Here is a 57671-nt window from a genome sequence, read left to right as displayed (position 1 = left end):
GGTCTGCGTCGCCGTCCGGCTCTCCGCCCGGCGGCTGCTGGACCGCAAGCTCCCGCCCCGGAGCATCGAGACGTTACTCGCGCGGCACGGCCTGCCGTCCGGGTCGCTGCTGCTGGAACTGTCCGACAGCGACCCGAGGATCCCGCTGGACGAGCTGGAGCGCCGGCTGGCGGCCCTGCGGCGGCTCGGCGTACGCATCGCGCTGGACGGCTTCGGCAGCGGGTATGCCGCGATCAGCGCGCTGCGCCGGCTGCCCATCGACGTGCTGCGGCTGGACCGCGGTCTGGTCGACGGGGTCGTGGAGTCCGCGCGGCTGCACAAGATCACCGCGGGGCTGCTGCGGATCGCCGGCGACCTGGGGCTGCAGTCCGTGGCCGATGGTGTGGACCGGCCCGAGCAGGTCAGCGCCCTGCGCGCGATGGGCTGTACACACGGCCAGGGCATGGCGTTCTCCGGGCCGCTGGACGAGCACCGGCTGCGCCGGGCGCTCGGTATCGGCGCGTATCCCCTTCCCGGACTGCTGCCCGAGGGGCGCGAGATGGTGCTGAGCAGCACCGTGCCGGCCGCGCGGCGGGCCTCCGGCGTCCGGGAGCCGGGCGGCGGTGGGCGGCTGGGAGAGCTGCCGCGGCGGCTCGGCGCCGGGGAGGTACCGGCCGGTCCCGACGCGATCAGCCATCCCCCGTTGCGCTCAAATAGTGAGACCCCTGTCCCACCCACTTGACACTCCAGGTGCGCCGGGGGGAAGGTCAGAGCCATGCGCACCCGAATTCTCGTACTTGGACAGCGCGTCGGCTGAAGCCGGGCCCTGCAGTAGCCCGGCGCACCGCACCGACGCGCTCCCCTCGCTTGCCTGACGGCACGAGGGGTTTTTTGTTGCACCAGCACCGCCAAACCACATCAAAACCCTCACCTCCGAGAAGAGACGCAGATGACCGAGCAGGCCACCGGGGCCCACCATCCGCAGCCGCGGGCCCGTTCCGGCGGATCTCAGCAGTCCGCCTCCGCCGTCGAGCACGTCACGGGCGCGCAGTCCCTCATTCGTTCTCTCGAGGAGGTCGGGGCCGACACCGTATTCGGCCTTCCCGGCGGTGCGATCCTCCCGGCGTACGACCCGATGATGGACTCTCAGAAGGTCCGCCACATCCTGGTCCGCCACGAGCAGGGCGCGGGCCACGCGGCCACCGGATACGCGCAGGCGACCGGCAAGGTCGGCGTCTGCATCGCCACCTCGGGCCCCGGCGCCACCAATCTGGTCACCCCCATCGCCGACGCGCACATGGACTCCGTCCCGCTGGTCGCGATCACCGGCCAGGTGGCCTCCGCCTCGATCGGCACGGACGCCTTCCAGGAGGCGGACATCTGCGGCATCACGATGCCGATCACCAAGCACAACTTCCTGGTGACCGACCCGGCCGACATCCCCAAGACGATCGCCGAGGCGTTCCACATCGCCTCGACCGGCCGTCCCGGCCCGGTCCTGGTGGACATCGCCAAGGACGCCATGCAGGCCAAGACCACGTTCTCCTGGCCGCCGCAGACCGACCTGCCCGGCTACCGGCCGGTCACCAAGCCGCACGCCAAGCAGATCCGCGAGGCCGCCAAGCTGATCACCGACGCCAAGCGCCCGGTGCTCTACGTCGGCGGCGGCGTCATGAAGGCCGGCGCGACGGCCGAGCTCAAGGTCCTCGCCGAGCTGACCGGCGCCCCCGTCACCACCACCCTGATGGCGCTGGGCTCCTTCCCCGACACCCATCCGCAGCACCTGGGCATGCCCGGCATGCACGGCTCGGTGGCCGCGGTGACCTCGCTGCAGAAGGCCGACCTGATCATCGCGCTGGGCGCCCGCTTCGACGACCGGGTCACCGGCAAGCTGGACAGCTTCGCCCCGTACGCCAAGATCGTGCACGCGGACATCGACCCGGCCGAGATCGGCAAGAACCGGATGGCCGACGTGCCGATCGTCGGCGACGCCCGCGAGGTCATCGCCGACCTGATCGTGGCGGTCCAGGCCGAGCACGAGGCCGGCCGCACCGGCGACTACGCCGCCTGGTGGAACGACCTGAACCGCTGGCGCGAGAACTACCCGCTCGGCTACGACCTGCCCGAGGACGGCAGCCTCTCCCCGCAGCAGGTCATCCAGCGCATCGGGCAGCTCGCCGCCGAGGACACGATCTACGCGGCGGGCGTCGGCCAGCACCAGATGTGGGCCGCCCACTTCATCGACTACGAGAAGCCCGCCACCTGGCTGAACTCCGGCGGCGCCGGAACGATGGGCTACGCGGTCCCGGCCGCGATGGGCGCCAAGGCCGGGCAGCCGGACCGCCCGGTGTGGGCGATCGACGGCGACGGCTGCTTCCAGATGACCAACCAGGAGCTGGTCACCTGCGCGATGAACAACATCCCGATCAAGGTCGCGATCATCAACAACGGTGCGCTGGGCATGGTCCGCCAGTGGCAGACGCTGTTCTACAACCAGCGGTACAGCAACACCGTGCTGCACCGCGGCCCGGACGACGAGCCGGCCCCGAACACCGGCACCCGCTGCCCGGACTTCGTGAAGCTGGCCGAGGCCATGGGCTGCGTCGCGATGCGCTGCGAGGATCCGGCCGAGCTGGACGCCGTGATCGCCAAGGCCAACGCCATCAACGACCGCCCGGTCGTCGTCGACTTCATCGTCCACGAGGACGCCATGGTCTGGCCGATGGTCGCGGCCGGCACCTCCAACGACGAGGTCATGGCGGCCCGCGGGGTGCGCCCCGACTTCGGCGACAACGAAGACGACTGACCGGCCAGGACAGAAGAGAAGAGACCGAGCACATGACCAAGCACACGCTCTCCGTCCTGGTGGAGAACACGCCGGGTATCCTGGCCAGGATCGCCGCGCTGTTCTCCCGCCGCGGCTTCAACATCGACTCACTCGCCGTCGGTGTCACGGAGCACCCCGACATCTCACGCATCACCATTGTCGTGAATGTCGAATCGCTCCCGCTGGAGCAGGTCACCAAGCAGCTGAACAAGCTGGTCAACGTCCTGAAGATCGTCGAGCTGGAGCCGGCCTCGGCCATCCACCGCGAACTGGTCCTGGTCAAGGTCCGCGCGGACAACGAGACGCGCTCCCAGATCGTCGAGATCGTCCAGCTGTTCCGCGCCAAGACCGTGGACGTCTCGCCGGAGGCCGTCACCATCGAAGCCACCGGCGGCGCCGACAAGCTGGAAGCCATGCTCAAGATGCTGGAGCCGTTCGGCATCAAGGAGCTGGTCCAGTCCGGCACGATCGCCATAGGGCGCGGCTCCCGGTCCATCACGGACCGCTCGCTGCGCGCCCTGGACCGTTCGGCCTGACCCGCGTACTCCGGCCGTGGGACCCCGCCGCGGCCGGAACGCACCCCCTCGCCCGCGGCCGCTGCCCGTATGGCGAGACCCTGAGCTTTCACCCCCCAGCCCCGGCATAGTCTGTGGGCACCAGCTAGTACCAAGGAGATACCCGAAGTGGCCGAGCTGTTCTACGACGACGACGCCGACCTGTCCATCATCCAGGGCCGTAAGGTCGCGGTTCTCGGCTACGGCAGCCAGGGCCACGCCCACGCGCTGTCGCTGCGCGACTCGGGCGTCGACGTGCGCGTCGGCCTGCACGAGGGCTCCAAGTCCAAGGCGAAGGCCGAGGAGCAGGGCCTGCGCGTGGTGAGCCCCTCCGAGGCGGCGGCCGAGGCCGACGTCATCATGATCCTGGTCCCGGACCCGATCCAGGCGAAGGTCTACGAGGAGTCCGTCAAGGACAACCTCAAGGACGGCGACGCCCTGTTCTTCGGCCACGGCCTGAACATCCGCTACGGCTTCATCAAGCCCCCGTCCAACGTCGACGTCTGCATGGTCGCCCCGAAGGGCCCGGGCCACCTGGTCCGCCGCCAGTACGAGGAAGGCCGCGGCGTGCCCTGCATCGCCGCCGTCGAGCAGGACGCCTCCGGCAACGCCTTCGCGCTGGCCCTGTCCTACGCCAAGGGCATCGGCGGCACCCGTGCGGGCGTCATCAAGACGACCTTCACCGAGGAGACCGAGACCGACCTGTTCGGCGAGCAGGCCGTGCTCTGCGGCGGCACCGCCGCCCTGGTCAAGGCCGGTTTCGAGACCCTGGTCGAGGCCGGCTACCAGCCGGAGATCGCGTACTTCGAGTGCCTCCACGAGCTGAAGCTGATCGTGGACCTCATGTACGAGGGCGGCCTGGAGAAGATGCGCTGGTCGATCTCCGAGACCGCCGAGTGGGGCGACTACGTCACCGGCCCGCGGATCGTCACCGACGCCACCAAGGCCGAGATGAAGAAGGTCCTCGGCGAGATCCAGGACGGCACCTTCGCCAACACCTGGATGAAGGAGTACGCGGACGGCCTGCCCAAGTACAACGAGTACAAGAAGGCCGACGCCGACCACCTCCTGGAGACCACCGGCAAGAAGCTGCGTGGCCTGATGAGCTGGGTGGACGAGGAGGCGTAAGCCTCCTGCGCGAGGGGCCGTGCCGCATCGGCACGGCCCCTTCCGCCGCCGCCTTGTCCACTGCGTAGAACCACGCACGGGTGATCCTTCCGGTCCGGCGAAGGAGGAGCCCTGAAACGCCACTACACTGCTGACCACAAGCGCGTCAGGCTCACAACGTCGTGCGTCTTCCACGCGGCTGCCCCCTTCACCGCCTTCGGCCGTCGGGACGGCCGTCCGCGAAGGATTTAGTGAGGACTGAAGACCACGTGAGCACTGCCTCCGCCAAACCCGTCGTACTGATCGCCGAAGAGCTGTCGCCCGCGACCGTCGACGCGCTCGGTCCGGACTTCGAGATCCGGAACTGCAACGGCGCGGACCGCGCCGAGCTGATCCCCGCCATCGCCGACGTCGACGCGATCCTCGTGCGCTCCGCGACCAAGGTCGACGCCGAGGCCATCGCCGCCGCGAAGAAGCTCAAGGTCGTCGCCCGTGCCGGCGTGGGCCTGGACAACGTCGACGTCTCCGCCGCCACCAAGGCCGGCGTGATGGTCGTGAACGCGCCGACCTCCAACATCGTCACCGCCGCCGAGCTGGCCTGCGGCCTGCTGGTCGCCACCGCGCGGAACATCCCGCAGGCGAACACCGCCCTGAAGAACGGCGAGTGGAAGCGCAGCAAGTACACCGGCGTCGAGCTGGCGGAGAAGACCCTCGGTGTCGTCGGCCTCGGCCGCATCGGCGTCCTGGTCGCCCAGCGGATGTCCGCCTTCGGCATGAAGGTCGTCGCGTACGACCCGTACGTCCAGCCCGCGCGCGCCGCCCAGATGGGCGTCAAGCTGCTGTCCCTGGACGAGCTGCTCCAGGTCTCGGACTTCATCACCGTCCACCTCCCGAAGACCCCGGAGACCGTCGGCCTGATCGGCGACGAGGCGCTGCACAAGGTCAAGCCCTCGGTCCGGATCGTCAACGCCGCGCGCGGCGGGATCGTGGACGAGGCCGCCCTCGCCACGGCGCTCAAGGAGGGCCGGGTCGCCGGCGCCGGCCTGGACGTGTACGCCTCCGAGCCCTGCACGGACTCCCCGCTCTTCGAGTTCGACCAGGTCGTGTGCACCCCGCACCTGGGCGCCTCGACCGGTGAGGCGCAGGAGAAGGCCGGTATCGCGGTGGCCCGCTCGGTGCGCCTGGCGCTCGCCGGCGAGCTCGTGCCGGACGCGGTCAACGTCCAGGGCGGCGTGATCGCCGAGGACGTGAAGCCCGGTCTGCCGCTGGCCGAGAAGCTCGGCCGGATCTTCACCGCGCTCGCGGGCGAGGTCGCGGTCCGCCTCGACGTCGAGGTGTACGGCGAGATCACCCAGCACGACGTGAAGGTCCTGGAGCTCTCCGCGCTCAAGGGCGTCTTCGAGGACGTCGTCGACGAGACGGTGTCGTACGTCAACGCCCCGCTGTTCGCGCAGGAGCGCGGTGTCGAGGTACGCCTGACCACCAGCAGCGAGTCGCCCGAGCACCGGAACGTGGTGACCGTGCGCGGCACCCTCTCCGGCGGCGAGGAGATCTCGGTCTCCGGCACGCTGGCCGGCCACAAGCACCAGCAGAAGATCGTGGCCGTCAACGACCACAGCATCGACCTGGCGCTCGCCGACCACATGGCGTTCCTGCGCTACAGCGACCGCCCCGGCGTGGTCGGCACGCTCGGCCGCATCCTGGGCGAGGCGGGCATCAACATCGCCGGCATGCAGGTCTCCCGCGCCGACGTGGGCGGCGAGGCGCTGGTCGCGCTGACCGTCGACGACACGATCGCGTCCCCGGTGCTCACGGAGATCGCCGAGGAGATCGGTGCCACCTCGGCGCGCACGGTGAACCTCACGGACTGACGCCGCACGCCTGCGTGAGGGCCCGGACGGATTTCTTCCGTCCGGGCCCTTCGCCGTTCCCCGCCTTCCGTCCTAGGACCGTCCGAATCGTCATTCCGACCAGCGGACGATGGCAGCGGCCGCCGGGACGCCTAGGCTCGGCAGGGACAACAGGGAGGCCATCCATGGCAGTTGAGCTGAACCACACGATCGTGCACGCCAGTGATCGGAAGCGGTCGGCGGAGTTTCTCGCGGACATCCTGGGACTGCAGGTGCAGCCCGAATTCGGGCCGTTCCTCCCCGTGGTGATGGACAACGGGGTCACCCTCGACTTCGCGCAGGACGACGGCAAGATCACCCCGCAGCACTACGCATTCCTGATCAGCGAGGACGAGTTCACCCGCAGCTTCGACCGGATCAAGGAGCTGGGCCTGACGTACTGGGCCGACCCGCACCGCACCCGCCCCGGCGAGATCAACACCAACGACGGCGGCCGCGGCGTGTACTTCCCCGACCCGGACGGCCACTACATGGAGCTGATCACCCGCCCGTACGGCAGCGGGAGCTGAACCCAGAGGGGTGCCGTCACTCGAATGGAGTAGTACCGGTGGGTGGGGCGCCGCGCCGTACGGTGCCGCGCTCCGCCCCCACGAGCGGCCTCGGGGCCGGTGTGGACCGGTAGCCGGAGCCCGGCCGGTGTGCTCCCGACTCGCTGCGCGGCCCCATGGGGTGCGCAATGGGAGTGGTGCGTGCCTCTCCTGCAGGCGCGCGCGAAAGGAGAGACGCCATGAATGCACCTCTGGGTGACACCCCTCATGACCTGGCCGGGCTGAGCGTGATCGACGCCGACGGCGCGAAGGTCGGCACTGTCCAGCAGGTCTACCGGGACGACGCCACCAATGAGCCGGAGTGGATCACGGTGCGCACCGGGCTGTTCGGTACGAAGGAGACCTTCGTCCCGCTGGCCGGCTGCACGCGGGTGGACGACGCGATACGTGTTCCGCACACCAAGGACCAGATCAAGGACGCTCCGCGGATGGACGCCGACGGTCACCTCGAACCGTCGGAGGAGGAGCGCCTGTACCGGCACTACGGTCTGACCCGATCGGGCCGGGGCGGCATGGGCCGCGACACGGGCACGGGGCAGGCCGGAGGTATGGGTACGGCAGCCGCCGCCGGTGGCATGGGCACCGCGGGTGCGGCCGGAATGGCCGGGCAGAACACCCGTCCCGAGGCCGACCGGCCGCTGGCCGGCGCGGGCGCCGGGCAGATGGCCATGTCGCGCGGCGGTCCGACGGACGCGGACCGGCGTTCCCGTAAGGAGCAGAACCCCGAGATGACGCTCTCGGAGGAGCGCGCCGAGTTCGGCGTCGAGGAGCACGAGAGCGGCCACGCGCATCTGCGGAAGCACGTGGTGACCGAGAACGTGAGCCGGACCATGCCGGTCAGCCACGAAGAGGTCCGGATCACCCGCGAGCCGATCTCCGACGAGGAGGCCCGCCGCAGCGCCGGCACTCCCGTGAACCTGGAGGACGGCGAGTACGACATCACGCTGCACCGTGAGGAGCCCGTGATCCGCAAGGAGACGCGGCCCTACGAGCGGGTCCGGCTGGAGACCGACCGGGTCACCGAGCAGCAGGAGGTGTCGACCGAGGTCCGCCGGGAGCAGCTGGAGTTCGACGACGGCGTGCACCCGCCCACCGGCAAGGGCCGGACGGGACCCACGGGCCGCGCCGGCCGCAAGGGAACCAAGGAGACCGGCGAGGAGGACACGGGGCACACCTGGTGACCCCCGAGCGGTTCTCCGCTCGCCGTACACGATCACGCGACGCCTGCCCGGTTCAGCACGGGCAGGCGTCGCCTTTGTACCTGGAGGTCAGGCGCCCGCGGGGAGGACATGCGCGCCCGTGCGGTCCGTACTCAGGCACAGCGAGCAGACCACCGCGTCGTGGGCCGGGCAGGCGGCCACGTCGGGGCGCTCGAATTCCTGCCGGCAGACGTGGCAGGTGTACGTCCGCGCGCTCGGGTTGCCGTCCGCGTCCAGCAGGGGTTCGGCGATCCCGTCGGCGGTCCGCCGCAGGTAGTACCGGCCCTTGGTGACCACGGCCATCAGCGGGGTGAGGACGAAGGCGAGGACGGCGGCGGCGACGGGGGAGTACGGCTGCAGGGTGTCGCCGAGGGCGTGAAAGTACATCGCGATCGACAGGCCGGAGGCGGCGGTGAAGGCCACCACGCCGACGGGGTTGACCGCGTACAGCATGCCGCGGCGGAACTCGGGGGCGTGCGGGGAGAGCTTCAGCAGGTACTTGTTGACCATGATGTCGGTGGCGACCGTGACGATCCAGGCGATGGCGCAGTTCGAGTAGAAGCCCAGCACGGCGTTGAGGAAGCTGAACATGTCGGCCTCCATCAGGATCAGCGCGATGCCGAGGTTGGCGAGGACGAAGACCATCCGGCCGGGGTAGCGCTTGGTGACCCGGGTGAAGGAGTTCGTCCAGGCCAGCGAGCCGGAGTAGGCGTTGGTCACATTGATCTTGATCTGGCTGATCACGACGAGGACCACGGCGAGGGGGAGTACGAGCCAGGGCGGCAGCATCGCGTCGAAGGCGCCCTTGAACTGCTGGATCGGCTCGGCGGCGGCCGCCGGGGCGACCTCGGCCAGCGCGTAGACCGCGAGGAAGATGCCGGCGGCCTGCTTCAGCGCGCCCAGCACCACCCAGCCGGGGCCCGCCATGATCACGGCGGTCCACCAACTGCGCCGGTTCTCCCGGGTCTTGGGTGGCATGAACCGCAGGTAGTCGATCTGCTCGCCGATCTGCGCGATCAGCGACAGGCACACGCCCGCGCCGAGCAGCACCGAGGCGGTGTTCAGGCCGCCGTCGCCGCCGGTGCCCGGGTACGCCAGGAAGCGGTGCACGGTACCGGGGTCGGTGGCGACCAGGTAGGCCAGCGGGCCGACCATCAGCAGCAGCCAGACCGGCGTCGTCCAGACCTGGAGCTTGCTGAGCGCCTTCATGCCGTACACGACCAGCGGGATCACCAGGAGCGTGGAGACCAGGTACCCCAGCCACAGCGGCAGGCCGAGGCCGAGCTTCAGGCCCTGCGCCATGATCGAGCCTTCGGTGGCGAAGAAGATGAAGGTGAAGCTGGCGAAGATGACGCTGGTCAGCACCGAGCCGTAGTAACCGAAGCCGGAGCCGCGGGTGATCAGGTCCAGGTCGATGTTGTAGCGCGCTCCGTAGTACGCGAGCGGGAAGCCGGTCACGAAGATGACCGCGGCCGCGACGAGGATCGCGGCCAGCGCGTTCCCGGTGCCGTGCGCGAGACCGATGCCCGCGCCGATGGAGAAGTCGGCCAGGTAGGCGATCCCGCCCAGCGCGGTGGTCGCCACGACCATCGGCGTCCACCGGCGGTAACTGCGCGGCGCGAAGCGGAGGGTGTAGTCCTCCAGCGTCTCCTTCGCCGCCTGGTCGTGCTCCGCCCGACCAGTGCGCGGCGGAGCCGGCGCGGTGTCCGCCTCGGTGTACAGCCCTGTGTCCATGGCCGGACCCTAGGAAGGCCGTGTTACCCGCCCATGCGCGGAAGATGAAGCCGGTGTTTCCGGTGTGGCGCCCGGTCCGGCCGGGGCGCCGCAGCCGCTAGGTGGCCGGACCCCCGTTCCAGTCGAAGGGGAAGTGCTTGCTCGACTTCCCGGAGCGGTCCCAGGAGAAGCCGTACGCGTCGGCGCGGTCGGTGGTGGCCCGTCCCCAGGTGGCGACCTGGCCCGGCCCGACCTCGGCGCCCGGCGCGTTGAGCACCTGTACCCGGGCCCCTTCCGGGGTGGTCGGCCCGGTCAGCGCCTCTGCGCTCGCAGAGACCCGCCCGGGGATCTCCGCGCGCCATGCGGCCAGGTCCTCGTCGACCTCGATCCGGATGGGAGCGAACTCCATGCCCCGCATCTCGGGGCCGAACATCTCGCCGAACTCCGCAGGCCAGCCGCCCGCTTCGCCGCCGAAGATGCTCTGCAGGGCGGCGCGCTGCCGGTCGTCGGCGCGCTCGTCGAAGAAGACCGCGGCGTATGCGTCGGTGTGCGAGCGGGTCCAGGGGTTGCCGGTAAAGGAGCCGAGCATGAGTACGTTGAGACCGTCGAGCCGTACGTCGCCGAAGTTGCCTTCCCGGATGTGCCAGGCCAGCACGCCTTCGCAGTCACCGTAGGTGGGGGGCTGCGCGAACGTGCAGGGGCACGGGATGGCGCACTTGCACACATCGAACCAGTCGCCGGCCAGATGCCAGCGCGTGTCGGTAGTGACCTGCTCTGTCATGGTGCTTCCCTCCCCGTCGAGCCGATGGAAGCTCACGTGGAGTGGCGAGACCGTGTCCCGAGCCGCCCTCGGGATCGCAAACGGCCTGCACCTTCCATCGTGCGCCTCGTCGGCCCGGGAAGCGAGCGGCTACATCATCGAGGGCTCGGACATCTCCAGGCCGGGCAGCAGTCCGTCCTGGAACGGCGCGAGCACGGCCAGGACCAGGAAGGCGATGCCGACCGCCCAGGTGAGCCAGGGGCCCCACCGCCACAGCTTCTCCAAGAAGATCACCGCCGCCAGTCCGGCCATGGCCGCCACGTTCATCACGCCGAGCGGGATGAGGACGATCATCAGGCCCCAGCAGCAGCCCACGCAGTAGAGCCCGTGGTGCACGCCCACGCGCAGATCCCGGGCCCACGGCCGGAAGTGCGCGTACCGGATGAGGTGCGCCAGGGGATTCCGGCAGTGGAGCAGGCAGACTCGCTTCAGCGGCCCGAACTGACACAGCCCCGCGAGCAGGAAGACGGCGGCGCCCAGCCAGCGACCCGCACCGGGATGGCTGTCGACCAGCCTCCCGGTCGCCGCCAGTGCTCCGTATGCGAGCAGACCGAATGCCGCCCAGGAGAGCAGGTAGCCCGCGGCGAACTGGGCGATGCGCGCAGCGCGGGCGGCGCCGGCCGACTGCCGGCCGATGGCCCGCGCCCAGGCGATGGACACCGGGGCCACCGAAGGGAACATCATCGCCACCATCATGGTCACCCACAGCAGCAGGAAGAGCGGCAGCGCCATCCCCATCGTTCCCGGTTCCATGCCCATGTCGCGGGACTGGGTCACAGTGAGCGCCCATGCCAGGCCGGCGAGCAGGATCATGAGTGTCCACGCGGCAGCCAGCTCACGCCGCGGCAGGAGGCCGGCGGACTGTGCCGGCGCGGGGGCCACGATGCGGGAGTGCAGCATGGCGCTCCTCCTTCCAGGAGCCGCCCTCTTCCTCCAGCAGAACACAGAAGCGGGCGCCTTACAGCCGCGCCGACTTCAGTGCCATGTGCAGCAGGAGGCGGTCGGCGCCCTCGTCGAGGTCCAGGCCGGTGAGCTTCTCGACCCGGCCGAGGCGGTAGTAGAGGGTCTGACGGTGGATGCCGAGGGCCTGGGCCGTGCGGCTGGCCTGGCCCGCGCAGTCCAGGAACGCCTCGGCGGTGCGCGCCAGTTCGGCGTGGGTGGGGGAGAGCAGCGGGCGAATCGTTTCGTCGGATTGGCCGGCCGGCAGGCCGGTCAGCAGTCGGTACGCGCCGATCGCGTCCCACTGCGCGACCGGGCCCAGCCGCGGCTCGGCGCGCGCGGCACGGGCCGCGGCCAGCGCCTCCCACCAGGCACCGGGCAGCTCGGTCAGCTCCTCGCGCGCCGCCCCGATGCCTGCGGCGGCGCCGCTCCCGGCGCGCGGTGAGCGCAGCAGGTGCTCGGCGGCGGAATGCGCGGGCGCGAGCCCCCCGGCCGTCCGCAGGCGCACGAGCGCAGCGAGGGTGTGCCCGGGCGCCGCCCCGGGCCGCGCCCCCGTGCCGGGCGGCCCGCCGGGGCGCTCGCCCGCGTCCGCGGGCCCGGCCGCGCCCGACGGCATCGCGCTCGCCGCGAGCAGCCCCGGCAGCCCCGGCAGCGGCGCCGCGTCGGTGTCGGAGGTGTCCCAGGGCGCCACGGCCACCAGCGCGAGCGGTGCCTCGGCCGCACCCGGCCGCAGTGCACCCCGCAGCGCGTCCGCCGCACCCTGCCGCTCGGAAGCCCCGCTCAGCAGCAACTCCCGCAGCAGATCGCCCAGTTCGGCACCGGCCCGGGCCTCGGCCGCGAGCAGCGCGCCGATCCGCGCCGCGGTGTCCATCGCCTGCTCGATGCGCGGATCGGGCGGCGTCCCGCGCCCGCCCAGCTCCAGATTGCTGAGGTGCCCGTCGTCCAGCAGCCAGACGTATCCGTGCACGATGCCCCGGTGGCGTACGGGCAGACAGATGCGGCCCTTGAAGACCCCGGCAGCCGGGTCCGGCGGGATGCGCAGCGCGGACTTGGCGCGGGCGATGCCGAACCCCTCGAACCAGGCGCGGACCGCCGCCGTGGACCGGCGCTGCAGGATCGACCGGGTCCGCACCGGGTCCATCATCGAGTCGTCGTCGCCCTCGTGCGCACCGAACGCGATCAGCCGGAAGTCCCGGTCCTCCAGCGTCGCGGGCGCGCCGAGCGCCGCCGAGATCTCGTCCACCAGCTGCTCGTAGTCCCCTGGCATGCGCCGCCTGGCTCCTCTCCGGTCACCCCTGCGTCAGATGTCACCGCACATTCTCATACATCTGTCTGAGATGCCGGACACGAAGGCGTGACAGCTGTCGATGGCTACCGACGTACCGTGAAACTTACGTTTCTGGTGGCTCGACCTGCCGGCGCGCCCAACACGCTCGGCATCTGTCATCCGTGAACCGTGGAGGTGTCCCGTGCTGGGTCCCGTGATCCTCGCCGCTGCGCGCAGCGACAAAATGCGCCGTCTCGTCTCGGCCGCGCCGGTCACCCGCCCCGTCGTCGACCGCTTCATCGCGGGCGAGACCCTGGGCGACACCGTCCCCGCCGTCCGCTCCCTGGCCGACGCCGGCCTGGAGGTCACCCTGGACGTGCTGGGCGAGGACATCACCGACCCCGCGCAGGCGCTCCGCAACCGCGACGCCTACCTGGAGCTGGTCGAGGGCCTCAAGCCGCTCGGCCTCGGCACCCGTGCCGAGATGTCGGTCAAGCTCTCCGCCTTCGGGCAGGCCCTGCCCGGCGGCCACGAGCTGGCCCTGAAGAACGTCACCCCGGTCGTCGAGGCCGCCGCCGCGATCGGCACGACGGTCACCCTGGACATGGAGGACCACACCACCGTGGATTCCACCCTCGCCATCCTCGGCGAGCTCCGCACCCGTTTCCCGGGGACCGGCGCCGTCCTGCAGTCCTACCTCTTCCGCACCGAGGACGACTGCCGCGCGCTGTCCGGGGAAGGTTCGCGAGTGAGGCTGGTGAAGGGCGCGTACAAGGAGCCCGCCACCGTCGCCTACCAGGACAAGGCCGAGGTGGACAAGGCGTACGTCCGCTGTCTGAAGATCCTGATGGAGGGCGAGGGCTACCCGATGGTCGGGTCGCACGACCCGCGCATGGTCGCCATCGCCCAGGACCTCGCCTTCCGCGCCGGCCGCAAGAACGAGGACTACGAGTTCCAGATGCTCTACGGCATCCGGGACGACGAGCACCGCCGGCTCGCCGCCGAGGGCCACCGCATGCGTGTCTACATCGCCTACGGCACCGACTGGTACGGCTACTTCATGCGCCGGCTCGCCGAACGCCCCGCGAACCTCGCGTTCTTCGCCCGCTCGCTGCTCACCCGCAGCTGACACCGGGGGCCGGGCCCGGCCCCGTACATACTCCGCACCCGCACCCGACAGAAGGAGACACGGCCGCCATGGACGCTGTGACCCACGTCCCCGCCCCGTACAACGAGCCGGTGCACGGCTACGCCCCCGGCTCCCCGGAGCGTGCCCGCCTGGAGGCGAAGCTCAAGGAGCTCGCCGAGAACCCCATCGACCTCCCGATGACGATCAACGGTGAGAAGCGGATGGGCGGCGGTGAGCGCTTCGACGTCGTCCAGCCGCACAACCACAAGGCCGTGCTGGGTACGTACGCCAACGCCACCAAGGCCGACGCGCAGGAGGCCGTCGACGCGGCGCTCGCCGCGGCCCCGGCCTGGCGCGCGATGTCCTTCGACGACCGCGCGGCGATCCTGCTGAAGGCCGCCGACCTGCTGTCGGGCCCGTGGCGCGAGACGATCGCCGCCTCGACCATGCTGGGGCAGTCCAAGACCGCCCAGCAGGCCGAGATCGACGCGCCCTGTGAGCTGGTGGACTTCTGGCGCTTCAACGTGCACTTCGCGCGTGAGCTGCTCCAGGAGCAGCCGCTGGTGCAGCCGAACGGCGTCTGGAACCGCCTGGACCACCGCCCGCTGGAGGGCTTCGTCTACGCGATCACGCCGTTCAACTTCACCGCGATCGCCGGCAACCTGCCCACCGCCCCCGCCCTGATGGGCAACGTGGTGGTCTGGAAGCCGTCCCCGACCCAGACCCACTCCGCCGTCCTGCTGATGCAGCTGCTGGAGGAGGCCGGGCTGCCCAAGGGCGTGATCAACCTGGTCACCGGTGACGGCAAGGAGGTCTCCGAGGTCGCGCTGCCGCACCCGGAGCTGGCCGGCGTGCACTTCACCGGCTCGACGAAGACCTTCCAGTACCTGTGGAAGGAGGTCGGCCAGAACATCGAGAAGTACCGCTCCTACCCGCGTCTGGTCGGCGAGACCGGCGGCAAGGACTTCATCGTCGCGCACCCCACCGCGGACCCGGCGATCCTGAAGACCGCCATCACCCGTGGTGCGTTCGAGTACCAGGGCCAGAAGTGCTCCGCGGCCTCGCGTGCCTACATCGCCCGCTCCACCTGGGAGAACGGCTTCAAGGACGAGCTGGCCGCCGAGGTCGAGGGCCTGGCCATGGGTGACGTCACCGACCTGTCGAACTTCATCGGCGCCGTCATCGACGACCGGTCCTTCGCCAAGAGCAAGGCCGCCATCGATGCCGCCAAGGCCGACCCGGCCTGCGAGATCATCGCGGGCGGCAGCTACGACGACTCGGTGGGCTACTTCGTCCGCCCGACCGTCATCGCCTGCTCGGACCCGGAGAACGACGTCTTCAAGACCGAGTACTTCGGCCCGATCATCGCGGTCCACGTCTACGAGGACGCCGACTTCGACGCGACCGTCGAGCAGATGGAGTCGGCCTCGGCCTACGCGCTGACCGGCGCCGTGCTCGCCAAGGACCGGCAGGTCGTCGCCGAGGTCTCCGAGAAGCTCCGCTTCGCGGCCGGCAACTTCTACGTCAACGACCGCCCGACGGGCTCGATCGTCGGCCAGCAGCCCTTCGGCGGCGGCCGCGCCTCGGGCACCAACGACAAGGCGGGTTCGAAGTTCAACCTGCTGCGCTGGATGTCGCCGCGCTCCATCAAGGAGACGATGGTCGCTCCGACGGACTACCGCTACCCGCACATGGGCTGAGGCCCTGCGGCGAACCGCCCCCGGCCTTCGGGCCGGGGGCGGTTTTCGCGTTTCAGTGCCCGGTGGCGCCGCCGTTGTCGCGGCGGTCCAGGGCGCGCTGCAGGGCAGCGGCGGCGTTCCTGCGGTCGGTCTCGCCGGACGTACGCACGCGGTGGCGGATCCTGCGGGCGGGGGCAGCGGTGTCGGCCATGTCCACGTCTCCTTAAGAATCGTCTGATCGATCCCCGAGATGCCACGAAGGCGGAATGCGACGCCGGAGCGGGCGGGGCCAGGTCGCGCCAGGGGTCGCCTGTGGGTGCGCGCCGGCCGGAGCCGCCTTCGCTGGGTGGAGCGAGACGTTCGGCTTCTACAAAAGTAGGACAGTAGAGCCGTGATGTCTGCACAATTACTTGGGCTTCCTACTATCTGAGACGGCAGGGTGGCCGCGGCTTTAGTTGTACAGTACATATATAGGGGGGCCGCGCGGAGAACGAGGAGGTTCTCATGAAGGCCACGATGAAGGCCGTGCAGTACCGGACGGTCGGTGCCGCACCCGAGGTCGTCGAGGTACCGGTCCCCGAGCCGAGGCCCGGCCAGGTACTGCTGAAGGTCACCGCCGCCGGCGTGTGCCACTCCGACATCGCGGTCATGGAATGGCCGGCCGAAGCGCTGCCCTTCCCGCTGCCGCTCACCCTCGGCCACGAAGGCGCGGGCACGGTCGCCGCGCTCGGCGAGGGCGTCACCGCCTTCGCCGTGGGCGACGCGGTCGCCGTCTACGGCCCGTGGGGCTGCGGCGCCTGCGCCAAGTGCGCCGAGGGCAAGGAGAACTACTGCCTGCGCGCCCCCGAGCTGGGCATCCGCCCGCCCGGGCTCGGCGAGCCCGGGGCCCTCGCCGAGTACCTCCTGATCGACGACGCCCGCCACCTCGTGCCCCTCGGCGGCCTGGACCCCGTCCAGGCCGTGCCGCTGACCGACGCGGGCCTCACCCCGTACCACGCGATCAAGCGCTCGCTGCCCAAGCTGGTCCCCGGCTCCACCGCCGTCGTCATCGGCGCGGGCGGCCTCGGCCACGTCGCCATCCAGCTGCTGCGCGCGCTCAGCCCGGCCCGCGTCATCGCCCTCGACCTCAGCGAGGCGAAGCTGGCGCTGGCCCGCGAGGTCGGCGCGCACGAGACGGTGCTCTCCGACGCGGACGCCGCGGCGAAGGTCCGCGAGCTGACCGGCGGCCTCGGCGCCCAGCTCGTCCTGGACTTCGTCGGCGCGGCGCCCACCGTGACCACGGCGGGTGCGGTGGCCGCGGTCGAGGCGGACGTGACGATCGTCGGCCTCGGCGGCGGCGCGCTGCCCGTCGGCTTCGGCACCTCGGCGTACGAGGTCTCGGTGTCCTCCCCGTACTGGGGCAGCCGCGGTGAGCTGGCCGAGGTCCTGGACCTGGCGCGGGCCGGGGCGCTGTCGGTGCACGTCGAGACGTACGGCATCGACGACGCGCCGCTGGCCTACGAGCGGCTGCACGCGGGGAAGATCAACGGCCGGGCCGTGATCCTCCCCAACGGCTGACCCCGGCGGCCGTCAGCGGGACGTGCCGGACGCGCCGGACGTCCGGGACGTGCGCTCCACGTCGAAGTGGTCGATGCGCTCGCCGGTCTCGGCGAGCGCCGTGACCTTCATCCGGGGCCGGTGCCCGGTCTCGACCTCGATGGCGAGGAAGGAGAAGCCGGTGTAGCGCACCCGCGACCACTCGACCTTCTCGGTGTTCTTCCCGCCGCCCTTGCTCCAGTGGTACGTGTCGACCTCGTCCAGGTCCTTCACGTGCCCCTCGTAGCTGTCCGGCACGGGGAACTTGTACAGCTCCTTGCCCGCGCCGCCCGCCGTGACGTACACGATGCCCTCGCGCGCGGAGTCCACGCTGCCGCCGACCGGCACCTTGCGGGAGACGTCGGTGCCCTTGATGGCGTCGGTGCGCTCGTAGATGTGGTTGTGGCCGTTGATGACCAGGTCCACGCCGTGCTTCTCGAAGAGCGGCAGCCAGGCGTCGCGGACGCCGCCGTCCGAGGCGTGCGAGACGGTCGTGGAGAACGCGCAGTGGTGGAAGAAGACCACGATGAAGTCGATGGCCCTGTCCGCGCGCAGCTCGCCGAGGCGGCGGTCCAGCCACTTGGTCTGCCGGCCGTTCGTGTACCCGGTGTTGGCGGTGATCTCGTACGAGACGTCGTTGGCGTCCAGGGCGACGACGCCGACGTTGCCGTAGGTGAAGGAGTACACGCCGGGGGCGTTCTTCGCGTCGGGGCCGTTGCCCGGCAGGGACCAGCGGGCGTTCTGGCCGCCGTACCCGTTCGGCGAGTACCACGCCTCCATGTCGTGGTTGCCGGTCGTCACCATCCACGGCACGGACTTGGCGACCGTCTCGGTCTGGGCGAGGAACTGGTCCCAGACCCGCGCGTCGTAGGTGTCCTCCTCCGAGCCCTGGCCGTCCGGGTCGGCGTAGCAGATGTCGCCCGCGTGCAGGTGGAAGGAGGGGTTCTGGCCCAGGATCAGCTGGTCGTTGGCGAGCGCGTGATAGCTGACGCCCTGGTCGCCGAAGGCGGTGAAGGTGAACTTCTCGGGCCGGGCCGGCGCGGTGCGGAAGGTGCCGATCGTGCCGAAGTGGCGCGCGTCGGCCGGGTCGAAGCCGTCGTGGCCGACGCCGTAGTAGTACGTCGTGCCCGGCTTGAGGCCGTCCAGCGCGGCGTGCAGGTAGTACTGGTCGACGGCCGGCAGCTTCTTCGTGAGCGCGGGGGTGTGCAGGTCCCGCACCTCCGCCTCGATCTTCCGGCTGAGGTCCCACGGCTTCAGACCCACCCGCAGATACGGCCGCTTCACCGCGAACGGCACCTGCCAGGAGACCCGCATCTGCGTCTTCGGGTCGGCGCCGAACTGCAGGTGCCGGCCGAAGGGCGCCACCATCGAGCCGTCCACCGCGGCCGTGGCGGGCGCGGAGAGCAGCGTGGTGGAGCGCGGCGCCGCGCACGCCGTGGTGGAGCCGAGCAGACCGCTGCCCGCGACGACGCCCGCACCGGCGGCCGAGGTGCGCAGCAGCCCACGGCGGGACAGCTTGGTGCGCAGGTACTCGTGCTGCTCGGCCATGGACATACGGGCGGCGAGCCGCTCGGGGATGCCGAAGCGGGGGATGTCGGGGGAAGCGGGGGTCTCACGTGAAGCCATGCCGTGAACGTGACATCACCCGGAAACCGGATGGCATATACAGGGTTAACTCCAGTTGACCGGACCTTCACACGTCCGCATGCCGGACACCGGGTGTCAATCCATGGGACGAAGAGTAGGGTCCAGGCATGTCTCGCAGCATTCGCCTCGCAGTGATCCCCGGTGACGGAATCGGCCAGGAAGTCGTGGCCCAGGGCCTCAAGGTCCTGACCTCGGTCCTCCCGCAGGACGTGAAGCTGGAAACCAAGGAGTACGACCTGGGTGCCAAGCGATGGCACGCCACCGGCGAGACGCTGCCGGACGCCGAGATGGAGTCGCTCAAGCAGCACGACGCCATCCTGCTCGGCGCCATCGGCGACCCGTCCGTGCCCTCCGGTGTCCTGGAGCGCGGCCTGCTGTTGAAGCTCCGCTTCGCCTTCGACCACTTCGTCAACCTGCGCCCGTCGAAGCTCTTCCCGAACACCGGCACCCCGCTGGCCGGCCGCCCCGACATCGACTTCATCGTCGTCCGCGAGGGCACCGAGGGCCCGTACACCGGCAACGGCGGCAGCCTGCGCACCGGTACGCCCCACGAGGTCGCCACCGAGGTGAGCCTGAACACGGCGTACGGCGTCGAGCGGGTCGTGCGGGATGCGTACGAGCGCGCCAAGGCCCGCCCGCGCAAGAAGCTGACGCTGGTCCACAAGAACAACGTCCTGGTCCACGCCGGCCACATGTGGAAGAAGATCTTCGACAAGGTGGGCGAGGAGTACCCCGAGGTCACCACCGACTACCTGCACGTCGACGCCGCGACGATCTTCTTCGTCACGCAGCCGGAGCGCTTCGACGTCATCGTCACCGACAACCTCTTCGGCGACATCCTCACCGACCTCGCCGCGGCCGTGACCGGCGGCATCGGCCTGGCCGCCTCCGGCAACATCAACCCCTCGGGCGCCTTCCCGTCCATGTTCGAGCCCGTCCACGGCTCGGCCCCGGACATCGCCGGCACCGGCAAGGCCGACCCGACCGCGACGATCCTCTCCGTCGCGCTCCTCCTGCGGCACCTCGGCTACGAGCCCGAGGCCGCCCGCATCGAGGAGGCCGTCGCCGCGGACCTCGAGGCCCGCGACGGCAGCCCGCGCACCACCGACGAGATCGGCGACGCGCTCGCCGGCCGAGTAGCCGGCTGACGCCGCTGCTCGAACGCGACAGCTTCTAGAGCTGTTCCCGCCAGTAGCCCAGCGGCATACAGGTACTCACGTACCCGGCCGCTGGGCTACTCGCCGGTTGGGTGCGACCATCGACCCCAGGCCACGCACGCGCACTACGCCACCTCCTTCCTCTCCGCGGTCCCACCCGAGCGATAATCGGATGTGGGGCCACGCACCAGGGGAAGCTCGGACGTCCACGTACTGACCGGACGCCGCGCGTGCGCAGCCGCCACAACCACACCGGTGAAGGACACGCACTCATGACGACGCCCACGATCGAGCTCAAGCCCTCCTCGCACCCGCTGCCCGCCGCGGAGCGGGAGAAGATCCTGGCCGGCCCCGGCTTCGGCCGGCACTTCACCGACCACATGGTGACGATCAAGTGGACGGAGGGCCGCGGCTGGCACGACGCGCAGCTCGTGCCGTACGCGCCGCTCTCGATCGACCCGGCGAACATGACGCTGCACTACGCGCAGACGATCTTCGAGGGTCTGAAGGCGTACCGCCAGGCCGACGGCTCCGTGGCGACCTTCCGCCCCGAGGCCAACGCCGAGCGCTTCCAGCGCTCCGCGCGCCGCCTGGGCATGCCCGAGCTGCCCGTCGAGACCTTCATCGCGGCGTGCGACGCGCTGGTCCGGCAGGACCGCGACTGGGTGCCGGCGCACGGCGGCGAGGAGTCGCTCTACCTGCGCCCGTTCATGTTCGCCTCCGAGGTCGGCCTCGGCGTGAAGCCCGCCAACGAGTACCTCTTCCTCGTGATCGCCTCGCCCGCCGGTGCCTACTTCCCCGGCGGCGTGAAGCCCGTCTCCATCTGGCTGTCCGAGGACCGCGTGCGCGCCGTCCCCGGCGGCATGGGCGACGCCAAGACCGGCGGCAACTACGCCGCGTCCCTGCTCGCCCAGGCCGAGGCCGCCGAGAAGGGCTGCGACCAGGTCGCCTACCTCGACGCGGTGGAGCACAAGTGGGTCGAGGAGCTCGGGGGCATGAACCTGTACTTCGTGTACGGGAACAAGATCGTCACCCCGACCCTGACCGGCTCGCTGCTCGCGGGCATCACCCGTGACTCCCTCCTCACCGTCGCCCGCGACCTGGGCTACGAGGCGGAGGAGGCGCGCGTCTCCATCGACCAGTGGCAGGCCGACACCGAGAACGGCACGCTCACCGAGGTCTTCGCGTGCGGCACCGCCGCGGTGATCACGCCCGTCGGCACGGTCAAGCGCAAGGGCGCCGAGTGGACCCAGAGCGGCGGCGAGCCCGGCGAGGTCACCATGAAGCTCCGCGAGGCGCTGCTGGACATCCAGCGCGGCACGGCGCAGGACACCCACGGCTGGATGCACCCCCTGGGCTGATCCCGCCACAGCCGCACCACCTGCAACGGGCCGCCCCGGACGCGTACATTCCGGGGCGGCCCGTTGTTGTCCGTGGTCCGTGGTCCCTCCTACGGCACCTCCGCGGGTGCCTCCTCCACCGGGGCCACGGTCGCCGGCACCGTCGCCGGACGCCGCGTCAGCACCCCGTACAGCGCGGCCGTGACCAGCGCCGACAGCAGGAAGGACAGGTCGATGCCGCCGGTGTACGGGACGAGCGGGCCGGTGTAGAGCGGGGTGTCCACCGCGGCCAGGCCGACCACCGAGCCGGCCGCCCAGGTCACCGTCGCGGGCACGTTCCAGCCCGCCGTGTACCAGTAACGGCCGCCCCGGGCACGGCGGTTGTAGACCTGCAGCGCCTCGGAGTCGTAGACCCCGCGGCAGCGGACGTAGCCGATGACGGTGAGCACCGCCCAGGGTGTGCCGACCGCGGTGAGCAGCAGGACGAAGGAGGTCATCGCGTCCTGCGCGTCCCAGGCGAAGTGGCCGACGTAGACGAAGAACGTGGCGACCGCGGCGACCACGTACGTGGCCTGGGTACGGGTGGCCCGCGGCAGGATCGCGTCCAGGTCCAGGCCCATCGAGTACAGCATCAGGCCCGCGTTGCCGACCGAGCCCGCGGAGGCGGCGAGGAAGAGCGGGACGAGGAACCAGAAGGGGGCGCCCGCGACGAGCGGGCCGGCGTAGTCGTCGGCCGCGCCGACCGCGAGCGCGGTGAAGGTGCCGAAGAGCTGGGGGACCAGCAGCCCCGCGACCAGGCCGAGACAGGTCGCGAGGAAGACCTTGCGGGAGCTGTGGCGGCGCGGGGAGATGTAGCGGGTGTAGTCGCCGAGCAGGGTGATGAAGGCGATCGGTCCGCTGAGGCCGGCCGAGACGACGGCGAGCAGCCAGGTGGGCCAGAAGGCGCCGAGGAGGTACTCGCTGCCCTGCGGCGCCGCGGTGGTGAAGTCGGGCGCGTACGCGAACAGTCCGACGAGGAGGATCGCGGACATGCCGAGCGCGAGGACGCGGGAGAGGCGGAGCAGCAGCTTGTAGCCGTAGACCGCGCCGGCCGCGGTGCAGACCGCGAGCAGCGCGTACACGGCCGCGTAGCTGGCGCCGCCGTCGGGCAGGCCGATGAGCCGGGCGAGGGTGCCGACGACCGCGTCGCCGCCGACCCAGAGGGTGAGCGCGGTGTACCCGAGCGAGAGCAGCAGGCCGATCACCGAGCCGACGAGCCGGCCGCGCACGCCGAAGTGCGCGCCGCTGCTGGTGGAGAGGTTGGTGCCGGTCCGCAGGGAGACCAGGGCGAGCGGCGCGGTCAGGAGCGTGCCGACGAGGGTGCCCACGGTGAGGGAGGTCACCGACGGCCAGAAGCCCAGTCCGAAGGAGACCGGCAGCCAGCCGAAGATCACCACGCCCAGGGCGAGGTTCGAGCCGAGCAGGATGGAGACGAGGTCGCGGGGGCGGCTGGTGCGCTCCTCGTCAGGAATCGTGTCGACTCCGCGTTGTTCGATCGGCATGAGAGGGCTCCTCTGAGAGGCCGGACGAGTGCTGGGCGGTACCGCCCCGGTGCGTGGCGTTCCGATTCCGGTGAGTGGCGTTCCGCTTTTATTGAGCGGCGCTCAATGTGACCCATGCCCCTGTGCCCGGTCAACCCTTTCGGACAACCGGTTTCCTTGGTTAGAGTGGCGCTCAAATCGATCAGGAGGTGTGGTGGCATGCGGCTGACCCCGACCGAGCGCGACCGGCTGCTGCTGTTCGGCGCCGCCGAACTGGCGAGAGCGCGCAGGGCACGCGGCCTGAAGCTGAACGTGCCCGAGACGACCGCGCTGGTCGCGGACACGGTCTGCGAGGTGGCCAGGGACGGCGGCCGGCTGGCCGACGCCATCGCGGCGGCCCGCGCGGTCCTCGGCCCGGACGACGTGCTGCCCGGCGTCGCCGACGTGGTGACCGAGGTGCACGTCGAGGCGGTTTTCGACGACGGCTCCCGGCTCGCCGTGGTCAGCGACCCGATCGGCGGGGGCTCGCAGGGCGACGCCGCGCCGGGCGCGGTACTGCCGGGCCCGGCCGACGAGGCCCCGGCGCCCGCGCTGACCGTCCGCGTCCGCAACACCGCTACCGTCCCGGTCAGCGTCACCTCCCACTTCCACTTCTTCGAGGCCAACCCCCGGCTCGACTTCGACCGCGCCGCCGCGTACGGCATGCGGCTGAACGTCCCCGCCGGCTCCTCCCAGCGCTTCGACCCGGGCGCCGAGGAAGAGGTCGGCCTCGTGCCGATCGGCGGCGACCGGATCGCGATCGGCTTCGCGGGCCTGGTGGACGGCCCGCTGGACGCGCCGGGCGCGAAGGAAGAAGCACTGCGGCGGGCGGCCGCCTGCGGCTATCTGGGGGCGAGCAGCGAGGAGGAGCGGGCATGACCATCGATCCGCAGGAGTACGCGTCCGTACACGGCCCCCGGGCCGGCGACCGGGTCGTCCTGGGCGACACCGGCCTCGTCGTACGCGTCGAGTCCGACGCCCAGAAGCCCGGCGACGAATTCCTCGCCGGCTTCGGCAAGACCGCCCGCGACGGACTGCACCTCAAGGCCGCCGCCGTCCGCGAGACCTGCGACGTCGTCATCAGCAACGTGCTGGTCATCGACGCCGTACAGGGCATCCGCAAGGTCTCCATCGGCATCCGCGAGGGCCGGATCAGCGGCATCGGACGGGCCGGCAACCCCGACACCATGGAAGGCGTCGACGTCGTCGTCGGCACCGGCACCTCGATCGTCTCCGGCGAGGGCCTGATAGCCACGGCGGGCGCGGTGGACACCCACGTCCACCTGCTCTCGCCGCGCATCATGGAGGCGTCCCTCGCCTCCGGCGTCACCACGATCATCGGCCAGGAGTTCGGCCCCGTCTGGGGCGTCGGCGTCAACTCGCCCTGGGCCCTGCGGCACGCCTTCAACTCCTTCGACGCCTGGCCCGTCAACATCGGCTTCCTCGGCCGCGGCTCGTCCTCCGACCCCGCCCCGCTCGTCGAGGCGCTCGCCGAGGGCGGCGCCTCCGGCTTCAAGGTCCACGAGGACATGGGCGCGCACACCCGCGCCCTGGACACCGCGCTGCGCGTCGCCGAGGAGCACGACGTCCAGGTCGCGCTGCACAGCGACGGCCTGAACGAGTGCCTCTCCGTCGAGGACACCCTGAAGGTCCTGGACGGCCGTACGATCCACGCCTTCCACATCGAGGGCTGCGGCGGCGGACACGTACCGAACGTCCTGAAGATGGCCGGCGTGGAGAACGTCATCGGCTCCTCCACCAACCCCACCCTGCCCTTCGGACGGGACGCGGTCGCCGAGCACTACGGGATGATCGTCTCCGTCCACGACCTGAAGACCGACCTGCCCGGCGACGCGGCCATGGCCCGCGACCGGATCCGCGCCGGGACGATGGGTGCCGAGGACGTCCTGCACGACCTGGGCGCCATCGGCATCACCTCCTCCGACGCGCAGGGCATGGGCCGCGCCGGCGAGACCGTCCGCCGTACCTTCGCCATGGCCGGCAAGATGAAGGCCGAGCTCGGCCCCATGGAAGGCGACGGCGCGCACGACGACAACGCGCGCGTCCTGCGCTACATGGCCAAGCTCACCATCAACCCCGCCATCGCACACGGCCTCTCGCACGAGATCGGCTCCCTCGAAGTCGGCAAGATGGCCGACATCTCGCTGTGGCAGCCGCGCTACTTCGGCGCCAAGCCGCAGATGGTCCTGAAGTCCGGCTTCCCCGCGTGGGGCGTCACCGGCGACCCCAACGCCGCCACCGACACCTGCGAACCGCTCGTCATGGGCCCGCTGTTCGGCGGGCACGGCGCCACCGCCGCCGACCTCTCCGTCGCCTTCGTCTCCGGCGCCGCGGTCGAGGCGGGCTCGCCCGGCAAGGCCTTCGACTCGCTGCCCACCCGCCGCCGGCGCGTCGCCGTCCGCGGCACCCGCGGCATCGGCCCGCGCGACCTGCTGCTGAACGACCGCGTCGGCAGCGTCCAGGTCGACGGCGACAGCGGCCTGGTCACGCTGGACGGCGCCCCGATGCGCTCCGACCCCGCCGAGTACGTGTCGCTCTCGCGGCTGTACTTCCTCTGAGCCGCAGCGGTTCGTTTTCCGAGCCGCGCCGCCGCTCGCCGGAGGGCGCGTCCCTCCGGCCCCCGCACCCCGCCCGGGGCCACGTCCCTGCCTCGGGCGGTCCCGGCGCTGCCACCCCTCACCAGGTGGCGGCGCCGGCCTCGCCCTCCTTCCCACCTGCCCTTCCCACCTGCAAGGACGCAGCCCATGACGACGCTTCCCCTGCCCTCCGCCGGGGCGACCCCGGCCGCCGACGGCTACACGATGCCCCCCGAGTGGGCGCCGCACGAGCGCACCTGGATGGCCTGGCCCAGTGCCAACTTCACCTTCGGCGAGGAGGGCGGCAGCACGCTCTCCGAAGCACGCGTCGCCTGGGCACGAGTAGCCCGCGCGATCCGCCGCTTCGAGCCGGTCACCGTCGTCGCGGGCCCCGGCCGGACCGCCGCCGCGCGCGGCCTGCTCGGCTCGGACATCGACATCGTCGAGCGCGAGCTCGACGACGCCTGGATGCGCGACATCGGCCCCACCTTCCTCACCGGAAACGGCCAACTGGCCGCCACCGACTGGGTGTTCAATGGCTGGGGCGCCCAGGAATGGGCGAGCTGGAAGCACGACGCGAAGATCGCCGGCGAGGTCGCGGGCCTCGCGGGCGCCCGCCGCTACCCCACCCCCCTCGTCAACGAGGGCGGCGGCCTCCACATCGACGGCGAGGGCACCGTCCTCCTCACCGAGACCGTCCAGCTCGACCCCGGCCGCAACCCCGGCCGCACCCGCGAAGAGGTCGAGGCCGAGATCCACGCCTTCCTCGGCACCACCAAGGCCATCTGGCTGCCGCGCGGACTGACCGCCGACTACGGCCAGTTCGGCACCCGCGGCCACGTCGACATCGTCGCCGCCTTCGCCCGCCCCGGTACCGTCGTCGTGCACACCCAGCCCGACCCCGCCCACCCCGACCACGCCGTCTGCGCCGAGATCGTCAAGATCCTCAAGGCCGCCACCGACGCCCGCGGCCGGCAGCTCGAGGTCGTCGAGGTCCCCGCGCCCACCGTCATCGAGGAGGACGGCGAGTTCGTCGACTACTCCTACATCAACCACTACCTCTGCAACGACGGCGTCGTCCTCTGCGCCTTCGACGACCCGCGCGACGAGCACGCGGCCGGCATCTTCCGCCGGCTCTTCCCCGACCGTACGGTCACCCTCGTCGACGCCCGTACGATCTTCGCTGCGGGTGGCGGCATCCACTGCATCACCCAGCAGCAGCCCAAGGTCTGAATCAGCGGACCCGATCAGCCGGTCCAGGAGGTCCCCGTGCCCGGTCCCGAGCGCCGTCCCCGGCGGCGCCTCAGCCAGCCGCGCGAACAGGTGCTCGCCGCGGCCATGACCACCATCGCGGAGGAGGGCCTGGACCGGCTCACCATGGCCGGACTCGGCCGCGAGGTCGGCATGAGCAGCGGCCACATCCTGTACTACTTCGGCACCAAGGACGAGCTGCTGCTCCAGACCCTGCAGTGGAGCGAAGAACAGCTCGGCGCGGAACGCCGCGCCGAGCTGGCCCGCCGCGTCCCCGCCCGCGCCCGCATCGACGCCCTGGTCGACCTCTACCTCCCCGAAGGCCACCGCGACCCGCGCTGGACCCTCTGGCTGGAGGTCTGGAACCGCTCCCAGAACGCCGACGACCCCACCCGCGAACGCCAGCTCGACCTGGAACTCGCCTGGCACCGCGACCTGGTCGCCCTCCTCGTCGAAGGCGCCTCCAAGGGCGAACTGCGCCCCGTGGACGCCGAACGCTTCGCCGTCCGCACCCGCGCCCTGCTCGACGGCTTCGGCACCCACCTCGTCGTCGGCCTCCCCGGCCTCTCCCGCGATGACGTCCTCGGTCACGTACGCGACTTCCTCGACGAGGCACTGACCCCGCCCGACACCGCCGCGGGAACGTAACGCACAGAACGTCGCCTGATCGTTGCCTGGTGCACCTTGCCGTCCAGCCCCAGCTCCGGCACCGTTTTCCGCTATGGGACGAGAGCAATGGAAGAAGATCTGGGTCGGCTCGGCCGGCAACATGGTCGAGTGGTTCGACTGGTTCGTGTACGCGAGCTTCGCCGTGTACTTCGCGGACTCCTTCTTCCCCAAGGGCAATGAGACCGCCAACCTCATGAACACCATGGGCGTCTTCGCGGTCGGCTTCTTCATGCGGCCCGTCGGCGGCTGGCTGCTCGGCCGCGTCGGCGACCGCAAGGGCCGCAAGGCCGCCCTGACGCTCACCGTCACCCTGATGTCCGCCTCCGCCGTCCTCATCGCCGTCGCCCCGACCTACGAAGTCGCCGGCTACGGCGGCGTCGCCGTCCTCCTCATCGCCCGCATGCTCCAGGGCCTCTCCGTCGGCGGCGAATACGCGGCCAGCGCCACCTACCTCACCGAAGCCTCCGCACCCGGCCGCCGCGGCTTCGCCTCCAGCTTCCAGTACGTCTCCATGACCGCCGGCCAGCTCCTCGGCCTCGGCCTCCAGATCATCCTGCAGCGCACCATGTCCGAGGACGCCCTGCACAGCTGGGCCTGGCGCATCCCCTTCATCATCGGCGCACTCGGCGCCGGCATCGTCTTCTACCTCCGCCGCAACATGCTGGAGACCGAGGTCTACGCCGCGGACGACAGCGCCAACGCCGACCCCGCACGCGGCACCCTCAAGGCGCTCTGGGCCCACAAGCGCGAGGCGTTCCTCGTCATCGCGCTCACCATGGGCGGCACCGTGGCGTACTACACGTACACCACCTACCTCACCAAGTACCTCTCCGGCAGCGCCGGCATGGACAAGCCGACCGCCTCCCTCGTCAGCTTCTGCGCCCTCTTCGTCTTCATGTGCATCCAGCCGCTGGCCGGCCGGCTGTCCGACCGCATCGGCCGCCGCCCGCTGCTGATCACCTTCGCGATCGGCTCGACCTTCCTCACCGTGCCGATCATGACGCTGCTGCGGCACGCCGGCTCGTTCTGGCCCGCCCTCGGCCTCGCCCTGCTCGCCCTCGTCGTCGTCACCGGCTACACCTCGATCAACGCCTGCGTGAAGGCCGAGCTGTTCCCCACCGGCATCCGCGCCCTCGGCGTCGCCCTCCCGTACGCCATCGCCAACGCCCTCTTCGGCGGCACCGCCGAGTACGTCGCCCTGTGGTTCAAGAGCGGCGGCAACGAATCCGGCTACTACTGGTACGTCGCCGGCTGCGCCGCCGTCTCCCTCGTCGTCTACCTGACGATGCGCGAGACCCGGACGATCGACCTGCACCGGGTCGCCAAGGACGACAAGGGCACCGGCAAGGACGAGCGGCTGCTCGCATCCTGAGACGGTGGGCGCTTTGGGGGCAGTCATATGCAAGACTGCCCCCATGCTCTCGTTCGCCATGATTATTGGCAGCAGGCGCGCCGGTCCGCAGTGACCGCCCCGTACCAAACCGAGTACGGCGCGGCACCGTCGTCCCAGACCCGCGCGCAGACCTCTCGCACCCGCGAGAGGTTTTTTCGTTTCCCGGCCCACCCGTCACCGGGAACGGAAGCGCGAGGGATCATAGGGGGACGGTGGCACCGGTCATTCCGGTAGACCGAAGATCCCGACAGGAGCCAGGCTGACGATCGCGCGCCACCTGGACGACTTCGGCGTGGGCTTCATCGAAGGCGGCTGGCCCGGCGCCAACCCCCGGGACACCGAATTCTTCCAGCGGGTGCAGGAAGAGGTGCCCTTCCGGCACGCACAGCTCGTGGCGTTCGGCGCCACCCGCAAGGCGGGCGTGCGGGTGGAGGACGACGCGCAGGTCGCGGCGCTGCTGGACTCCAAGGCCCCGGTGATCACGCTGGTCGCCAAGTCCCACGTCCGGCACGTGGAGCTGGCGCTGCGCACCACCCTCGACGAGAACCTGGCGATGATCCGGGACACCGTCGCGTACCTGCGCGCGCAGGGCCGCCGGGTCTTCCTGGACTGCGAGCACTTCTTCGACGGCTACGCGCTGGACGCCGACTACGCGAAGAAGGTCGTGAAGACCGCGTCCGAGGCCGGCGCGGACGTCGTGGTCCTCTGCGACACCAACGGCGGCATGCTCCCCGCGCAGGTCACCGCGGTGGTACGGACCGTACTGGCGGACACCGGCGCGCGGCTGGGCATCCACGCCCAGGACGACACGGGCTGCGCGGTGGCCAACACCCTGGCGGCGGTCGACGCGGGCGCCACGCACGTGCAGTGCACCGCCAACGGCTACGGCGAGCGGGTCGGCAACTCCAACCTCTTCCCGGTGGTCGCCGCGCTGGAGCTGAAGTACGGCCGCAAGGTGCTGCCCGAGGGCAAGCTCGCCGAGACCACCCGGATCTCGCACGCCATCGCCGAGGTCGTCAACCTCACGCCCTCCACCCACCAGCCCTACGTCGGCGTTTCCGCCTTCGCGCACAAGGCGGGCCTGCACGCCTCCGCGATCAAGGTCGACCCCGACCTGTACCAGCACATCGATCCCGAGCTGGTCGGCAACACCATGCGGATGCTGGTCTCCGACATGGCGGGCCGCGCCTCCATCGAGCTCAAGGGCAAGGAGCTGGGCATAGAGCTCGGCGAGGACCGCGAGCTGGTCGCCCGGGTCGTCGAGCGCGTCAAGGAGCGCGAGCTGGCCGGGTACACCTACGAGGCCGCCGACGCCTCCTTCGAACTCCTCCTCCGCGAGGAGGTCCAGGGCAAGCCGCTGCGGTACTTCACCGTCGAGTCCTGGCGCGCGATCGTCGAGGACCGCCCCGACGGCACGCACGCCAACGAGGCGACCGTGAAGCTGTGGGCCAAGGGCGAGCGGATAGTGGCCACGGCGGAGGGCAACGGCCCGGTCAACGCGCTGGACCGGGCGCTGCGGGTGGCACTGGAGCAGATCTACCCGCAGCTCGCGGAGCTGGAGCTGGTGGACTACAAGGTCCGCATCCTGGAGGGCGCGCTCGGCACGGGCTCGATCACCCGCGTCCTCGTCTCCACGAGCGACGGCCGCGGCGAGTGGTCCACGGTCGGCGTCGCGGAGAACGTGATCGCCGCATCCTGGCAGGCCCTGGACGACGCGTACGCGTACGGGCTGGTGCGCGCGGGAGTGACGCCGGAGGACTGACCGGTACGACGGCGGCCCCGCCCGGTTCTTGCGAACGGGGCGGGGCCGCGCTCTGGCGGCTACCCCAGATAGGGATCCGGGCGGTTCTCCAGGAAATGCCGCAGGCGAAGCCGCTGTGTGTGGTGCATGGACAGTGCATCGATGTCCCTCGGCGCCACGAACCGGACTTCCGTCGACTCGTCCGAGACGGCCAGTGCCCCCCCGACCGCGCGCGCCGTGAAACACACGTTGAACTGCCGCCGTACCTCGCCGTCACCGTACTCGATGACGTGGCGGGGATCCGTGTACGTACCGACCAGACCAGTGATTTCCACGTCCAGCCCGGTCTCTTCCTTGACTTCTCGGACCGCTGCACCGGGCAAGGAGTCCTCCAGCTCCATGGCGCCCCCCGGGAGGGCCCACAGACCGTTGTCGACGCGCCTCTGGAGAAGGATGCGCCCCTCGGCATCCGTGACCACGGCGGAAGCCGCCACGACCATGCTGTTCGGCTCGGGGGCGTCCGGATCGTCGAAGTATTCGGTACGGGCCATGGCGTCACCCTGTCACGGGGCGTGCGGTCTCCCACACGGCGTCGAAGCTGTCCGCGTAGGTCTTGAACAGGTTGCCGTTGTCGTTGCTCTGCCGCAGGTGCCATACGGGTGCGGCGTACGCGTTCACGCCCCACACGTGTGCATTCACCAGCAACTGGTCGTCCGCGCGGTACAGGCTGTTGTAGAGCGTCGTCCCGTGCGTACGCAGCTCGATCCCTGGTACGCCGGACAGCGGCTGGTAGTGCATGAGCGCAAGCCGGCAGCGTGACTCGATGCCGTGCCCGAACCTCTCTTCCCTGCCCCGCTGCTGGACGTTCTCACTGTCGGCGTCGCCGACGGCAATGCGTACGGTGCAGCCCTCGGCTGCTCGCTCTCGCAGAAGGCCATTGAGCCGGGGATACGCCTCATGCAGGAACACGGCTGCGTAGACAAGAATGTCGATGCCTTTACGGGCCCGGGCCATGAGATCGATGAGCACGGACACCGGCATGTCCGCCCGCTGTTCGTACAGTGCGACCAGTTCCGGGCTCACTGCCCGTGCGGCGCGTGGCTGTCGTAGCGCCGGCCAGAGTGCGTGCACGTCTTCCCCTAAGACTTCGGCAGTTTGAAGCGCCGTAGCGCGCCTGGGGGTTCGGCCGAGGTTGAGCCAGCGTTCAACGGACTTGGTATCGACACCCGTTGCATCCGCCAGGCCGGCCACCCTGCTGACCCACATGCGGGCTGCCGCTGACGAGCGGGACCTCTCGGGCGAGGTGGATGCCCGTATCCGGTACCGCCGCCACATGCTCGAATGGCACGGCGAGCGACTGCCCTTCCCGCTCCAGTAAGCGCCGCGGCCCCGGACGGTCCCCGGGGGAAAGGACTGGCCGGGGCCGCGGCGCTTACTGGGACGGGTCAGCCCGCCTTCACCGCCGAGATGTCGAACGTCAGCTTCACCTTGTCGCTGACCATCACGCCGCCCGTCTCCAGCGCCGCGTTCCAGGTCAGGCCCCACTCCGAGCGGAGGATCTCGGCGCTGCCCTCGAAGCCCACGCGCTGCGCGCCGTAGACGTCGGTGGCCGCGCCGTTGAACTCCAGGTCGATGGCGAGCGGCTTGGTGACGTCCTTGATCGTGAGGTTGCCGGTGACGCGGTACGTCTCGGCGCCGACCTGCTCGACACCGACGGACCGGAAGGTCATCAGCGGGAACTGCTCGGCGTCGAAGAAGTCGGCGCTCTTCAGGTGGCCGTCGCGGTCCGCGATGCCGGTGTCGATGCTGTCGATCTTCACGTCGATGTTCGCGGTCGAGGCGGCCGGGTCGGAGCCGTCGAGGTGCAGCGTGCCCTCGTGCTCGGCGAAGGAGCCGCGGACGTTGGTGACCATGGCGTGCCGCACCGTGAAGCCGATGCTGCTGTGCGCCGGGTCGATGGTGTAGTCGCCGGTCAGGGCGGCCAGCGCCGGGTCCGCCACGAGGGTCGCGGTGGCGGCGGGGGCAGCGGTCTCGGCGGTGCGCTTGCGGTTGAACAGAGCCATGGCTCCTCCTCGGGGGACGGGTCGGGGAGACCTCGGGGTGGCGAAAGGTTGTGTTGTTTAACCTTCAACGAGATTCAGCGTAACCGCTACTGGTTCAAGTTTCAACCTTTCTGTCGGAGGGATGCCGTACGGCCTTCATCCGCCCTGCTCGCGAGGGCTGGCGACGCGCGTAGAGGTCGGGCATCATCTGCGGTGCTCCACCTGCACCGCCGAATCATCCGTCGCACGGTTCACCGGTTCACCGCAGGAGGTTCCCCTTGAGAGCCCGTACCGTCCTCAGCGCGCTGACCCTCGTCCTCGGCGCCCTGTTCGCCCCCGGCTTCGGCGTCCTCACCGACGCCGGCGAGGCGCACGCCGTCACCAAGCTCACTCACGCGCAGGCCACCACGATGTTCCGGAACGCCGGAATCACCTGGTCCTCCTCCGGCGGCTGCTCGGACCGCAACACTCCGACCTGCACGTCCTTCGACCAGCTCAATCAGCCCACCGCCCAGGGCGCCGTCACGCTCAAGAAGGCGAGCGGCTGCGCGCTGAACATCACTGGCGGTACCGAGACCGGGCATGCGAGCGGCACGTACAGCCACTGGAACGGCTTCAAGCTGGACTTCGCCCTCTCCAGCTGCGTCAGCAACTACGTGACCGGTACGTTCACCTACATCGGCGTACGTGGCGACGGCGCCCCCATGTACAAGTCCGGCTCCGGCAACATCTATGCCAAGGAGGGGTCGCACTGGGACGTCCTCTACTACAACTGCGGCGGCTGCTGACCATGGCTGCCTGTGCTTCCCACTGGTCCCGTAGGGGCTTCCTCGCGGCGGGCGGCGCGGGCGCGGCCGCACTCGCCCTGCCTGCGTCGGGTGCCCGCGCCGCCGGAGCGGCCCAAGCGGTCCCCGCCGACGACGAGTTCGCCACCCTGCGGCGGCGCTGGCTGGAGCTTCAGCTCGGTACGGGATACGACCCGGGCGCCGAGCCGTACGCCTCCCGCCTGAAGGAGACCGGCGACCTCGCGCGCCGCTTCCGTGCCGAAATGGCGCCCGCCGACTCCTCGCTCTGGCCCGACCACCCCTTCGACCCGCCGGCCGGCATCACCCAGAGCTACAGCCGCCTGAACACCATGGCGCAGGCGTACGCGCAGGACGGCACCGGGCTCACCGGGGACGCCTCGCTCGCCGCCGACGTGATCAAGGGGCTCGATCATCTGGAGGCGCGGGTCTACAACCCCGCCACGACCCGGTACGGCAACTGGTGGGAGTGGCAGATCGGCAGCCCGCGGCTGCTGCTGGACACCGTGGCGATCCTGGACGACCGGCTGACCGACGCCCAGCGCGCCGCCTACCTCGCTGCCGTCGACCACTTCGTACCGGACTCCATGCTCGGCGACTACACAGGTACGAGCACCGGCGCCAACCGTGTCGACCTCTGCCGGGTCGTCGCCCTGCGCGGTGTCCTCGGCCGGGCGCCGGAGAAGATCGCGCTCGCCCGTGACGCGCTCTCGCCCGTCTTCCCGTACGTGCAGAAGGGCGACGGGCTGTACGCCGACGGCTCGTTCATCCAGCACACCTGGGTCGCGTACTCGGGGACGTACGGGTACGTGCTGCTCGACGGACTGGGGCGCCTCTTCACCCTGCTGCGCGGCAGCAGTTGGGAGGTGACCGACCCGAAGCGGCAGATCATCTTCGACAGTGTCGAGAACGCCTACGCGCCGCTGCTGCACAACGGCCTGATGATGGACAGCGTCAACGGGCGTGCCATAAGCCGCGGTTACCTCCGGAGCGACGACCGCAAGGTGATGCGCAGCGACCACTTCCACGGGCACGCACTGTTGGCCGCCGTCGCGATACTCGCGCAGGGCGCCTCCGCCGCCGAGCGGGACCGCTGGCACGGACTGCTGAAGGGCTGGATCGAGCGGGACACCACGCTGGACGTGCTGACCGACCGTCAGTTCACGGTCGCGGACGCCGCCCGGCTGGCCGCCGTGGCCGCGGGGCCCGGCACCGCGGCGCCCGAGCCGGTCGCGCACAAGCTCTTCCCCGCCATGGACCGGGCGGTGCACCGCAGACCCGGCTTCGCCGTCAACATCGCCATGGCCTCGGACCGGATCGCGTACTACGAGAACGGCAACGGCGAGAATCCGCGCGGCTGGCACACCGGCGCCGGAATGCTCTACTGGTGGGGCGCGGACTTCGGCGGCGGCCAGTACACCGACTTCTTCTGGCCGACGGTGGACCCGTACCGCCTGCCGGGGACGACGGTCTCCACCAAGAAGCTCGCCGACAACGAGGGCGGCGGCTGGGGCGAGCCCAAGCCCGCGGCCACGTGGGTGGGCGGCACCACGGACGGCGAGTTCGCCGCCATCGGGCAGGACGTGCGCGGGCTCGCCTCGACGCTTCGCGCCAAGAAGTCCTGGTTCTGCCTCTCCGACACCGTCGTCTGCCTCGGCGCGGGGATCACCGGCCGGGACGGCGTGCCCGCCGAGACGATCGTCGACAACCGCAATCTCGGTGCCTCGGGGAGCCCGGCCCTCACCGTCGACGGGGTTCGCCAGCCCGTGACGACCGGCTGGACCGGTGCCTTCCCGCGGGCCCGCTGGGCGCACCTCCAGGGGCACGGCGGTTACGTCTTCCCCGGCGGCATGCCGCTCCGGGCGCTGCGCGAGGCGCGCACGGGTGCCTGGCGGGACATCAATACAGGTTCGTCGCCGGAGCGCGTCACCCGCCGCTATCTCACGCTCTGGCGGAACCACGGCACGGACCCGGCGGACGCCTCGTACGCCTATCTGCTGATGCCGGGAGCCGGACCGCGCACCCTCGCGGCGCGCGCCGCCGACCGGCACTGGCTGCGGATCACCGCCAACACGGGCGCGGCGCAGGCGGTGGAGGTGCTCGCGCTCGGCGTGACCGCGGCGAACTTCTGGACGGCCGGGACGGCGGGGCTGCTGACCGCCTCGGCGCCGTCCTCCGTCCTGGTGCGCCGGCGCGGCCGGACGGCGACGCTGTCCGTCGCGGAGCCGCCGCGCACGGGGCGGCCGCTGGAGCTCGTCTGGGACCGCCCGGTACGCGAGGCGGTGAGCGCCGGGCCCGGCGTCACGGTCCTGGAGACGGGCCGCCGGCTGCGGCTGCGGATCAGCCCGGGGAAGGTCTGCGCCACGCACACCTGTACGGTCACTACACACTGACCCGGCCGTGGGGCGGCGTGCGGGGGAATCCCGCGCCGCCCCGCGGATCGCGGCCCGGTGGCCGGGATGTGCGGTCAACCGGCGGACCGCCACAAGACCACACGGGTGTCTTTTGTGGGTCCTGCACAGCGACCGGAAACCGCTCCCGCGTGTCCGGGCCGCCTCCGCGTCCCCCGTACAGCGTGGTTCTGTCCTGCCTGCCCACGAAATCGCGCTCGACGTTGTGAGAAACCGACATCGGTTCATGAGCAGGTGTCCGCGTACCGTCGATGCATGACCACTGTCGAAGATGCGCCCGCCGAGGCGAACGACGCCCGCGGGCGCGTCGCCGAGCTGCACGCGATCCGTGAGCAGGCCCGGCGAGGCCCGAGTGAGCGCGCCACCGAGGCCCAGCGCGCCAAGGGCAAGCTCACCGCCCGCGAGCGAATCGACCTCCTGCTGGACGAGGGGTCCTTCAACGAGGTGGAGCCCCTGCGCCGGCACCGGGCGACCGGCTTCGGGCTGGAGAACAAGAAGCCCTACACCGATGGTGTGATCACCGGCTGGGGCACGGTGCACGGCCGTACCGTCTTCGTGTACGCGCACGACTTCCGGATCTTCGGCGGCGCGCTGGGCGAGGCCCACGCCACGAAGATCCACAAGATCATGGACATGGCCATTCAGGCCGGTGCGCCGCTGGTGTCGCTGAACGACGGCGCCGGTGCCCGTATCCAGGAGGGCGTCTCGGCGCTCGCCGGTTACGGCGGCATCTTCCAGCGCAACACCAAGGCGTCGGGTGTCATCCCGCAGATCTCGGTGATGCTCGGCCCATGCGCGGGCGGCGCGGCGTACAGCCCGGCCCTGACGGACTTCGTGTTCATGGTGCGGGAGACCTCGCAGATGTTCATCACCGGGCCGGACGTGGTCCGCGCGGTGACCGGCGAGGAGATCACCCAGAACGGGCTGGGCGGCGCGGACGTGCACGCCGAGACCTCGGGTGTCTGCCACTTCGCGTACGACGACGAGGCCACCTGCCTGGAGGAGGTCCGCTACCTCCTCGCCCTGCTGCCGTCCAACAACCGCGAGAACCCGCCGTCCGTCCCCTGCGACGACCCGGCGGAGCGCGTCGGCGACGCGCTGCTGGACCTGGTGCCGGCCGACGGCAACCGCCCGTACGACATGCGCAAGGTCATCGAGGAGCTCGTCGACGACGGCGAGTTCCTGGAGGTCCACGAGCGCTGGGCGACCAACATCATCTGCGCGCTGTCCCGCATGGACGGCGAGGTCGTCGGCATCGTCGCCAACCAGCCGCAGTCGCTGGCGGGCGTCCTGGACATCGAGGCGTCGGAAAAGGCTGCCCGTTTCGTCCAGATGTGCGATGCTTTCAATATCCCGATCCTCACGCTGCTGGACGTCCCCGGCTTCCTGCCGGGCGTCGACCAGGAGCACGGCGGCATCATCCGGCACGGCGCGAAGCTGCTGTACGCGTACTGCAACGCCACCGTGCCGCGGATCTCGGTCGTGCTGCGCAAGGCCTACGGCGGTGCCTACATCGTCATGGACTCCCAGTCCATCGGTGCCGACCTCACCTATGCCTGGCCGACGAACGAGATCGCGGTGATGGGCGCCGAGGGCGCGGCCAACGTGATCTTCCGCAAGCAGATCGCCGAGGCGGACGACCCGGAGGTCATGCGGGCCCGGATGGTCAAGGAGTACAAGTCCGAGCTGATGCACCCGTACTACGCGGCCGAGCGCGGCCTGGTCGACGACGTGATCGACCCGGCCGAGACCCGCGAGGTGCTGATCCGCTCGCTGGCCATGCTCCGGTCCAAGCACGCCGACCTGCCGGCCCGTAAGCACGGCAACCCGCCGCAGTAATTCCTACCGCTCTGTACCGCAGCCACCCTGCGACCTTGGAGACGACGAAAGTGAATCCTGCCGATACCTCCGACCGTTCCCTGGTCCGCGTCGAGAAGGGCGAGGCCAGCGAGGAGGAGCTCGCCGCGCTGACCGCGGTGCTGCTCGCCCGCGCCGCCCACCGGCCGGCCGCGCTCCCGGCGCAGCCGCACGCCACGGCCGCGCGCTGGCGCCGGCTGGAGCGCCAGCGCGGCTTCCGCGGCGCGCGCTCCTGGCAGGGGTAGCACACGCGACGCGAAGGGCCCCCGTACACCTCTCGGTGTACGGGGGCCCTTCGCGTACCGGCGGTGTCAGGCCTGCACCGCGGCCGGTTCCGCCGTGGTGGCCGCCGGGGGAGCGGTCTCGCCCTGCTGCCCGGGCAGCTTCAGGTACAGGGTCAGCAGTGCGGACACCACGTACAGCGCCGCGAAGATGATGACCACGCCGCCCGGGCCGAGCGGGCCGAGGAAGACGCTGACGATGGCGGGGCCGACGAAGGCCGCGCCGCCCGCGCCGAGGTTCAGCAGGGCCATCGCGCCGCCCTTCTTGTCGGGCGCGAGGGCGGGGATCAGGGCCGAGATGGAGACGAAGCCGGCCAGCGTCACGCCGTAGAGCATGCCGCAGACGAGCGCGACCCCGTAATGGGAGCCGACGGCCAGCGGGACGAAGTACAGCGTCAGCGTGGTGATCGCGCAGCCGATGCCGCCGAAGCCGGCGATGGTCTTCCGCCAGCCGATCCGGTCGCCGAGCCAGCCGAAGAGCAGGTTGCAGAAGACGTTGGTGCCGTAGATGACGGCCAGCAGGGTCAGCCAGCGGCCCTCCCCGAAGCCCAGCTCCTTGGCGAAGAAGGTGGGCAGGAAGACCAGGAAGCCGAACTCCGGCGCGGTGTTGATGATGCGGACCACGCAGCCGACCGCGACCTTGGGGTGGGTCCAGGCGATGGAGAGGCTGGAGAGGAGGGACTGGACGGGCTTCACCTCGGGCGGGGCGAGGCGGGCGAAGCCGGTGCGCTCGCGGACGCCGAGCAGGCAGAACGCGCCGCCGACCGCGATGATCCCGAGCGCCACCCAGAGCGTGCCGAACTGCCCGAAGACGGGGTTGGTGATCCCGGCGACCACGGAGCCGAGGGTCGGCAGACCGCCGGTGAAGGCCACGTAGAACCAGCCCACCGCCGTGCCCATCCGGGCCACGGTCGCGGTCGCGGTGATCCAGACCAGGAAGCCGAAGGCGAAGAGCGGGTAGCCGAAGCCGCGCAGCCCGTAGAAGACCAGCATGAGGGGGTAGTTCTGCGGGGCGAGCGCGAAGACCAGGAAGAGGACGTCGAAGACGATCCAGACGGCCAGCCCGAGCTGCATCACCCGGCGCGGCCCCCACAGGTCCGACAGCGCGCCGGAGAGCCACGAGGCGAGCATGACCGTGACACCGTAGGCGGTGATGACGTACGAGGCGTGCACCTCGGTACCGGCGCCGTGGTCCGCCATGTACGGCGCGATGAAGCCCGACTCGACACCGTCGCCGACCATGAAGAGCAGGACGCCGAGGTAGCCGAAGACCAGCGCCTTGGGGATGCCGAGGCGGTCGGGCAGTGAGAGCGCCGATGGTGGAGCCATGTCGCGCCTCCGTAGGAGCGAGAGTGGTGGCGGTGGGACATCAGCAGCATGAATCCTGTGAACTTCACATGCAAGATGTGAAGCGCGCTTTTCTGGGCCGTGGTTCTCACAGCACCGAGCGTGATTTACGCGCTGAGGGGTGACGAATCTGTGATGTGGGTGTTAAATCCAACAGGGACAGAACAAAGGAGTGTGCCCTGATGACCACGACGCCCGACGGCCTCGGACACAACGCCGCGACCTTCCGCGAGGACTGGCTGGAAGGACTGGCCGACGCGTACGCGCGCACGCTCCGGCGGGTCCCCGGCACCTTCGGCGTGGTCGGCCACCACGCCCCGCGCCCCGGCAAGGTCGCCGTCGTCATCGGCGGCGGCTCCGGCCACTACCCGGCCTTCGCGGGACTGGTCGGGCCCGGGCTCGCGGACGCCGCCGCGGTCGGCGACGTCTTCGCCAGCCCCAGCGCCGAGCAGATCTACCGCACCGCCAGGGCCGCCGACGGCGGCGCCGGCGTGCTGATGTCCTACGGGAACTACGCGGGCGACGTGATGCACTTCGGCCTGGCGGCGCGCCGGCTCGCCGCCGAGGGCGTGCCCGTACGTACCGTCCTGGTCACCGACGACGTGGCCAGCGGCCCGCCGCCGGTCGAGGGCCAGGAGATCGACCCCTCGCGCGACCGGCGTGGGGTGGCCGGCGACTTCTTCGTCTTCAAGGTGGCGGGCGCGGCGGCCGAACGCGGCGACGACCTGGAGGGCGTGACCGCGCTCGCGGCCCGCGCCAACGCCATGACGCGCACCTTCGGCGCCGCGTTCTCCGGCTGCACCCTGCCCGGCGCGAGCGAGCCGCTGTTCACCGTGAATTCCGGTACGACCGAGCTGGGCATGGGCATCCACGGCGAGCCCGGTCTGCGTACCACCCGCAGCCTCACCGCGACCGAACTCGCCGACGAGCTGGTCGACAACCTGCTCCCGGAGCTGCCCCCGCTGCCCGAGGGCGCGGGCGACCGGGTCGCGGTGCTGCTCAACGGCCTGGGCCGGACCAAGTACGAGGAGATGTTCGTCGTCTTCCGGCAGGTCAACCGGCGGCTGAAGGAGGCCGGACTGACGCCCTTCCGGCCGGAGGTCGGCGAGTTCGTCACCTCCTTCGACATGGCGGGCGTCTCGCTGTCGGTGATGGTCCTCGACGAGGAGCTGGCCGAGCTGTACGACGCGCCCTGCGACAGCCCGGCGTTCCGCAGCCTGCCGGGGCCTCGTAGGGACGCCGACGACGTACGGGAGGGCCCGGCGGCCGCCGCTGAGCACGAGCGGGCGCAGGCGCAGGCCGGGGCGTCCGCCGCCGACCTGCCCGCGACGGCGGCGCTCCAGGCGGCGCTGGACCTGGTCGAGGCGAACGAGGACGAGCTGGGGCGGCTGGACGCGGTCGCTGGCGACGGGGACCACGGCATCGGGATCGTCCGCGGGCTACGGGCTGCGGTGGCCGCGGCGCGGGCGGCGGAGCCCGGTCCGGCCGGGGATCCGCGCTCGGCGGGTGCGGCTCTGCTGTCCGCCGGTCTCGCCCTCGCCGATGCCTCCGGGGGCGCGTCGGGCGCGCTGTACGGGGCGTTGCTGGCCGAGACCGGTGCCGTTCTCGTGCGGGCTCCGGAGGGGGCCGGCTGTTCTACGGCGCTGCTGGCGGAGGCGGTGGCTGCGGCGCAGCGGGCGGTGAGTGAGCTGGGCGGGGCCCAGGTCGGTGAGAAGACCATGCTGGATGCGGTGGACCCGTTCCGGGCCGAGCTCTGCGCCCGTACGGGCGAGGATCTGGCGACCGCCTGGCGTGCGGCGGCCGAGGCCGCCACGAAGGCCGCGGCCGCGACGGCGGAACTCGTACCGGCACGGGGCCGCGCGGCCCGCATGGGCGACCTCGGTTACGGCCACGCTGACGCCGGGGCGACGTCGCTTGCGCTGATCGTCACCGCCGTGGGCGGCACGCTGCGCTGACGGCTGACGCGCCGTCGTGGCCGGTCGCGCAGTTCCCCGCGCCCCTGAGGGCGCGCGAAGGGCCCCGCACACCATGGTGTGCGGGGCCCTTCGCGTACGGGCGGGCCGTCGGGCGTCAGCGAAGCCGCGCCATGAGCGCGTGCTCCACGAGCGTGATGAGCGCGCTCTTGGCCTCGCTGCGGTGCCGTGCGTCCGTCGTGATGATCGGGGCGTCCGGGCCGATCTGGAGGGCCTCACGGACCTCGTCCGGCGTGTACGGCTGGTGTCCGTCGAAGCCGTTGAGGGCGATGACGAACGGCAGGCCGCTGTTCTCGAAGTAGTCGACCGCCGGGAAACAGTCCGCCAGGCGGCGGGTGTCCACGAGCACCACGGCGCCGATCGCGCCGCGGACCAGGTCGTCCCACATGAACCAGAAACGGTCCTGACCCGGCGTACCGAAGAGGTACAGGATCAGGTCCTGGTCCAGCGTGATACGGCCGAAGTCCATCGCCACCGTCGTGGTGGTCTTGTCCGGCGCGTGCGTCAGGTCGTCGATGCCCGCCGAGGCGGAGGTCATCACGGCTTCGGTACGCAGCGGATTGATCTCGGAGACGGCCCCGACGAAGGTCGTCTTGCCCACGCCGAAGCCGCCCGCCACCACGATCTTCGCGGAGGTGGTGGAGCGGGCTGCACCGCTAGAGCTTGCGAAGTCCACTGAGCACCCTTTCGAGCAGTGTCACATCTGGCTGTCCGCCGGCGGACTCGTCACCGCCGGGCTGATGGATGGCGACGAGTCCGGCCTCCGCCAGGTCGGCGACGAGGATCCGGGCGACGCCGAGGGGGATGGAGAGGAGCGCGGAGATCTCGGCGACCGACTTGATCTCGCGGCACAGATGGCAGATGCGCTGATGCTCCGGCAGCTGGCCCTGCAGCTGAGCCTGGCCGGCCGTGGTGTGCACCAGCGCCTCGATGGCGAGCTGGTAGCGCGGCCGGGTGCGGCCCCCGGTCATGGCGTACGGGCGGACCAGCGGGTTCTGCGCCCCGCCGGTCGGCGCCGACGGCTCGGCGCGCCGCTGCGGCGGCTGCACCGGTTCTATCCGCGGCACCCGGGACCCCTCGTCGCCGTAGCCGTAGGGCGACGGGGAGGGGCTGCCGTACGTCGTGTCGTAGGGCTGCTGCTGCGGCGCGGGCCGCGGCTGCCGACGACTCGGCGCGGACGGGAAGTTGAAGCGGTTGTACTGGGTTTCGCCCTGCGACTCGGGCAGATGCCCGGAATCGTACGGGTATCCGCTAGGGGGCGTTGCCACGTTTCCTCCTCCAACTTGCCAATCCGACGCCGGTCGCGCCACCGCACCCTATGGTGCGGTGGCGAGAAACGCACTGCCTGTCTGTCAGTTGAGAAGGCTGCCCTGCAGTTCGGCGCGCAGATCGGGCGTGAGAACGCTGCCCGCGCGGTCGACCAGCAGAGCCATCTCGTAACCGACGAGGCCGATGTCGCACTCGGGGTGCGCCAGTACGGCCAGCGACGATCCGTCCGAGACGGACATGATGAAGAGGAACCCGCGCTCCATCTCCACCACGGTCTGGTTGACGCTCCCGCCTTCGAAAATGCGGGAGGCACCCGAGGTCAGCGAGGTGAGCCCGGAGGCCACCGCCGCCAACTGATCGGCTCTGTCCCGAGGGAATCCCTCGGACATGGCGAGGAGGAGACCGTCTGCGGAGACCACGACCGTGTGGGACACACCGGGGGTGTTGTCCACGAAGTTGGTGATCAACCAGTTCAGGTTCTGCGCCGCCTGGCTCATCGGGCTCACACTAACGCTCCTGATCGTAGGTGCTGCCGGGGCCGAAGCCCTGTTGGTCATTCTTGGGTGACTCCATACCGGCACTGCGTCCCTGCTGGACACCGCGGCGCAGGTTGCTCAGCCTGCCCCGGACGTCCTCGGGCGCACGGGAGACCTGGGGGCCGCCCTGCGGGGTCTGCTCCGCCGTGCCCTCGACCAAATTGGCCTTGGGCACCCGCCGGGGGAGACCGGAGGAGGTGATCCCGCCTGCCTTCGGCTCGCGAAGCTGCTCCGCCCGCTGCCAGCGCTCATCGTTGGCAGTACGCCAACCAAAGCTGTCCTCCGACGTGCTCCGCTGTTGCGGGGGCGACGCCGGCTCCTCGGGCTGCTGCCACTCCTGCTGCCCGGGGGCCTTGTCACCTCCGCGGCGCGGAAGGCCGGCGTCGGTCAGGGAGTGGGTTTCGCTCGGGGTGGGACCCGGACGATCGAATGCTACGCGTTCCTGCGGCTGCGCGGGAGCGTCGGGACCATTGTGGTCCGATTCCGCTTGACCGCCGAAGTAGCCCTGGAACGGAGCCGGTTCGCTCCATCCGGGACCCTGCCGGCCGTCTGCGGAGTACTGCGGCTGCTCGCCGGCGGGCTCCGGAGAACCCTGGTCGAACAGGTTCTGACCACCGAAGGAACGGTCGTCGTAGGCGCCGGTGGGTCCGTCGTGGGACTGCTGCCCGACGGTCTCCTGGGGGGCGTACGGGTGCTCCTGGAAGCCGTCGTACGCGGCGCCCGAGCCCTCCGCTTCACCGCGCCGGGGGAGCCCGCCGAAGTCCTGCGCCGGGTTCTGCGCGGGCTCCTGGCCGGGCGCACCGTGGCGCGGTGCGCCGTTCTGTGCCTCCAGTGCCGCGCGGCGCTCCTCGCGGAGCAGCGAGCGGCCCACGGGGTCCAGGTCGGCGGAGTCGTCCGACGGCCGGTAGTGGTCGTCGAAGCCGAGCTCGGCCGCGGTACGCATGTCCTCGGGCTGCTGGAACGACTGCGGGTGCTCCGGCATGATCCGGGAGACCGTGAAGTCGTCCTCGAAGGTGTCCTCGCCGCCACCGCCGTGGGTGATCGCCTCCGGCAGCATGACCAGCGAGGTGGTGCCGGCCTGCTCGCCCGAGGGGCGCAGCTGGACGCGGATGCCGTGCCGGTCCGCCAGCCGGCCGACCACGAAGAGGCCCATGCGCTGGGAGATCGCGATGTCGACGGTCGGCGGGTTGGCCAGCTTGTGGTTGATGTCCGCGAAGTCCTCGGGGGTGAGCCCGATGCCCTTGTCGTGGATCTCGATCATCACGCGGCCGTCGGGGAGACGGGTCGCGGTGACCCGCACCTTGGTCTGCGGCGAGGAGAACGTGGTGGCGTTCTCCAGCAGCTCGGAGAGCAGGTGCACGAGGTCGGTGACGGCCTGGCCGTGGATCTCGCTCTCGGGGACGCCCTGGAGCTCGATGCGCTCGTAGGACTCCACCTCGGAGGTGGCCGCGCGGAGCACGTCGATCAGCGGGACCGGCTGGGTCCAGCGGCGGCCGGGCTCCTCGCCCGCGAGGATGAGGAGGTTCTCGCCGTTGCGCCGCATACGGGTGGCGAGGTGGTCCAGGCGGAAGAGGTTCTCCAGCTGGTCCGGGTCGGCCTCGTTGTTCTCCAGGTCGGTGATGAGCGTCAGCTGGCGCTCGACCAGGCCCTGGTTACGGCGCGAGAGGTTGGTGAAGATCGCGTTGACGTTGCCCCGCAGGAGGGCCTGCTCGGCGGCGAGCCGCACGGCCTCGCGGTGAACCTGGTCGAACGCGCGGGCGACCTCGCCGATCTCGTCGGTGGTGGAGATCGGGATCGGCTTGACGCGGGTGTCGACCCGGCCCGGGTCCGTACGGGAGAGCTGGTCGACCAGCATCGGCAGCCGCTGCTCGGCGATGCCAAAGGCGGCCGTGCGCAGCTCCTGCATGTTGCGGGTCATCGAGCGGGCCATCAGGCCGGCGATGAGGAAGGCGATGATCAGCGCGCCGAGCGCGACGCCGGAGTCCACGAAGGTGGTCTGCTGCGCGTCGTCGGCGATCGCCGCGGCCTCGTCCACCGCCTTGTCGGCGAGGTCCTCCTCGATACCGCGGTACATGTCGAACTTGCCGGTGGACGCCGCGAACCAGGTCTGCGGCGTGACGCCCTTGGCGGCGAGCAGCTGCGGCGAGGCGCCGGAGGAGATCGCCTGGACCATCGCGTCGATGGACGGCGGCGACTGGAACTGCCGGCCGGCCGCGCTCGCCTGCTTCCGCGCCTTGGCCGCCTCCTGCTGGCCCTTCTTCTTGAGGGCCGCGGAGTCCTTCTTCAGCCGCGCGATGTCCTCGGGGGTGCCGCCGGAGGTGTACTCGCCGATGGCGATGCCCTCCAGGTAGGCGTACGACGCGAAGGCGGTGAGCTGCTTCTTGCGCTCCTTGGCGCCCGCCGCCGGGTGCACCAGCAGGTGGGTGCCGATGGAGCGCTGCAGGGAGGTGGCGGCCTTCGCCAGCGAGACGGCGTAGACCGTGCGTCCGTAGGAGGTGATGTTGCCGGTGCCCAGACCCAGCTCGTTGGAGAACTCCATCAGCGGGTGCTGGACCTCGGTGTAGCCCTCTTCGGTCTGCACACCGGTGAGCTGCGAGGTGTAGGCCGCCTTGCGCAGCACGTCGAGCTTGGGCTCGACCTTCTCGAAGACCGCGAGGCGGCGCTTCAGGCCCGGCTTGTCGGGCATGTTCCGGACCGCGTCGTGGAAGTCCGCGGCGGCGGCGTCGGTGGTGGCCCGCGCGTCCCGGACGACCGGGTCGTTGCGCTTGCCCTGGAGGAGCGGCGCCGCGGTGCGGTCCCGCTCGTCGACGAGGGCCTGGCCGTAGGAGGCGGCCGCCTGGACCAGCTTCGCGGTGTTCTCGGCGTCCTGGGCCTCGTTCCAGGTCGAGACCGAGGTGTTCACCCGCAGCCCGGCGAAGATCAGCGCCAGGATGACGGGAAGCAGCAGGATCGCGTTCAGCCGGGTGGCCACACGCCAGTTGCGCGGGGACATCCGGTTGCCACGCACGGGCCGACTGCTCAGCGGACTTTCAGGCGCGTCGGAAGGCGACGCCGTATGACGCGGCGGCGGTGTGAAGTTGCCCCGCTGCGCCGCCTGCTGCGGCGCGGGGCCCGACTTGCTTCGCCTCACTCGACCAACAACCTCTCGGCGCCGGCACGTATCTCGCTGTGCCGTTTCGTTCTGGGCGTTACCTACTCCGGAGTTCAGCGAATTCCAGCACGTCAGGGCCGCGCGTTCCAAACAGTGCGGACAAGATGAGCAAGCCCTGCGGGACGCCAGATAAAAGGGGCGTTAAGGGCGAGGCGCGGCAAAAGCCGGGGGGAAAGTGAACACAGCGAAGCCAGCTGTGCGCATCCGGTGTCGAGCTCCCGGGATTTCTCTGTCGAAACGTTATGAACGCCGGGGTCCGGCGTGTCCAAGGACACAGCGCACCCCGGCGCAACTGGCTGTACGGCAGCGTTACTTGAGCCGCGCCATGAGGGCGTGTTCGACGAGCGTGATGAGGGCACCCTTGGCCTCGCCGCGGTGCCGGGCGTCGGTGGTGATGATCGGCGTGTCGGGGCCGATCTGCAGCGCTTCGCGCACCTCGTCGGGGGTGTACGGCTGCTGCCCGTCGAACCCGTTCAGCGCGATCACGAACGGCAGCCCGCTGTTCTCGAAGTAGTCGACCGCGGGAAAGCAGTCCGAGAGCCGGCGGGTGTCGACGAGTACCACGGCACCGATCGCACCGCGGACCAGATCATCCCACATGAACCAGAAACGGTCCTGGCCGGGAGTGCCGAACAGATAAAGAATCAAATCCTGATCGAGGGTGATACGCCCGAAATCCATGGCGACGGTGGTCGTCGTCTTGTCCTGCACGTGACTGAGGTCGTCGATGCCCGCGGAAGCGGACGTCATGACGGCCTCGGTACGCAGCGGATTGATCTCGGAAACCGCCCCGACAAAGGTGGTTTTGCCCACGCCGAAACCGCCCGCCACCACGATCTTCGCGGACGTGGTCGAACGGGGCGTGGCGTCAGAGCTTGCGAAGTCCACTGAGCACCCTCTCCAGCAAGGTCACATCGGGCGTGCCGCCGGCCTCACCGCTGCCGCCGGGCTGGTGGATCGCCACCATGCCGGCCTCGGCCAGGTCGGCGACCAGGATTCTGGCGACCCCCAGCGGTATGTGCAGCAGCGCGGAGACCTCCGCCACCGACTTCACCTCGGCGCACAGATGGCAGATGCGCTGGTGCTCCGGCAGCAGCCCGGGCAGCTGGGAGGGATCGGCCGTGGTGCTGACCAGCGCCTCGATGGCGAGCTGGTAGCGCGGCCGGGTCCGGCCTCCGGTCATCGCATAAGGGCGGACCAGTGGCTGGTCGCCCCCGTCGTCGCCGTACGGCTCGCTGGTATAGCCGTACGGGCCGGGCGAAGCGGGTGGCGGGGTCATGGGTCCTCCGGGCTGGACAACTGGCTGTCGTCGGATCGGGCCGGTGGGGGGCTCTTCGGCACGTGGGATCGGTGGCGGATCAGTTCAGCAGGCTGCCCTGCAGCTCGGCCCGCAGGTCCGGCGTCAGCACGCCGCCCGCACGGTCGACCAGCAGAGCCATCTCGTAACCGACGAGGCCGATGTCGCACTCGGGGTGCGCCAGTACGGCCAGCGACGATCCGTCCGAGATCGACATCAGGAAGAGGAAGCCGCGCTCCATCTCCACCACGGTCTGGTTGACGTTCCCGCCCTCGAAGATGCGGGACGCGCCGGATGTCAGGGAGGTGAGCCCGGAGGCCACCGCGGCGAGCTGGTCGGCCCGGTCCCGCGGGAAGCCCTCGGACATCGCGAGCAGCAGACCGTCCACCGAGACGACCACCGTGTGGGACACCCCGGGGGTGTTGTCCACGAAATTGGTGATCAACCAGTTCAGGTTCTGCGCCGCCTGGCTCATCGGACTCAACTAACGCTCCTGCTGGTGAGTGGGGTCCACGATGGGGTGCGTGCCGGTGTGCCCGGCCTGCCGGCCCTGCTGGATGCCCCGGCGGAGATTGGTCAGCCGGCCGCGCACGTCGTCGGGCGAACGGGAGACCTGCGGGCCGCCCGCACGCTGCTCCTGCTGCGCGGTACCTGCGACGAGGTTCGCACGCGGGACGCGGCGCGGCAGCCCGGAGGTGGTGACCCCGCCGGCCGCGGGCTGCCGGACCTGCTCGGCCCGGCGCCAGACGTCGTCATTGGGCGAGGAACGCCACTCGGCCTGCGCCTGAGCGCCGCTCCCGGCCGGCTCGCGCCGGGGCAGCCGCGGCGCCTCCGGGGCGCTCTGCGGCCGGCTCACGGGCTCCTCGGCGGCGCCGCCGCCCGGCTGGGTGAACCAATTCGACTCGATCGTGTCGAAGATCGGCGAACCCGCGTCGCCCGTGCTCCGCGGCGCGGGGCCGCCGAGCAGATCGGCGTCGTCCGGAGCGGAGTACGGCTGCTGCTGTACGGGGACCTCGTCGGCCCGCGGAGCGCGCCCGAAGGCACTGTCCCGGCCGAACGCGTCGTCGCGGCCGAAGGAGTCGGCGTCGTAGGCCTGGCCGCCGCGCGCCGGAGCGCTCTCCTCGGCGGGGCGGCTGTCCTGCGCGGAGTGCGCGGACTGCGGGGACTGCTCGGACTGCGGGGCGAACTCGCCGCTCCACATCGGGCTGGTGGGCCGGTCGGGCGCCGGGGGAGACGCGGGCGCCTCCTGGGCGGACCCGCCGGACGACGGCGCCGAGGGCAGCTCGAACTCGCCGCTCCACAGGGGCCGGGCGTCCTGCGCGGAGCCCTGTGCGGGGGAGGTACCGCGCTCCGGGGCGTTCGCGCCGGGGCGCGGAACGCCGAAGTCCGGGCGCTCGAACTGCGCCGTGTCACCGGGGCCGCCGGCCGCCGGGCGCTCGAACTGCCCGGTCGTCTCGGGACGCGGGTACTGGCCGGATATCTCGCCGCGGCCGTGCCGGCCGGTGCTCTCCGGCTCCTCGTGGCCGCGCGGGTGGTCGTCCTGGCCCTGGCGGGGCGCCAGCGGCCAGTCGCCGGCCGCCTCGCCGCGCTCGCGCCGCGCACCCCAGCTGGAGCCGGGCTGCTGGCCGGGTTGCTCGCCGGACTGGAGGGGCGCGGACTCCGCCGCGCTCGAGGTACCGCCGGTCAGCTCGCCGGCCGGGCTGCGGGTGGGCAGCTGCGGCCGCTCGCCGCGCGGCGCGGGCGCGCCGGTGGGCGGGGCGACGGTCGGCCGGTGGCTCGCGGCCGGCGGCTGGGCCGGCTCGCCGCCGCGCACCGGCAGCGTGGGCCGGTCCTGGCCGGCGGGGGCCGCGGGAGAGTTGCCGAAGGCGTTGTTCTGGCTACGGGCCGGGGCGCCGGGCGCGCCACCGGGGGCACCGCCGGGCGCGCCCGCTCCGGGGCGGCTCGGCAGCGCGGTACGGGGACCGGAGCCCATCTGGCCGCGCGGCTGCAGGCCCGCGAGGCGGCTGGAGTGCTGGCCGCCCGCGTCGCCGGAACCGCGGCCGCCGGCGGGCTTGCCGCCCGGGCCGGGCTTCTTGCCGGCGCCACCGCTCTGCGCGACGTCCACCGGCAGCATGACCAGTGCGGTCGTACCGCCGGAGTCCGAGGGACGGAGCTGGACGCGGATGCCGTGCCGCAGGGACAGGCGGCCGACCACGAAGAGGCCCATCCGGCGGGACACCGAGACGTCCACGGTCGGCGGGCTGGCGAGCCGCTCGTTGATCGCCGAGAGGTCCTCGGGGGAGAGGCCGATGCCGGTGTCGTGGATCTCGACCAGGACACGGCCGTCGGGCAGCGCGTGGCCGGTGACCTTGACCTTGGTCTGCGGCGAGGAGAACGAGGTGGCGTTCTCCAGCAGCTCGGCGAGGAGGTGTACGAGGTCGTTGACGACGCGGCCGGCGACCTCGGTGGTCGGTACCGCGCTCAGTTCGATGCGCTCGTACTGCTCCACCTCGGAGGCGGCGGCGCGCAGCACGTCGACCAGCGGGACCGGGCGGGTCCAGCGGCGGCCCGGCTCCTCGCCCGCGAGGACGAGGAGGTTCTCGCCGTTACGGCGCATTCGGGTCGCGAGGTGGTCGAGCTTGAAGAGCGAGGAGAGCTGGTCGGGGTCGGCCTCGCGGGACTCCAGCTCCGAGATCAGCGAGAGCTGGCGCTGGATGAGGCCCTGCGACCGCCGCGAGAGGTTGGTGAACATCGCGTTGACGTTGCCCCGCAGCAGCGCCTGCTCGGACGCCAGCCGGACGGCCTCGCGGTGCACCTCGTCGAACGCGGTGGCCACCTTGCCGATCTCGTCGCGGCTGTGCACGCCGACGGACTCGACCGAGGTGTCCACGTCCTGCGGGTCGGCCTCGGAGAGCTGCTTGACCAGCTCGGGGAGCCGCTTCTGGGAGACCGTCTGCGCGGTGTCCTGCAGCCGGCGCAGCGAGCGGACCATGGAGCGGGAGACGACGAACGCGCCGACGAGCGAGATGCCCAGGACGAGCAGGATCACCGCACCGTTGAGGATCGCGCCGGTGGTGGCGTCGTTGCGCAGCTCGCGGGACTTCTGCTCCATCTGGGAGAGCAGCGTCGTCTCGATCCGCGACATCAGGTTGATCTTGTTGGTGTCCAGGTCGTACCAGTCCAGGTACGACATCTGCTCACCGCGGATGCCCGACTCGGTCTTGAAGCTGCGGTCGGCGAAGGAGTTCGCGTGCTCGATGTCGTCGTTGCCGCTGTCCAGGCCCTCCATGAGGGAGGCGGCGCCGGGGTAGATGTTCGAGAACCGCTTGAGCGCGGACTCCTCGTTGTCCTCGGCGGTACGGCCGGCCAGCCGGTCGTTCGCGGACAGGTGCGCGTGGCCCTTGTTCGACAGACCGGCGCTGACGTACGCCCGCTGCATCGACGCGTACTCCTTGGCGGAGGAGAACGCGGCCAGGGAGCGGGTGCTCTGGATCATCTCCGGGCTGCTGGTCGCCTGCGCCATGTCCTGCGAGAGCGCGAGCAGGGAGGTGATGAGCTGGTTGTACGCGGTGACGGTCTGGGCGACGTTCTCCTTGTCGGAGTACGCCTTGTTCCGTACCTCGTTGAGGGTCCCGAGCTGCCGCTGGATGTCGACGATCGTGGCGCGCACACCGGCCATCGAGCCGCGTGCCGCGTCGACGTCGTCGGTGTGCTCCTTGAAGGACTTGATCGCGCGGTCGGTCTCCTCGCGCGGCGCCACCACATCGGTGTCGTCCTTGGTGTTGCCGGAGCCGGCCAGCGGGCCCGCCGAGCGGTCCCGCTCCTCCTGGAGCGCGTCGGCCAGCTCGGTGGCCTGCCGCGTCATCTCCGTGAGGAGCTGCATCCGGTCGAGCTGGTCCATGTTGTCCAGCTCGCTGCTGATCCGCAGCCCGCCCAGCGTCGTGGCGGCGACCACGGGCAGCGCGATCAGGGAGACCAGACGCGTGCTGATGCGCCAGTTGCGCAGCGACAGACGGGCCCCGGGGCCCATGGGGCCCTTGGCCTTGGGGCGCTCGGCGGCGGAGTCGCCGGCCGGCGCCGGGTCGGTCCGGTCGGTCGGCAACGTGCCGCTCGCCGGACCGTTGCTCTGGGCGCGCTGCTGCGAGGAGGCGCGGTCGGTCCCGCCGCGCAGCTCCGGGTCAGCCGCAGCGCTGCCATCCCTCTTGAAACGTCCCTGCACTAGCGTCGCAACCTCTGGACCAGGCGTCCCTCCGCGGTGACGGCGGGACGGTGTCGAGTCGTAGGGGGGCCGCTTGCCCCATGGCGGTCGTGAGTGTGACCGGCGGGCTACTCCCTCTGGCGAAGAGAGCGGCACCCACCGCGCGGCGCTGCTCTGCGCCCCCTGCGCGCCGTGTGAAACATGCGGCGGTCCGGGGAATTCCAGCACAGTGCCGGACGGGCAACAAGAGCGGAGCCCCCGGCTGTGACATGAGTGACGCAATGTATGGAGTGAGTAACGAGTAGTAGAAGCTCCCGCCCCTTATAACGGACTTTTGCCAGCGTTACGGGCGCTATAGCGCCCGACCCCGGGTCCCGTAAAGGGGAGTGGAACATGCGCTTCGCTCCGCCAATGTCCGTTTCGTCAACGGCGTTCGATCATGAAAATTGCGGCATTTGCCGCAGAGTTCGTGAGCAAACTCACACGATGATCACCGACTTGACCGCAAGATCGACGGGAATAGCGCGCATAGCCTGACGCTTTACACCTGTGCCGCAATCGCCCAGCGGCACCTGCATGGGCAGTGACCACCACAGCGAGATACGCGAGGCATTCCGACAGTGAAGACGACGATGATGTTCCGCTCCATAGCCAACCCGCGGCGCACGACCCTGATGCACCTGAAGGACGCCGAGGAGCTGCAGACCGCACCGGTCGAGGACGCCGCACAGCCGGAGCACGCCGTCGAGCTGCCCACCCAGACCGCCAACCCCCGCCGCACCGTCCTCATGGACGCGCCCGAGTAGGACGCGGCGCACAACAAAGGACAGAGGGCGGGCCCCGCTCCCGCGATAGCCTGGGGTGTCCACTCCCGGCAAGAGATCAAGAGGGGCAGCGGCTTCCGTGCGCATCGCCAGATTTTCCATCGACGGCAACGTCGGCTTCGGCGTCGTCGAGGGCAATGACCTCGACGTCATCAAGGGACACCCCTTCGCCGAGTTCGAGCGCTCGGGCCAGAAGGTCCCCCTGGACAAGGTGCGGCTGCTGCCGCCCGTCCTCCCGAACAAGGTCGTGGCCATCGGCCGCAACTACGCCGAGCACGCCAAGGAGCTCGGCAACGAGGTCGACGACGTGCCGGTCGCCTTCTTCAAGCCCTCCACCTCGGTGGTGGGCCCCGGCGACCCCGTCGTGTACCCCTCCTTCTCGCAGGAGGTGCACCACGAGGCCGAGCTCGCCGTCGTCATCGGCCGCATGTGCCGCGAGGTCCCCCGCGAGCGCGTGAAGGACGTCATCCTCGGCTACACCTGCGCCAACGACATCACCGCGCGCGACGTACAGCGGCGCGAGGCGCAGTGGGCCCGGGCCAAGGGCTTCGACAGCTCCTGCCCGCTCGGCCCCTGGGTCGAGACCGAGCTGGACCCGAGCGATCTGACCATCCAGTGCACGGTCAACGGCGAACAGCGCCAGCTGGGCCGCACGAGCGAGATGGTCCGCTCGATCGAGGACCTGATCGTCCACATCACGGAGGCGATGACGCTGCTCCCCGGCGACGTCGTCCTCACGGGCACCCCCGCCGGGGTCGGCCCGCTCAACGTCGGCGACGAGGTCGCCGTCACCATCGAAGGCATCGGCACTCTCACCAACAAGGTGATCAAGCGTGGCTAACGCGACCCCCGTCCGCGTACGTTTCTGTCCCTCGCCGACCGGCAACCCCCACGTGGGCCTGGTCCGCACCGCCCTCTTCAACTGGGCGTTCGCCCGGCACCACGAGGGCACCCTGGTCTTCCGGATCGAGGACACCGACGCGGCCCGCGACTCCGAGGAGTCCTACAACCAGCTCCTGGACGCCATGCGCTGGCTGGGCTTCGACTGGGACGAGGGCCCCGAGGTGGGCGGCCCGCACGCCCCGTACCGCCAGTCGCAGCGCATGGACATCTACCAGGACGTCGCGCAGAAGCTGCTGGACGGCGGCTACGCCTACCACTGCTACTGCACCGCCGAGGAGCTGGAGGAGCGCCGGGAGGCCGCGCGCAAGGCCGGCAAGCCCTCCGGGTACGACGGCAAGTGCCGCGCGGTGACCGCCGAGCAGAAGGCCGCGTACGAGGCCGAGGGCCGCACCTCGATCGTCCGCTTCCGGATGCCCGACGAGACGATCACCTTCACCGACCTGGTCCGCGGCGAGCTGACCTTCCAGCCGGAGAACGTGACCGACTACGGCATCCTCCGCGCCAACGGCGCGCCGCTGTACACGCTCGTCAACCCGGTCGACGACGCGCTCATGGAGATCACCCACATCCTCCGCGGCGAGGACCTGCTCTCCTCCACCCCGCGCCAGATCGCCCTGTACAAGGCGCTGATCGAGCTGGGCATCGCCAAGCAGATCCCGGCCTTCGGCCACCTGCCGTACGTCATGGGCGAGGGCAACAAGAAGCTCTCCAAGCGCGACCCGCAGTCCTCGCTCAACCTCTACCGCGAGCGCGGCTTCCTCCCCGAGGGCCTCCTCAACTACCTCTCCCTCCTCGGCTGGTCGTTCTCCGAGGACCAGGACATCTTCTCCATCGACGAGATGGTGGCGAAGTTCGAGATCGAGGACGTCAACGCCAACCCGGCGCGCTTCGACCTGAAGAAGTGCGAGGCGATCAACGCCGACCACATCCGGCAGCTGGACGTGAAGGACTTCACCGAGCGCTGCGCCCCCTGGCTGCGCGCCCCCTTCGCCCCCTGGGACGAGGCGGACTTCGACCAGTCGGTGTTCGACGCCATCGCCCCGCACGCCCAGAGCCGCCTGAAGGTCCTCTCCGAGATCACCGACAACGTCGACTTCCTGTTCCTGAAGGAGCCGGTCTTCGACGAGGCGTCCTGGACCAAGGCGATGGGCAAGGGCGACCCGGTGGCCCTGCTCACCACCGCCCGCGCCAAGCTGGAGACCGCGGACTGGTCGAGCCCCGAGTCCCTCAAGGAGGCCGTCCTGGCCGCCGGCGAGGAGCACGGCCTCAAGCTCGGCAAGGCCCAGGCCCCGGTCCGCGTGGCCACCACCGGCCGCACGGTCGGCCTCCCCCTCTTCGAGTCCCTCGAGATCCTGGGCAAGGACCGCACCCTCGCCCGCATCGACGCGGCCCTGAAGAAGCTGGCCGCGTAACGCCCGCTCCTGAAAGGGGGGCGCCGACCGTGCTGGTCGGCGCCCCCCTTTTCGTACCCCAGGGAGCCGGGAAACCGGGTCTCCCGAGAGCTGCCGCGCCGGTAGCGTGAGGATCATGCCGATACGCGCGGTCCTCTGGGACATCGACGCTGCATTCTTCGGGGGATGACCCCCGAACCCCCAGCCGGTCGGGTGCGCCTCGGCTACCGTCGGGATCATGCCCATACGCGCGGTCCTCTGGGACATCGACGACACGCTCTTCGATTACGCGAACGCCGACCAGGTGGGGATGCAGGCACATCTCCTCGCCGAGGGCCTGACCGACGGATATCCCTCCGTCGAGCAGGCCCTTGCCCGTTGGAAGGAGCTCACCGCGCTGCACTGGCGGCGGTTCGAGGCCGGCGGGATCACCTTCGAGGCGCAGCGCCGGGACCGGGTGCGGGACTTCCTCGGTACGGCCTCGATGAGCGACGAGGACGCCGACGGGTGGTTCGGGCGGTACCTCGCGCACTACGAGGCCGCCTGGGCGCTCTTCCCGGACACCTTGCCGGCGCTGGAGCTGCTCGCCGCGGAGTACCGGCACGCGGTGCTCTCGAACTCCTCTGTTCACAATCAGGACCGCAAGCTGCGGGTTCTGGGGGTAAGGGACCGTTTCGAGGCGCTGGTGTGCGCGGCGGAGCTGGGGATCGCCAAGCCCGCCGCAGGGGCCTTCCACGCCGCCTGTGAGGCCCTGGGGCTGCCGCCCGCGGAGGTGGCGTACGTGGGGGACCAGCCCGACATCGACGCCGGTGGCGCCGTGGCCGCGGGCCTCAGGGGCATCTGGCTGGACCGCCGGGGACTGGGCGGCCGGCCCGAGCTGATCCGGATCACCGGCCTGAACCAGCTCCCCGGCCTGCTGCGCGGCGATACCCGTTTTGGAGCGCCGGACACCTTCGGGTAATGTTCTTTCTGCGCCGCCCGAGAGGGCCGACAGGCCCGGCGGGAAGCGCAAGCCAAACAAAATCCCGCAAGGGGTTGCGTTTTGGTGGGCTATGGTGTAATTGGCAGCACGACTGATTCTGGTTCAGTTAGTCTAGGTTCGAGTCCTGGTAGCCCAGCAAGAGATCGTCTTCTCGGAAGTACGTCTTCCCGGCAGTACAGTCTCTTGATCGCAGTGCCAGCCCCCGTTGTGTAGCGGCCTAGCACGCCGCCCTCTCAAGGCGGTAGCGCCGGTTCGAATCCGGTCGGGGGTACAGATCCTTGCACTCCACCACCTTCGGGTCGCTCCCGGATGCGGTGATGATGAGGATCGCTAGGGCCCCCGTTGTGTAGCGGCCTAGCACGCCGCCCTCTCAAGGCGGTAGCGCCGGTTCGAATCCGGTCGGGGGTACTGGTGACCAATCCTGGATTGGTCTCAACCACCATGGGCTATGGTGTAATTGGCAGCACGAGTGATTCTGGTTCATTTAGTCTAGGTTCGAGTCCTGGTAGCCCAGCGCAGTTGAGCAGGTGGACTGCAGACTTCCTGCTCAAACCGCAGGTGAGCCCCCGTTGTGTAGCGGCCTAGCACGCCGCCCTCTCAAGGCGGTAGCGCCGGTTCGAATCCGGTCGGGGGTACACAGAGAGAAAGGCCCTCCACTCAAGTGGAGGGCCTTTTTCGTGCGCCCGCTTTCGCAATGGCGCGTATCGGCCATGATGAAAAAGCGCGCTCCTCAGGAAAAGAAAGAAGCGCGCGAAGAAAAGAAGAGCGGAAAGGGCCCCTGCCCACCGCCGGCGGCGTTGGCGACGGCAGGCGCGGGGCGATCCATCGGCTCGCAGGCGTCAGCTCGTACGGCGCAGGGCCTCGCTGAGGCGGGCCGCCGCGTCGATGACGGCCTGGGCGTGCATCCGCCCCGGGTGGCGGGTCAGCCGCTCGATCGGCCCGGAGACCGACACGGAGGCCACCACGCGGTTCGACGGGCCGCGGACGGGCGCGGAGACCGAGGCCACGCCCGGCTCCCGCTCGCCGATCGACTGGGCCCAGCCACGGCGCCGTACGCCCGAGAGCGCGGTCGCGGTGAAACGGGCCCCCTGAAGGCCCCTGTGCAGCCGCTCCGGCTCTTCCCAGGCCATCAGGATCTGGGCGGCCGAGCCCGCCTTCATCGGGAGCGTGGAGCCCACCGGGACGGTGTCCCGCAGGCCGGAGAGCCGCTCGGCGGCGGCCACGCAGATCCGCATGTCGCCCTGCCGGCGATAGAGCTGAGCGCTCTCGCCCGTCACGTCGCGCAGGTGCGTGAGCACCGGCCCCGCCGTGGCCAGCAGCCGGTCCTCACCGGCCGCGGCGGCGAGCTCCGCCAGCCGCGGTCCGAGGATGAACCGGCCCTGCATGTCCCTCGCCACCATCCGGTGGTGTTCCAGTGCTACCGCAAGCCGGTGCGCCGTGGGGCGCGCGAGCCCGGTCGCTCCGACCAGCCCGGCGAGGGTGGCCGGACCGGACTCCAGAGCGCTCAATACCAGAGCCGCCTTGTCGAGAACGCCGACGCCGCTAGAGTTGTCCATGCAACGATACTCGCGTCTCACACTGTGAAACGCAAGTTCAATTTTCTGCGGAAGTCGCCACTCTTGAACCGAGGCCCTGGACCGGGGCCCGTGTACCGCCCGGTACGAGGGGTACGAGCGGCGCGCAATCAGACGAGTTGGGCCGGCGAAGTCGGCCGGCCGGAGGGACAGCGATGGGACGGACACTCGCGGAGAAGGTCTGGGACGACCATGTCGTCCGGCGCGCGGAAGGCGAGCCCGACCTTCTCTTCATCGATCTGCATCTGCTGCA

Annotated in this window: 45 protein-coding genes, 5 tRNA genes and 2 pseudogenes (1 of these 52 running past the window's edge); 32 read left to right on the top strand and 20 right to left on the bottom strand. The window is 70.7% G+C overall.

Going from position 1 to position 57671, the window contains the following annotated elements:
• From IF04_RS35800 to IF04_RS0117925, 7 genes and pseudogenes are all read left to right on the top strand, one after another.
• Nucleotides 1-721: pseudogene (locus tag IF04_RS35800) on the top strand (putative bifunctional diguanylate cyclase/phosphodiesterase); it begins 2268 nt to the left of the window's first position.
• 207 nt (nt 722-928) lie between these two features.
• Complete coding sequence (locus IF04_RS0117950) at nt 929-2785, top strand: acetolactate synthase large subunit (RefSeq protein ID WP_030258102.1); 1857 nt, start codon at nt 929-931, stop codon at nt 2783-2785.
• Nucleotides 2786-2817: 32 nt separating this feature from the next.
• The gene (gene ilvN, locus IF04_RS0117945; protein WP_030258099.1) at nt 2818-3342 is read left to right on the top strand and encodes an acetolactate synthase small subunit; all 525 of its coding nucleotides are present in this window, start codon (nt 2818-2820) and stop codon (nt 3340-3342) included.
• A gap of 147 nt (nt 3343-3489) precedes the next feature.
• Nucleotides 3490-4488, top strand: coding sequence for a ketol-acid reductoisomerase (gene ilvC / locus IF04_RS0117940; RefSeq protein WP_030258096.1), 999 nt, complete (start codon nt 3490-3492; stop codon nt 4486-4488).
• A 248-nt stretch (nt 4489-4736) separates the two neighbouring features.
• The gene (gene serA / locus IF04_RS0117935) at nt 4737-6338 is read left to right on the top strand and encodes a phosphoglycerate dehydrogenase (RefSeq protein ID WP_030258092.1); all 1602 of its coding nucleotides are present in this window, start codon (nt 4737-4739) and stop codon (nt 6336-6338) included.
• Between the two features lie 164 nt (nt 6339-6502).
• Nucleotides 6503-6886 (top strand): VOC family protein, encoded by a 384-nt coding sequence (locus tag IF04_RS0117930; protein WP_030258089.1) that lies wholly within the window; start codon nt 6503-6505, stop codon nt 6884-6886.
• A gap of 218 nt (nt 6887-7104) precedes the next feature.
• Entirely contained in the window at nt 7105-8106 is a 1002-nt protein-coding gene (locus IF04_RS0117925; protein WP_051831342.1) for a PRC and DUF2382 domain-containing protein, read from the top strand.
• 87 nt (nt 8107-8193) lie between these two features.
• Here the strand turns inward: IF04_RS0117925 and IF04_RS0117920 are convergent, their stop codons facing one another.
• The 4 genes from IF04_RS0117920 to IF04_RS0117905 all read right to left on the bottom strand — a co-directional run bounded on the left by IF04_RS0117920 (nt 8194) and on the right by IF04_RS0117905 (nt 12863).
• Nucleotides 8194-9858 (bottom strand): purine-cytosine permease family protein, encoded by a 1665-nt coding sequence (locus tag IF04_RS0117920; RefSeq protein ID WP_030258084.1) that lies wholly within the window; start codon nt 9856-9858, stop codon nt 8194-8196.
• Nucleotides 9859-9955: 97 nt separating this feature from the next.
• Nucleotides 9956-10618 (bottom strand): DUF1326 domain-containing protein, encoded by a 663-nt coding sequence (locus IF04_RS0117915; protein WP_030258083.1) that lies wholly within the window; start codon nt 10616-10618, stop codon nt 9956-9958.
• A gap of 129 nt (nt 10619-10747) precedes the next feature.
• Entirely contained in the window at nt 10748-11557 is an 810-nt protein-coding gene (locus IF04_RS0117910; RefSeq protein WP_037959853.1) for a DUF2182 domain-containing protein, read from the bottom strand.
• Nucleotides 11558-11615: 58 nt separating this feature from the next.
• Nucleotides 11616-12863, bottom strand: coding sequence for a helix-turn-helix domain-containing protein (locus IF04_RS0117905; protein WP_030258077.1), 1248 nt, complete (start codon nt 12861-12863; stop codon nt 11616-11618).
• Nucleotides 12864-13065: 202 nt separating this feature from the next.
• Here IF04_RS0117905 and IF04_RS0117900 point away from each other — a divergent pair, with 202 nt between their 5' ends.
• Nucleotides 13066-13992 carry a proline dehydrogenase family protein gene (locus tag IF04_RS0117900; RefSeq protein ID WP_030258073.1) on the top strand — a complete coding sequence of 309 codons (927 nt, stop codon included), beginning with the start codon at nt 13066-13068 and terminating at the stop codon, nt 13990-13992.
• Between the two features lie 68 nt (nt 13993-14060).
• Nucleotides 14061-15692: an L-glutamate gamma-semialdehyde dehydrogenase gene (gene pruA / locus IF04_RS0117895; RefSeq protein WP_030258069.1), complete on the top strand. Its 1632-nt coding sequence runs from the start codon at nt 14061-14063 to the stop codon at nt 15690-15692.
• Between the two features lie 52 nt (nt 15693-15744).
• Here the strand turns inward: pruA and IF04_RS39100 are convergent, their stop codons facing one another.
• Complete coding sequence (locus tag IF04_RS39100) at nt 15745-15882, bottom strand: hypothetical protein (RefSeq protein WP_169746137.1); 138 nt, start codon at nt 15880-15882, stop codon at nt 15745-15747.
• A gap of 305 nt (nt 15883-16187) precedes the next feature.
• Here IF04_RS39100 and IF04_RS0117885 point away from each other — a divergent pair, with 305 nt between their 5' ends.
• Nucleotides 16188-17228: an NAD(P)-dependent alcohol dehydrogenase gene (locus IF04_RS0117885; protein ID WP_030258064.1), complete on the top strand. Its 1041-nt coding sequence runs from the start codon at nt 16188-16190 to the stop codon at nt 17226-17228.
• A 12-nt stretch (nt 17229-17240) separates the two neighbouring features.
• Here the strand turns inward: IF04_RS0117885 and IF04_RS0117880 are convergent, their stop codons facing one another.
• Nucleotides 17241-18872 (bottom strand): purple acid phosphatase family protein, encoded by a 1632-nt coding sequence (locus IF04_RS0117880; RefSeq protein WP_051831341.1) that lies wholly within the window; start codon nt 18870-18872, stop codon nt 17241-17243.
• A 128-nt stretch (nt 18873-19000) separates the two neighbouring features.
• Between IF04_RS0117880 and IF04_RS0117875 the strand changes: the two genes are divergently transcribed.
• Both IF04_RS0117875 and IF04_RS0117870 read left to right on the top strand, forming a co-directional pair.
• The gene (locus IF04_RS0117875; protein ID WP_030258056.1) at nt 19001-20041 is read left to right on the top strand and encodes a 3-isopropylmalate dehydrogenase; all 1041 of its coding nucleotides are present in this window, start codon (nt 19001-19003) and stop codon (nt 20039-20041) included.
• Between the two features lie 281 nt (nt 20042-20322).
• Entirely contained in the window at nt 20323-21411 is a 1089-nt protein-coding gene (locus IF04_RS0117870; RefSeq protein WP_030258052.1) for a branched-chain amino acid aminotransferase, read from the top strand.
• A gap of 89 nt (nt 21412-21500) precedes the next feature.
• Here IF04_RS0117870 and IF04_RS0117865 read toward each other — a convergent pair whose 3' ends face one another.
• Nucleotides 21501-22931, bottom strand: coding sequence for a cytosine permease (locus tag IF04_RS0117865; protein ID WP_037959849.1), 1431 nt, complete (start codon nt 22929-22931; stop codon nt 21501-21503).
• Between the two features lie 198 nt (nt 22932-23129).
• Here IF04_RS0117865 and ureA point away from each other — a divergent pair, with 198 nt between their 5' ends.
• The 6 genes and pseudogenes from ureA to cimA all read left to right on the top strand — a co-directional run.
• Complete coding sequence (gene ureA / locus IF04_RS0117860) at nt 23130-23828, top strand: urease subunit gamma (protein WP_030258046.1); 699 nt, start codon at nt 23130-23132, stop codon at nt 23826-23828.
• On the top strand, nt 23825-25528 hold the full coding sequence (locus IF04_RS0117855) for an urease subunit alpha (protein WP_030258042.1): 1704 nt from the start codon (nt 23825-23827) through the stop codon (nt 25526-25528). Before ureA ends, IF04_RS0117855 begins: the two co-directional genes overlap by 4 nt.
• Nucleotides 25529-25714: 186 nt before the next feature.
• Entirely contained in the window at nt 25715-26779 is a 1065-nt protein-coding gene (locus tag IF04_RS0117850) for an agmatine deiminase family protein (RefSeq protein WP_030258038.1), read from the top strand.
• Between the two features lie 36 nt (nt 26780-26815).
• Complete coding sequence (locus IF04_RS0117845) at nt 26816-27445, top strand: TetR/AcrR family transcriptional regulator (protein WP_030258034.1); 630 nt, start codon at nt 26816-26818, stop codon at nt 27443-27445.
• Nucleotides 27446-27518: 73 nt separating this feature from the next.
• Nucleotides 27519-28838, top strand: a complete 1320-nt coding sequence (locus tag IF04_RS0117840; protein WP_030258030.1) for an MFS transporter — start codon at nt 27519-27521, stop codon at nt 28836-28838.
• Between the two features lie 277 nt (nt 28839-29115).
• Nucleotides 29116-30621, top strand: a pseudogene (cimA, locus tag IF04_RS0117835) (citramalate synthase); the annotation flags it as partial.
• A gap of 59 nt (nt 30622-30680) precedes the next feature.
• Here cimA and IF04_RS0117830 read toward each other — a convergent pair.
• From IF04_RS0117830 to IF04_RS0117815, 3 genes are all read right to left on the bottom strand, one after another.
• Entirely contained in the window at nt 30681-31151 is a 471-nt protein-coding gene (locus IF04_RS0117830) for an NUDIX domain-containing protein (protein ID WP_030258023.1), read from the bottom strand.
• 4 nt (nt 31152-31155) lie between these two features.
• Entirely contained in the window at nt 31156-31866 is a 711-nt protein-coding gene (locus IF04_RS0117825; RefSeq protein WP_051831340.1) for a hypothetical protein, read from the bottom strand.
• 179 nt (nt 31867-32045) lie between these two features.
• Nucleotides 32046-32663: a YceI family protein gene (locus IF04_RS0117815; RefSeq protein WP_030258017.1), complete on the bottom strand. Its 618-nt coding sequence runs from the start codon at nt 32661-32663 to the stop codon at nt 32046-32048.
• Nucleotides 32664-32920: 257 nt separating this feature from the next.
• Here IF04_RS0117815 and IF04_RS0117810 point away from each other — a divergent pair, with 257 nt between their 5' ends.
• From IF04_RS0117810 to IF04_RS0117795, 4 genes are all read left to right on the top strand, one after another.
• Nucleotides 32921-33430, top strand: coding sequence for a hypothetical protein (locus tag IF04_RS0117810; RefSeq protein ID WP_030258015.1), 510 nt, complete (start codon nt 32921-32923; stop codon nt 33428-33430).
• 2 nt (nt 33431-33432) lie between these two features.
• Nucleotides 33433-35838, top strand: coding sequence for a polysaccharide lyase 8 family protein (locus IF04_RS0117805; protein WP_030258012.1), 2406 nt, complete (start codon nt 33433-33435; stop codon nt 35836-35838).
• A gap of 273 nt (nt 35839-36111) precedes the next feature.
• On the top strand, nt 36112-37695 hold the full coding sequence (locus IF04_RS0117800; protein WP_030258009.1) for an acyl-CoA carboxylase subunit beta: 1584 nt from the start codon (nt 36112-36114) through the stop codon (nt 37693-37695).
• A gap of 35 nt (nt 37696-37730) precedes the next feature.
• Nucleotides 37731-37958 carry an acyl-CoA carboxylase epsilon subunit gene (locus tag IF04_RS0117795; RefSeq protein WP_245654431.1) on the top strand — a complete coding sequence of 76 codons (228 nt, stop codon included), beginning with the start codon at nt 37731-37733 and terminating at the stop codon, nt 37956-37958.
• A gap of 66 nt (nt 37959-38024) precedes the next feature.
• Here the strand turns inward: IF04_RS0117795 and IF04_RS0117790 are convergent, their stop codons facing one another.
• Nucleotides 38025-39323 (bottom strand): MFS transporter, encoded by a 1299-nt coding sequence (locus tag IF04_RS0117790; protein ID WP_030258001.1) that lies wholly within the window; start codon nt 39321-39323, stop codon nt 38025-38027.
• A gap of 200 nt (nt 39324-39523) precedes the next feature.
• Between IF04_RS0117790 and IF04_RS0117785 the strand changes: the two genes are divergently transcribed.
• Entirely contained in the window at nt 39524-41296 is a 1773-nt protein-coding gene (locus tag IF04_RS0117785) for a dihydroxyacetone kinase family protein (protein ID WP_030257998.1), read from the top strand.
• Between the two features lie 115 nt (nt 41297-41411).
• Here IF04_RS0117785 and IF04_RS0117780 read toward each other — a convergent pair whose 3' ends face one another.
• From IF04_RS0117780 to IF04_RS0117745, 8 genes are all read right to left on the bottom strand, one after another.
• Complete coding sequence (locus IF04_RS0117780; RefSeq protein ID WP_073447656.1) at nt 41412-41990, bottom strand: GTP-binding protein; 579 nt, start codon at nt 41988-41990, stop codon at nt 41412-41414.
• Nucleotides 41971-42582 carry a DUF742 domain-containing protein gene (locus IF04_RS0117775; protein ID WP_030257995.1) on the bottom strand — a complete coding sequence of 204 codons (612 nt, stop codon included), beginning with the start codon at nt 42580-42582 and terminating at the stop codon, nt 41971-41973. Before IF04_RS0117775 ends, IF04_RS0117780 begins: the two co-directional genes overlap by 20 nt.
• 84 nt (nt 42583-42666) lie before the next feature.
• Complete coding sequence (locus IF04_RS0117770; protein WP_030257992.1) at nt 42667-43080, bottom strand: roadblock/LC7 domain-containing protein; 414 nt, start codon at nt 43078-43080, stop codon at nt 42667-42669.
• Between the two features lie 10 nt (nt 43081-43090).
• A complete protein-coding gene (locus tag IF04_RS0117765) occupies nt 43091-46249 on the bottom strand; it encodes a sensor histidine kinase (RefSeq protein WP_030257990.1) in 3159 nt (1052 codons plus the stop codon).
• A gap of 330 nt (nt 46250-46579) precedes the next feature.
• Nucleotides 46580-47158 (bottom strand): GTP-binding protein, encoded by a 579-nt coding sequence (locus IF04_RS0117760; RefSeq protein ID WP_030257987.1) that lies wholly within the window; start codon nt 47156-47158, stop codon nt 46580-46582.
• Complete coding sequence (locus IF04_RS0117755; protein WP_030257983.1) at nt 47139-47549, bottom strand: DUF742 domain-containing protein; 411 nt, start codon at nt 47547-47549, stop codon at nt 47139-47141. The genes IF04_RS0117760 and IF04_RS0117755 overlap by 20 nt, the downstream gene beginning before the upstream one ends.
• A 79-nt stretch (nt 47550-47628) precedes the next feature.
• The gene (locus IF04_RS0117750) at nt 47629-48042 is read right to left on the bottom strand and encodes a roadblock/LC7 domain-containing protein (RefSeq protein WP_030257979.1); all 414 of its coding nucleotides are present in this window, start codon (nt 48040-48042) and stop codon (nt 47629-47631) included.
• A gap of 9 nt (nt 48043-48051) precedes the next feature.
• A complete protein-coding gene (locus IF04_RS0117745) occupies nt 48052-51765 on the bottom strand; it encodes a sensor histidine kinase (RefSeq protein WP_030257975.1) in 3714 nt (1237 codons plus the stop codon).
• A 599-nt stretch (nt 51766-52364) separates the two neighbouring features.
• On the opposite strand from IF04_RS0117745, the gene IF04_RS0117740 reads away from it, so the two are divergent.
• The 9 genes from IF04_RS0117740 (at nt 52365) to IF04_RS0117700 (ending at nt 56479) form a co-directional block, all read left to right on the top strand.
• Nucleotides 52365-52550 (top strand): hypothetical protein, encoded by a 186-nt coding sequence (locus tag IF04_RS0117740; RefSeq protein ID WP_030257972.1) that lies wholly within the window; start codon nt 52365-52367, stop codon nt 52548-52550.
• Nucleotides 52551-52647: 97 nt separating this feature from the next.
• Nucleotides 52648-53409 (top strand): fumarylacetoacetate hydrolase family protein, encoded by a 762-nt coding sequence (locus IF04_RS0117735; protein WP_030257970.1) that lies wholly within the window; start codon nt 52648-52650, stop codon nt 53407-53409.
• Nucleotides 53402-54883: a glutamate--tRNA ligase gene (gene gltX / locus IF04_RS0117730; protein ID WP_030257966.1), complete on the top strand. Its 1482-nt coding sequence runs from the start codon at nt 53402-53404 to the stop codon at nt 54881-54883. The genes IF04_RS0117735 and gltX overlap by 8 nt, the downstream gene beginning before the upstream one ends.
• 217 nt (nt 54884-55100) lie before the next feature.
• Nucleotides 55101-55823: an HAD family hydrolase gene (locus IF04_RS0117725; RefSeq protein ID WP_030257964.1), complete on the top strand. Its 723-nt coding sequence runs from the start codon at nt 55101-55103 to the stop codon at nt 55821-55823.
• Nucleotides 55824-55908: 85 nt separating this feature from the next.
• Nucleotides 55909-55980 (top strand) — tRNA-Gln (locus IF04_RS0117720).
• A gap of 62 nt (nt 55981-56042) precedes the next feature.
• Nucleotides 56043-56115 (top strand) — tRNA-Glu (locus IF04_RS0117715).
• Nucleotides 56116-56179: 64 nt separating this feature from the next.
• A tRNA-Glu gene (locus IF04_RS0117710) sits at nt 56180-56252 on the top strand.
• 34 nt (nt 56253-56286) lie between these two features.
• Nucleotides 56287-56358, top strand: a tRNA-Gln gene (locus tag IF04_RS0117705).
• Between the two features lie 48 nt (nt 56359-56406).
• Nucleotides 56407-56479 (top strand) — tRNA-Glu (locus tag IF04_RS0117700).
• 204 nt (nt 56480-56683) lie between these two features.
• Here the strand turns inward: IF04_RS0117700 and ndgR are convergent.
• Nucleotides 56684-57400 (bottom strand): IclR family transcriptional regulator NdgR, encoded by a 717-nt coding sequence (gene ndgR / locus IF04_RS0117695; RefSeq protein WP_030257960.1) that lies wholly within the window; start codon nt 57398-57400, stop codon nt 56684-56686.
• Between the last annotated feature and the right edge of the window lie 271 nt (nt 57401-57671).

Source organism: Streptomyces violens (assembly GCF_000717745.1).
Taxonomy (GTDB): Bacteria; Actinomycetota; Actinomycetes; order Streptomycetales; family Streptomycetaceae; genus Streptomyces; species Streptomyces violens.
Note: the sequence above shows the minus strand (reverse complement) of the source record. Positions and strands in the feature narration are given on the sequence as shown.

Coding starts and splice junctions, on each gene's coding strand:
- IF04_RS0117950 (WP_030258102.1), top strand. CDS start 929: ATGACCGAGCAGGCCACCGGGGCCCACCATCCGCAGCCGCGGGCCCGT.
- ilvN (WP_030258099.1), top strand. CDS start 2,818: ATGACCAAGCACACGCTCTCCGTCCTGGTGGAGAACACGCCGGGTATC.
- IF04_RS0117930 (WP_030258089.1), top strand. CDS start 6,503: ATGGCAGTTGAGCTGAACCACACGATCGTGCACGCCAGTGATCGGAAG.
- IF04_RS0117925 (WP_051831342.1), top strand. CDS start 7,105: ATGAATGCACCTCTGGGTGACACCCCTCATGACCTGGCCGGGCTGAGC.
- IF04_RS0117920 (WP_030258084.1), bottom strand. CDS start 9,858: ATGGACACAGGGCTGTACACCGAGGCGGACACCGCGCCGGCTCCGCCG.
- IF04_RS0117915 (WP_030258083.1), bottom strand. CDS start 10,618: ATGACAGAGCAGGTCACTACCGACACGCGCTGGCATCTGGCCGGCGAC.
- IF04_RS0117910 (WP_037959853.1), bottom strand. CDS start 11,557: ATGCTGCACTCCCGCATCGTGGCCCCCGCGCCGGCACAGTCCGCCGGC.
- IF04_RS0117905 (WP_030258077.1), bottom strand. CDS start 12,863: ATGCCAGGGGACTACGAGCAGCTGGTGGACGAGATCTCGGCGGCGCTC.
- pruA (WP_030258069.1), top strand. CDS start 14,061: ATGGACGCTGTGACCCACGTCCCCGCCCCGTACAACGAGCCGGTGCAC.
- IF04_RS39100 (WP_169746137.1), bottom strand. CDS start 15,882: ATGGCCGACACCGCTGCCCCCGCCCGCAGGATCCGCCACCGCGTGCGT.
- IF04_RS0117885 (WP_030258064.1), top strand. CDS start 16,188: ATGAAGGCCGTGCAGTACCGGACGGTCGGTGCCGCACCCGAGGTCGTC.
- IF04_RS0117880 (WP_051831341.1), bottom strand. CDS start 18,872: ATGGCTTCACGTGAGACCCCCGCTTCCCCCGACATCCCCCGCTTCGGC.
- IF04_RS0117875 (WP_030258056.1), top strand. CDS start 19,001: ATGTCTCGCAGCATTCGCCTCGCAGTGATCCCCGGTGACGGAATCGGC.
- IF04_RS0117870 (WP_030258052.1), top strand. CDS start 20,323: ATGACGACGCCCACGATCGAGCTCAAGCCCTCCTCGCACCCGCTGCCC.
- IF04_RS0117865 (WP_037959849.1), bottom strand. CDS start 22,931: ATGCCGATCGAACAACGCGGAGTCGACACGATTCCTGACGAGGAGCGC.
- ureA (WP_030258046.1), top strand. CDS start 23,130: ATGCGGCTGACCCCGACCGAGCGCGACCGGCTGCTGCTGTTCGGCGCC.
- IF04_RS0117855 (WP_030258042.1), top strand. CDS start 23,825: ATGACCATCGATCCGCAGGAGTACGCGTCCGTACACGGCCCCCGGGCC.
- IF04_RS0117850 (WP_030258038.1), top strand. CDS start 25,715: ATGACGACGCTTCCCCTGCCCTCCGCCGGGGCGACCCCGGCCGCCGAC.
- IF04_RS0117840 (WP_030258030.1), top strand. CDS start 27,519: ATGGGACGAGAGCAATGGAAGAAGATCTGGGTCGGCTCGGCCGGCAAC.
- IF04_RS0117830 (WP_030258023.1), bottom strand. CDS start 31,151: ATGGCCCGTACCGAATACTTCGACGATCCGGACGCCCCCGAGCCGAAC.
- IF04_RS0117825 (WP_051831340.1), bottom strand. CDS start 31,866: ATGTGGGTCAGCAGGGTGGCCGGCCTGGCGGATGCAACGGGTGTCGAT.
- IF04_RS0117815 (WP_030258017.1), bottom strand. CDS start 32,663: ATGGCTCTGTTCAACCGCAAGCGCACCGCCGAGACCGCTGCCCCCGCC.
- IF04_RS0117805 (WP_030258012.1), top strand. CDS start 33,433: ATGGCTGCCTGTGCTTCCCACTGGTCCCGTAGGGGCTTCCTCGCGGCG.
- IF04_RS0117800 (WP_030258009.1), top strand. CDS start 36,112: ATGACCACTGTCGAAGATGCGCCCGCCGAGGCGAACGACGCCCGCGGG.
- IF04_RS0117790 (WP_030258001.1), bottom strand. CDS start 39,323: ATGGCTCCACCATCGGCGCTCTCACTGCCCGACCGCCTCGGCATCCCC.
- IF04_RS0117785 (WP_030257998.1), top strand. CDS start 39,524: ATGACCACGACGCCCGACGGCCTCGGACACAACGCCGCGACCTTCCGC.
- IF04_RS0117770 (WP_030257992.1), bottom strand. CDS start 43,080: ATGAGCCAGGCGGCGCAGAACCTGAACTGGTTGATCACCAACTTCGTG.
- IF04_RS0117755 (WP_030257983.1), bottom strand. CDS start 47,549: ATGACCCCGCCACCCGCTTCGCCCGGCCCGTACGGCTATACCAGCGAG.
- IF04_RS0117750 (WP_030257979.1), bottom strand. CDS start 48,042: ATGAGCCAGGCGGCGCAGAACCTGAACTGGTTGATCACCAATTTCGTG.
- IF04_RS0117725 (WP_030257964.1), top strand. CDS start 55,101: ATGCCCATACGCGCGGTCCTCTGGGACATCGACGACACGCTCTTCGAT.
- ndgR (WP_030257960.1), bottom strand. CDS start 57,400: ATGGACAACTCTAGCGGCGTCGGCGTTCTCGACAAGGCGGCTCTGGTA.